Consider the following 57671-nt stretch of genomic DNA (forward strand, 5'->3'; position numbering starts at 1 on the left):
TCTAAATAAAAAGTATTCACTAATCGAACAATTAGAACATCATATCGATGTAAGTTTACAAATGAAAGATCAACAACGTTTTTATCAATTATCACAAATTTTGAGTGTATTAACTCATCACTCATAGATCAAAATTAAAGGAATTATAACTTATGCCTACTTTAAGACAACTATGGGAATTATCATTATATCAACGTTCCATACTCGTAATATTGCTTATATGTAATGTTTTAGGCACCATTTATGGTTTTATATGGTATGGTGATCAATTACTTAAGACACAATGGCATTATCTAATTTTTGTACCAGATAGTCCTATTGCATCGCTATTGTTATGTATATCAATTTGTTTAATTATTTTAAATAAACAAAATAGTATTATTGAAGGACTAGCATTTGTAACATTATTTAAATATGGTTTATGGGCTGTCATTATGAATTTGATAATGATGGTTAATAATAACGATATAACTATTATGAATGTACTTTTAATTATTAGTCATGGAATTATGGTACTTGAAAGTATCTATTTTTATCCACGATTCAAAATTTCTATACTCAGTTTGTTTATTTCTATGATATGGATATTTAACAATGATTATGTAGATTATATATTAAAGAAATATCCTTATTATGATTTTATACAGCAACACGTTCATTTAGTTGCTTTTATCGCGCTATGGCTAAGTATTATGTCACTTATCCTTTATTATAGTTTTAATAAATTAATAAAGGTTAAATTATTTGATAAAAAATTCGATAGTCAGTAGAATATGATTAAAGGAGAGTGAAATTGATTGTCTATAGTGTCTTATATTATATATATCGTCATTATTATGCTCATTCCAATGTGGGCTCAACACAAAGTAAAATCAAATTATGAAAAATATTCACAGGTAAGATCAACAAGTGGTAAGACGGGTCGTGAAGTAGCAGAAGAAATTCTTCATGCTAATGGAATTTACGATGTAGATGTAGTTAAGGGCGAAGGCTTTTTAACAGACCACTATGATCCAAATAAGAAAGTAGTTTGTTTATCTCCTGCAAACTTTGATCGTCCTTCAGTAGCTGGTACAGCTATTGCGGCACACGAAGTTGGACACGCTATTCAACACCAACAAGGTTATGCGTTTTTACGTTTTAGAACTGCTTTAGTACCTTTAGCAAATATTGGTAGTTCATTAAGCTATATCATTATTATGGCTGGTATCTTTTTAACAGCATTAGGTAGTGCTTTTGGCTCAACTGCATTATGGATTGGTGCTGGGTTAATGTCATTAGCAGTTTTATTCTCAATCGTGACATTACCAGTTGAATTTGATGCAAGCTCAAGAGCGATGAAACAAATTACTGCACTTAATATTGTGAATGAAAAAGAATATAAACATGCGAGAAAGGTATTATCAGCAGCAGCTATGACTTATGTAGCAGCAACAGCTACAGCTGTAGCCGAACTTGTTAGAATTATTTTACTGGCACGTGCAAGTGATAACTAAACTACCTTTATAAACTAACTTAATCTTAAATCTTGTGTAACAACATTTAAGATTTTCAAGGAGTTATATCGAGCGAAATATGAATTCAAAAATGAATTCTGTTTCGCTCTTTTTTTATATCTCATAGAATAGAATTGATAAAATGCATTAACAACTAATTTGAGATATACTTAGAAAGAAACGGAAAAAAGGAGAATGATGATGAAATCTTTAAATCAAATGCAAAAAGAAGTAGATGACTATATTAGTCAATTTAAAGCGGGTTATTTTTCTCCATTAGCTAATTTAGCCCGTCTAACAGAAGAAGTGGGCGAACTTGCAAGAGAAATCAATCATTATTACGGTGAAAAGCAAAAGAAACCAACGGAAGAAGAAAACTCTGTTAAAGCTGAATTAGGAGATAATTTATTTGTTTTACTTTGCATTGCTAATTCACTTGGTATTGATATGACAGAAAGTTTTAATGATACAATGGATAAATTTAATACTAGAGATAAAAATCGATTTGAACGTAAATAATGGATAGAAAGGGGGTTATTTTATGAAAATAGGTATTACATGTTATCCGTCAATGGGTGGCTCAGGTATCATAGCAACTGAATTAGGTATAAAAATGGCAGAAAGGGGACATGAAGTTCACTTTATTACGTCAAATATTCCTTTTAGAATTCGTAAGCCTTTGCCTAATATTACTATCCATCAAGTCGAAGTAAATCAATATGCAGTATTTCAATATCCACCATATGATATTACATTGAGCACAAAAATATCTGAAGTTATTAAAGAATATGATTTAGATATCTTGCATATGCATTATGCTGTACCACACGCTGTATGTGGTATTTTAGCACGTCAAATGTCTGGAAAAGATATAAAAATTATGACAACATTACATGGTACTGATATCACAGTGTTAGGCTATGATCATTCACTTAAAGGCGCTATTAAATTTGGCATTGAACAAAGTGACCTCGTGACTAGTGTCAGTCATTCATTAGCTAAACAAACACAGTCAATTATTGAAACAGATAAAGAGATTATTCCTATTTATAATTTTGTTCGAGAAAAAGAATTTCCTACACAACATGAAAATCAATATAAAGAGCTTTACGATATAAAGCCTGAGGAAAAAGTTCTTATACATGTATCAAACTTTAGAAAAGTCAAACGTATTGACACTATTTTAGAAACTTTCGCTAAAGTTCATAAACATATACCAAGCAAGTTGATCTTATTAGGTGATGGTCCAGAACTTTTAGATATGCGTAAAATAGCAAGGTCATTACATATCGAAGATGATGTATTATTTTTAGGTAAACAAGATCAAGTTAGTAAATTCTATCAAATGGCTGATTTAGTTTTGCTGTTAAGTGAAAAAGAAAGTTTTGGCCTTACACTATTAGAGGCAATGACTACAGGAGTCGTACCTATAGGTTCAAATGCTGGTGGTATCAAAGAAGTCATCAAACATGGTGAAACAGGTTATATTGTAGATGTAGGAGATAGTGAACAAGCAAGTCATTATGCACTAAAATTATTAACAGATGAGCAACTTTATCAAAAATTACAAAGTAATATGCTTAAAGATATTAAACAACGATTTAGTTCTGAACTTATCGTCGATCAATATGAATATTACTATAAAAAAATGTTGAATTAAAAAAGAGGATTAATATGGGTAATGAATTATTTGAAACAGCTTTGCCAATTCTAAATCAAATAGAAAAACATCATTTCGAAGCTTATTTTGTAGGCGGGGCAGTCAGAGATTACATTATGCATCGTACAATTCATGATATTGATATCACTACAAGTGCGATGCCAGACGAAATTGAAGATATATTTGAACACACTATTCCAATTGGAAAAGAGCATGGCACAATCAATGTTGTTTTCAACAATGAAAATTACGAAGTGACAACATTTAGATCAGAAGGTGATTATTTAGATCACCGTCGTCCAAGTGAAGTTAATTTTGTGAGAAATCTCTATGAAGATGTACAACGTAGAGATTTCACTATCAATGCTATTGCTATGGATAAAAATTATAAAATATTTGATTACTTTGGTGGTCAAAAGGATATACAATCAAAATTGATACGTACGGTAGGGAATCCAAGTGAACGATTTAAAGAAGATGCATTAAGAATTATTCGTGGCCTTAGATTTCAGTCACAACTTACATTTGATATTCATACTGAAACCTTTGAAGCAATGCAATTAACTTGTTCGGACGTTAAATATTTATCAATCGAGCGAATTGTTGTAGAATTTAAAAAATTAATCTTAGGAAGTAATGTTAAACAGAGTTATCATAATTTATTATCTTTAAAAATTTTTAATTATATTCCATTTTTTAATGAATTAGATATGACATGTGTTTACATCAATGAACCTCTTGAATTTGAACAATGGTTAGCCATCTTACTTATAAAAAATAATAATCTTCCTTCTTTAAAGCAATTAAAAATTAGTAATAAAGAAAAATCAGATATACATACATATATTGCTATCATTGAAACATTACCTCAAATTACTACTAAAGATGCTTTGAAATTATTTGTTTATGATTATAGTGACTATTATATCTTAAAGGTTTTAAATATTTATTCTGTACTTCAAAATAATCAAATTCCTACCGCTTCAGAACTTATTATCAATTCTCTTTCTATTAAACAAGTCGTTCAACACCTTCAATTACATGAACGTAAAGAAATGGATGTGAATGGAAAAGATTTACTTGCACATTTTAATAAAAATGGTGGCCCTTGGTTAAAAAATGTATTGAGAGAAATAGAATGTGCGATAGTTACTGATAAAATCAAAAATAACAAAGAAGAAATTTTGAAATGGGTGAATGAAAATGTCAAAATATAGTCAAGATGTCGTTAAAATGTTATATGAGCATCAATCAGAATATATTTCTGGTCAATACATTGCAAATCAGCTTAATATATCGAGAGCTGCTGTGAAAAAAGTAATTGATCAATTAAAAGCAGATGGATGTGATATTGACTCAATTAATCATAAAGGACATAAGCTTAATGCATCGCCAAATCGTTGGTATAGAGGCATTATCAATAAAGTACTAGAGTCTAATCATTTAGTATCCAAAATTGAAGTATATGATAGTGTTGAATCTACTCAAACTATTGCTAAACAAGGTCTTGTTGATAATCAGCATACCATGTTAATTTTAAGTGATGAACAAACAAAAGGTCGTGGTCGTTTCAATCGTAATTGGTCTTCTTCAAAAGGAAAAGGGTTATGGATGTCTGTTGTTTTAAGACCTAATGTCTCATTTGCAATGATTCCAAAATTTAATCTTTTTATAGCTTTAGGAATTAGAGATGCTATCCAAGCATTTTCTAGAGACAAAGTAGAGATTAAATGGCCAAATGATATTTATATTAATGATAAAAAAGTATGTGGATTTTTAACAGAAATGGTAGCAAATGCTGATGCAGTTGAGGCCATAATATGTGGTATTGGTATTAATTTAAACCATCAAGAAGAAGATTTTTCTGATATGATACGTCATCGTGCTACAAGCATTCGCTTGCACCATTCAGAAGAAATCAATCGATATCAATTTTTGAAACGTTTAATTGAGGAAATTGAAAAGCGTTACCATCAATTTCTTAACTCTTCATTTGAAACGATTAGAGATGAATACATTCGTACATCTAATATTTGGCATCGTAAGTTAACATTTACTGAAAATGGAGAACAATTTATAGGTGAAGCTATTGATATTAATAATGACGGCTTTTTAATTGTCAAAGATGAAGATAATCAGACTAGACGACTTATAAGCGCAGATATAGATATATAAGCATACGGATAGAATTAGGAGAGATAGATATGGCATATACAAGTTTTGCGGTAGTAGATTTAGAAACAACCGGAAACCAACTTGAACATGATGAAATTATACAAATTGGTATTACATTTGTACGTGATAATAAAATATCAGGAACTTATCATTCAATGATTCGTACTGATTTGGAAATCCCACCATTTATCCAAGCTTTGACTTCTATCGAAGAAACTATGCTAGAACAAGCACCGTATTTTCATGAAATTGCTGATGATATATATGAACAACTCAAAGATTGTATATTTGTAGCCCACAATGTTGACTTTGATTTGAATTTCATTAAAAAAGCATTTGAAAAAAGTAATATTCATTTTAAACCTAAAAAGGTGCTTGATACCCTAGAATTATTTAAAATTGCATTTCCTACTGAAAAAAGTTACCAATTAAGTGAATTAGCAAATGCTCATAATATACCTCTGACAAATGCACATCGAGCAGATGAGGATGCAACAACAACGGCCTATTTAATGATTAAAGCTTTTAAAAAGTTTGAGTCATTACCTATAGATACCTTAAAACAATTATATTATTTAAGTAAGCATTTAAAATATGATTTATTTAACATTTTATTTGAAATGGTCAGAGAACATCATAATCATGATATAGATTATCAGTATGCTCAATTTGAACAGATTATCTATAAAAAACAACAAGACTTAAAAGTGCCACAAATTGAATTTAAAGGTTCATTAAAAGATTTATATCTAGAAGTTACAACAGCACTTGAACTTACTTATCGCCCACAACAACTCTATTTGTCAGAAATTATTTTAGAGCAGTTAATGCATAATGATAAGGCACTTATTGAAGCACCTTTAGGAAGTGGTAAATCATTAGCATACTTATTAGCTGCATTGATGTATAACATTGAAACAGGCAGACATGTAATGATTTCAACAAACACGAAATTACTTCAACATCAATTACTTCAAAAAGATATTCCTAGTATTAATCGCGCGCTAGATTTCAAAATTAATGCTGCACTTATTAAAAGTAAAACAGACTATATTTCACTAGGATTGATAAGTCAAATTTTAAAAGATGATACAGCTAACTATGAAGTGAATATTTTAAAAATGCAATTACTTATATGGATATTAGAAACAAATACTGGAGATATACAAGAGTTAAATTTAAAAGGTGGTCAGAAAATGTATTTTGACCAAAAATTAGAAACTTATGTTCCAGTAAGACACGATATTCATTACTATAATTATATAAAGCGTAATGCTCAAAATATTCAAATTGGTATTACTAATCATGCGCATCTTATTCATTCAGATCAAGAGAATTCAATCTATCAGTTATTTGATGATTGTATCATTGATGAAGCACATCGTTTACCTGATTATGCTCTTAATCAAGTGACCAATGAATTAAACTATTCTGATATCAAATATCAGTTAGGTTTAATAGGGAAAAATGAAAATGAAAAGCTTCTGAAATTAGTAGATCATTTAGAGCAACAACGTATTTTGGAACGATTAGATATTCCACCTATTGACGTGTTTGGTTTAAAATCTAATATTTCTGATTTACACGAACTAAATGAAACCCTATTTAATCATATTTTCGATATTGTTCAACACTCAGATGTACATGATGATGATGTACATCGATATCATTATGTATTCGACTTTGATTCTACACGTATTCTAAAAGATTTACATACAATTGTAGACAAAATCAATAAAACTTTAGAATTTTTTAATGGTATTAACCATAAAACAATCAAATCTATACGTAAGCAATTACTTTACATTAACGATAATTACAGACATATAGAACAAAGTTTAAAACAAAATCATACTGCCTTCATATCTATCAAAAATTTGAATCAAAAATCGACCATACGTCTAATTGTAAAAGATTATGAAGTACGGGATATTTTAACAAAGCAAGTGCTCGAGAAATTTAAATCATTAACATTTATTTCAGGCACACTTACATTTAACCATTCGTTTGAGGCATTTAAAAACTGGTTTAAAGAAGATGTAGAATTTAATACTTATGAAGTACAGTCATCACTTCAAAATCATAAATCAACAAATATTTATATTCCAAGTGATGTTGTTTCTTATGATTTTAAAAATACAGAGGATTATGTAGCGTCTATTGTAGACTATATTCAAGAGTACGTAACTATAACACAATCTAAATGTCTCGTACTTTTCACCAGTTATCGAATGATGCATATGGTACAAGAGCTATTAAATGAATTACCAATATTTGACGATTATGTTATTTTGACCCAACAACAAAATCAAAACTATAAAATCGTTCAACAATTTAATCACTTTGATAAAGCTATTTTGTTAGGTACATCAACATTTTTTGAAGGATTTGACTATCAATCTAATGGTATTAAATGTGTGATGATTGCTAAATTACCATTCATGAATAAATATAATACAAAGCATTGGCTAATGGATTCAGAATTTGAATCTACATTTAAAGATTATGTCTTACCTGATGCTGTAACGCGTTTTAGACAAGGTCTAGGTAGATTGATTCGTAACGAAGACGATAAGGGACTCATTGTTTCCTTTGATGATCGTTTAACAAATAGTAACTATAAGCATTTTTTTGAACAATCGTTAGAATCTTATTCTCAAAAAAAAGGGGATATTCAACAATTTAATAAATTACTTTACCGCATGCAGGCAAGTAAACTGAAAAATAGAAAAAATAGTTTATTTTAAATAATGAGAACACTATTCAGGTGCTAGAAGTTCACTTTCTATTTTGATAAAATAAATAAGTATTGTATAAAAAGAAAATAAAGTAGGAGTTTGATTATGAAAACAACAATTAAACAAGCAAAACAATACATTAATCAAGAAGTCACAATTGGCGCTTGGTTAACAAATAAACGTTCAAGCGGTAAAATTGCATTTTTACAATTACGTGATGGTAGTGGATTTATGCAAGGCGTTGTCGTTAAATCAGAAGTCGATGAAGAAACATTTAAACTTGCTAAAGACATTACACAAGAATCATCACTATATGTCATAGGTACGATTACAGAAGATAATCGTTCTGATTTAGGCTATGAAATGCAAGTAAAATCAATTGAAGTCATTCATGAAGCTCACGATTATCCAATTACACCTAAAAACCATGGCACAGAATTCTTAATGGATCATCGTCACTTATGGTTAAGATCTAAAAAGCAACATGCAGTAATGAAAATTAGAAATGAAATCATTAGAGCAACATATGAATTTTTTAATGAAAATGGCTTTACTAAAATTGATCCGCCTATATTAACTGCAAGTGCACCAGAAGGTACTAGTGAATTATTCCATACTAAATACTTTGATCAAGATGCATTTTTATCTCAAAGTGGTCAATTATATATGGAAGCTGCAGCTATGGCACATGGACGTGTCTTCTCATTTGGACCAACATTTAGAGCTGAAAAATCTAAAACAAGACGTCATTTAATTGAGTTCTGGATGATTGAACCTGAAATGGCATTCACAAATCACGAAGAAAGTTTACAAGTTCAAGAACAATATGTATCTCATATCGTAAAATCTGTATTAGAACATTGTAAATTAGAATTAAAAGCGCTAGATAGAGATACGAGTAAATTAGAAAAAGTATCTGTGCCATTCCCACGCATCTCTTATGATGATGCTATCAAGTTCTTAAAAGAAGAAGGATTTGATGACATTGAATGGGGTGAAGACTTTGGTGCGCCACATGAAACAGCTATAGCCAATCATTATGATTTACCAGTATTTATTACAAACTATCCAACTAAAATTAAACCATTCTATATGCAGCCAAACCCTGACAACGAAGACACAGTTTTATGTGCAGATTTAATTGCACCAGAAGGTTATGGTGAAATTATTGGTGGTTCTGAACGTATCAATGATTTAGAATTATTAGAACAACGTATCGATGAACATCAACTTGATACAGAAAGTTATAACTACTATTTAGACTTACGTCGTTATGGTAGTGTGCCACACAGTGGTTTTGGTTTAGGTTTAGAACGCACAGTTGCATGGATTTCAGGCGTTGAACACGTGAGAGAAACATCACCATTCCCACGTTTATTAAATCGTTTATATCCATAAAATATCACGTTTTATAAATCATACATGGGGAGTGAGACTAAATGATGTTATTCATGTCTCACTCCCACTTTTTAAAATAAGAAAGAGAGGGGTATCATGGACACACATCAACTTAAAACTCGTCCTGTTGTAGTTAGAAGGGAACTTTTCGATCATTACAATGAATTAGGTTTAAATGAAAAAGATTTAGTCATTTTGATTAAGTTGATTTATGCCGCTGAAGTTTCTAATAAACAACCCTCAATAGAATTTTTGCAAAAAGGTTCAAATATGGAGCCGAGAGAAATAACATCAATTATTCAAAATTTAATTCAGCGTGATTTACTTGCACTACATGTAAGTAAAGATGAGGAAGGAAAATTTACTGAATATATGAATTTAAATCGTTTTTACGAAAAGTTAAGTGATATTTTAACTCAAGAAAAAAATGAAACTACACATCATCAAACGCAACAAAACTTTAAGGAATTATTTCAATATATTGAACAGTTGTTTTCGAGACCATTATCACCATATGAAATCGAAACGCTCAACCAATGGATTGATGTAGACCAACATGATTACACTTTAATACGTGCTGCATTAGATGAAGCATATAGTCATGATAAATTAAGCTTTAAATATGTTGATCGTATCTTATTAAATTGGAAGAAAAACAATGTAACAACTTTAGAAGAATCTAACAAAGTGAGAGAAAAATTCAATAAACCTAAATTAACTCATACTGTAAAACATATACCTAAATTTGACTGGTTAAATGGAGAGAATCTAGATGGTAAGTAAGAAAAAAGCATTAGAAATGATTGACGTTGTTGCAGATATGTTTCCTGATGCAGAATGTGAATTAAAACATGATAATCCCTTTGAATTAACAATAGCTGTATTATTATCTGCGCAATGTACAGATAATTTAGTTAATAAAGTGACACGTTCACTTTTTAAAAAATATAAAACTCCTGAAGATTATTTAAAAGTAGATATAGAAGAATTGCAGAATGATATAAAATCAATAGGTTTATATCGTAATAAAGCAAAAAATATTAAAAAATTATGCCAATCTTTACTCGACCAGTACGGTGGACAAGTTCCTCATACACATAAAGATTTAGAAAGCTTAGCTGGAGTCGGACGAAAAACAGCGAACGTTGTCATGAGTGTAGCTTTTGATGAGCCTTCTTTGGCAGTAGACACACACGTTGAACGTGTTTCAAAGCGTCTAGGTATTAATAAGTGGAAAGATAATGTTAAACAAGTAGAAGAACGTTTGTGTGATATTATTCCAAAAGAAAGATGGAGTAAAAGTCATCATCAACTTATCTTTTTTGGACGTTATCATTGTATTGCTCGAAAACCAAAATGTGATATTTGTCCATTACTTGAGGATTGTAGAGAAGGGCAAAAACGCATGAAAGCAATGAAAAAGGAAGTCGGAACAAATGATTAATAAATCACAATTTGAATCGCTAGAAAATGAACTTGATGTCTATGCTAAGAAAAGACAACTAAATTCTGATTTAGCAAAACAATATATCGATGATTATTTTGAACTACTTCTTTTGTTCTTTAAACAAATTAATGAAATAGAGTCTATTGATTTAATTCATTTAGACCAATATCCAGTTGTTCCTATGAATTTTTTAGAACGATATCAATATATGTTAAAAAGAAAATACCACTTTATGGGGTATAGTCAAATGAAAACATTAAAAAATGAGCTTATTAAAATGAACGCTTCATATCAAATTAGAAGAAAAAATCAAAATAATAATTAATATGAAAGATAGTCTAGAGCAAAGTTGTTCTAGACTTTTTTTAATTAAAAAAACGACATAGCCTTATAAAAGACTATGTCGTTTTTAAAGCTATTACGACGCTTTTCTAAAATTAAAAATCGTGTTTGCTTTAAATATGTTAGATAAACTACTATTGTTATTTGTATTATCATTATTATTATTTTGTTGAGTTGATGTGGTACTATTGTTAGCACTGTTGTTCGTAGTTGAATTATTTGCTGAGTTATCAGTTGTATTACCAGTATTCGTTGTAGTATTACCGTTCGTTGTTGATGTAGTATTTGAGTTGTTATCACTGGTAGAAGTAGAATTGCTTGAACTACTTTCTGTACTACTAGAATTACTTGAATCATTTGATGAGCTACTATCTGAACTACTAGTAGACTTGTTATCATATTTACTTCCTGATGTTGTATTATTATCTGGATGATCTTTAACAGATAGTGTACTTGCACTTGAACCAGTAACTGAATCAGGTTTTTTGAAGTCACCATCATTACTTGAAGTAATATCTGACATCACATCTTTATATAGATATTGTGCATATTCTTGTTCAGAATGTCCTAAGAATGAATCTTCACCGCCTGGTTTAATTTGGCTGAAGCCCATCCAAATTGACATTGTATATTTAGGTGTGAAACCATTCATCCAAATATCTTTAGCTGCATTGTCAGGTAAGTTATATTGATTATTAACTTCTGTGCCATAAGTACTTGTACCTGTTTTAGCACCCATATTAACGCCAGGAACACCATGACCGTAAGCAGAACCATATGGTTTAAATGTACCAGTTAACATTTCTGCAAGCATGTAAGCAGTATAATCTTCCATCGCTTTATGACTTGTATGATCAAATTCGATAGTTTCATCATCAGATGTTACAACTTTGCGAATTGAATGTGCATTATTGTAAGTACCACCATTAGCTATTGATGCGAATGCTGATGCTAATTGAGTAGGTGAGAATTCAGAAGCACCGCCACCTAAAATTTCAGATGGCCCTAAATCAATTTCATAATCTAAACCAACTTTAGACGCAAAATCTTTTGGAGCATCTTTACCTGCATTTGATGATACTTGTTGCCAAGCTTTTAAAGCAGGAATATTAAAACTTTGTCTTAATGCATCGTATGCAGATACTGTACCATGACCTTGCCCATCATAGTTACGGAATGTACCACCATCAATGGAATAACTTGATTCATCTTGCATTGCGTGGTTTGTAGCCCATTGCATATTTTCAATTGCTGGACCGTATGATAAGAATGGTTTCAGTGATGAACCAGTCAAGTGTGTATCTGTAGCAGCGTTACGATCAACGACATCTCTATAATTTCGTCCACCAGAAATGGCTACAATGCCTCCTGTTTTACTATCAAGAATGGTTGAACCCACTTGTTGATCATCATTTTTATAGTAATCACCATTATCAATGCGATCTTGAAGCGTTTTTTGAACGTTTTTATCCATATTTGTATAAATCTTAATACCACTTTGCATTAAATCACTATAGTTTTTATTTTTAAAGTGTTTATTGCCTATTAATTCAGCTTTAACAAAATTAACGTAAGAATCATACTCACTATTAGAATCATCATTAGATATTTGACGTTCTTTTGTTGTACGTTTTACTAAATTGTCTTCTAATGAAGTAGCTTTAGCTTCTTTCCACTGTTTATCAGAGATTCTATGATGGTAGTGCATTAAGTATAAAACAGTTTCTTTACGATTTTCAGCTTCTTTCGGGTTATCATAAATGTTATACAGGTTAGGAACTTGTGGTAAACCAGCTAGATAGGCTTCTTCAGCTAAATTAAGTTCATTTAAATTTTTATTAAAGTAATATTTAGCTGCAGCCCTAACGCCATATACACCATCTGAGTAATAAATTTTATTTAAGTACATTTGGAAAATATCATCTTTACTGTACTCTTGCTCTAAACGATAAGATAGATAAGCTTCTTGCGCTTTACGTCCAATAGATTTCTTTTCTGAAAGGAACGAACGCTTAACCACTTGTTGTGTTAAAGTAGACGCCCCTTGGGAACCAAAACCACCAGTTAGGTTCTTACCAATAGCACCAAATAAACGTTTATAGTCTAAAGCACCATGTTCATAGAAGCGATTATCCTCAGTTGCTAACACGGCATTTTTCATATTTTTAGGAACATCTTTCAATTCAACATGTTCTCTACGTGCACCATTGTCTAATTTCTTAACCAAATCACCGTTTTTATCATAAATTTCAGCAGGCTTTGGATCTTGTAATTTAGACTCATTAAATGCTGGAGCTTTCCAAGCATAGTATGCAAATAGAAGTATACCGAGTAGAAGTAACACGATAAAGGCAATGAATAAAAAGCCTATAATCTTAATAATCGTTCTTTTTACATTCTTATTCTTTTTTGATTTGGATTTCCCATTTTTGCCTTTATTTGGTTGGGAAGATCCTTTATTTTCCGTCATACGCGGTCCTCACTTTCATCTAATATCAACTTATCAACAGCCTTGAGATAATTCAATCTAGGTTGATACTGATAAGGAATATAGTAACTATTTTTTTTGATTTCTTCAACTGTTATTGATTTTTTTATTTCCTTTTTATATCTTTCCCAAAAAGGTTCAAACTTCGAAAAAGGTAATAGATATACCTCATCAAGCACTTTAAATCTAATCAATAAAAAGACGAGTCCTTTTTGTAGAAAACAACTTTTCATATGTTCTACTTGATGATCATGGATATTATTTAAAGGGAAAGACGTTTTATTTTTGGTTTCTTTCGCTTCAAAATCAATATAATAGCCTCGATAAACGCCATTATAATCAGTTGTAGAAGGTGTACGAAAGTATGCTTCATTAATTACAGCTTTACTTCTTTTAGGATAATGAACATTTACAATTTGAATAGGAGTAGGTTTCTTATGTATAACAGCCACACTATGCTTAAAATAATAATTGTTAGATTGCTCAATATCTTTTTCGAGAGTCATACCTCGTCCACCATATTTAATGTTACTAGAAGCCTCACTTTGATTACTTCCAACCTTAGTAGGATTTAGTTTGAATGGTTTTCCATTTGGATAATTTATCATACTCACCACACAAATTTAATATTACACTTTCAATGTCTAAGAGAATAATATTAAACTATAATATGATAATAATGAAATGAGCATAATATTTATATTATACTACACATAATTAAATATATTCATTAATTATCTATTCTATTTTAACGTGCTTTAACAGTGAAAACAATATGTTTAAAAATTTGTAATAATGTAAAATTTATATCTAAACAATACTCTATAATAATTGTAATAAATTGTAAGAATATAGGAGGCATCGTTATGTACACATTAATTAATGAACTACTTAAAGAATTACAGTACATGGCGTCAAGCTATAATGAAATAAAATTGACACAGTCAGAGAAGCAATTTCATCGAGATGTTGTTCCTTATGTAAAAAAAATTGATGGTTTAACTGAAGAATTATCTCATTATCATGATGAACTAATCCAATTTCCTTATATGAATAAAGAAAAATTAGAAATGTTAGTTAAACATATTAAGGAATTATCTGTAGAGTGTCACTACAATAAAACAAGTAAGAAGTTATTTAATGAAAAATTGAAGTCCGTTAATTATGATCTTACCAATTTGTTTAAATATATCAAAGATAAAGAGGAATCAATGCATTGAAAACAGTATATGTGACTGGATATAAATCATTTGAATTAAATATATTTAAAGATGATATGAAAGAAGTGGATTATCTTAAACAATTTATAGAACATAAATTATTACAGTATATTGACGAAGGGCTAGAATGGGTACTTATTCAAGGACAAATTGGTATTGAATTATGGGCAGCTGAAGTAGTATTAAAATTGCAAGACACACATCCTGAGTTAAAATTAGGTATTATCACACCATTTTATGGTCATACCTCCAAGTGGAATGAACACAATATAGCAAAGTATGAATCTATTGCTAGTAATGCACAATTTCTAGATAGTGTATTTCATTCTGAATATCAAGGACCTTTTCAATTTAAACAAACAGATCAATTCATATTAGATCATACAGATATGACGTTATTAATTTATGATGATGAACAAGAAGGAAGTCCAAAATATTTTAAGAGGATGTTAGTTGATTTTATGGAAAAAACGACTTATAATTGTGATATTGTGACATTTGATGAACTTACTGACTTTATTAACGATTTACAATGGCAACAAGACCAAAGTTTTGAATGAGGTGGAAATTAATGGCAGATGTTTCTTTAAAGCTTTCAGCAAAAGATATCTATGAAAAAGACTTTGAAAAAACGATGGCTCGCGGCTATCGTCGTGAAGAAGTCGATGCTTTTTTAGATGATATCATTACTGATTATCAGAAAATGGCTGATATGAATAATGAAGTAGTCAGACTATCTGAAGAAAATAATAAACTTAAAAAAGAAGTTGAAGAATTGAGAATCAGAGTTGCAACTTCACGTCCTTCTGATAATAAGTCATTTGCTTCAAGTAATTCGAAATCAGCGAATAATAACGTAGATATTTTAAAAAGAATTTCTAATCTTGAAAAAGCTGTTTTTGGTAAATAATACATTGGTATCTTAAAGATATAAGCTTGTTACGAAGCATGTTTGATTGCTATTATGTTGGATTTTGATAGCTAATTATTTATCTATTTAAAATTCTATTAAATATTTTAAAATTATGTTATACTCACACAAGTGATATTTTGGGTAATCGCTATAGAAATATAGAGGAAAGTCCATGCTCACACAATCTGAGATGATTGTAGTGTTCGTGCTTGATGAAACAATAAGTCAAGGCATTAATTTGACGGCAATGAAATAACCTAAGTCATTAATTGATACGGTTAAAATAGTTTGAAAGTGCCACAGTGACGTAGCTTTTATAGAAATATAAAAGGTGGAACGCGGTAAACCCCTCGAGTGAGCAATCCAAATTTGGTAGGAGCACTTGTTTAGCGGAATTCAACGTATAAACGAGACATCTTTACTCGCATAGTAAAGATTTGTAGACAGATGGTTACCACCAAAGTACCAGTACAACTAGTGTACGTTATGAGTACAATGGTACAGAACATGGCTTATAGAGATATCACGGACTAGTTTAGCTCTCCCTTTTTATGGAGAGCTTTTTTTATATTGTATACATAATTATTTTAATATTTGTTAATATACTAATATGATATGAGACAAAGGAGATGAAATAATGTATCAATTATTAGCAGTGTGTCCAATGGGTCTTGAAGCCGTAGTTGCTAAAGAAATACAAGAACTTGGTTATGATACTCAAGTTGAAAATGGACGTATTTTCTTTGAAGGTGATGCTAATGCCATTGTAAAATGTAATTTATGGCTACGTACAGCTGATCGATTAAAAATAGTAGTAGGTCGCTTCAATGCTAAAACATTCGATGAACTTTTTGAAAAGACAAAAGCATTACCTTGGGAAACAATTATCGATAAAGAGGGGCAATTTCCTGTCCAAGGTCGTAGTGTAAAATCTACACTTCATAGCGTTCCTGATTGTCAAGCCATTACTAAAAAAGCTATCGTTGAACGTCTTAAAAAAGCTTATAATGAAAAAGGATGGTTAAATGAAAGTGGTGCGAAATATCCTGTTGAAGTAGCCATTCTTAAAGATAATGTCCTACTTACCATTGATACGTCAGGTTCAGGGCTAAATCGTAGAGGGTACCGTATTGCACAAGGTGAAGCACCTATTAAAGAAACATTAGCAGCTAGCTTAGTACGTTTAGCCAATTGGAAAGGTGATACACCCTTTATTGATCCATTCTGTGGTTCTGGAACAATTGCTATTGAAGCATGTTTAATTGCTCAAAATATTGCGCCAGGTTTTAATAGAGAATTTGTATCAGAGGAATGGAATATCATGCCTCCTAATATTTATGACGTCATGCGTGATGAAGCTGATCAACAAGCTGACTATGATAAAGATATTCAAGTGTATGCGTCTGATATAGATCCAGAAATGGTTGAAATTGCTAAACGTAATGCTGAAGAAGTAGGCCTAGGTGATATTATTCAATTTAGTGTTAAGGATGTTAATACATTAACTATCGACCAAGAAGGGCCTGTAGCGTTAGTTGGTAACCCACCATACGGCGAACGTATTGGAGATAGAGATGAAGTAGAAGAAATGTATCGATATGTAGGTAAACTAATGAAACAACACCCGTATTTATCAACATATATTCTTACAAGTAATAAAGAATTTGAGTATTTAGTTGATCGTAAAGCAACAAAACGTCGAAAACTTTTTAATGGTTATATCGAATGCACGTATTATCAATACTGGGGAAAAAAGCCTAATATTGATAAATAAATTGATTTGAAGATTTATTTGAAAATAATTAATTTTGTAAATTTTTCTTAATAAATTAGATAATATTTATTTAAAATTTATGTATTTATTAGCACTATAATAGTGACTATTGTAAAGTTATTAGTAAGCGTGTTAAAAACACAGCACATTTAAACAGTATAGTAAGGAGAGTAAGTTATGCAAACAGTTCTAATTGTAGGGGCTAACGGAAAAGTATCAATTGAAGCAACTAAAATTTTCTTAGAGAATTCTAGTTTTAATGTTGATTTATTTTTAAGAAATGCCCATCGTATTCCTGATTACGCATCTAATCGTATCACTGTCTTTGAAGGTGATGCTAAAAATGTTGAAGATTTAGAAAAAGCATTAGATCAAGTAGATATTGTTTTTGCAAGTTTATCAGGATCCCTAGATAGAGAAGCACAAGCCATTATAGATGCCATGAACAAAAAGAATGTTAAACGTTTAATATTTGTGGCGGCTCCTGGTATTTATGACGAATTACCAGATAAATTCAATACATTTAATAAAGAACAATTTGGTGAAAAATTAACTAAATATCGTAAAGCAGCTGATTTAATTGAAGCTTCTGACTTAGATTATACAATCATTCGTCCTGCTTGGTTAACATTTAAAAATGAATCAGATTATGAAATTACTCAAAAAGGTGATACCTTTAAAGGAACAGAAGTTTCTAGAAGAAGTGTAGCCAATTTAGCAGTACGTATAGCGAAACAACCTGAACTTTATTCTAGACAAAATATTGGAGTAAATAAACCAAATACTGATGGCGATAAACCAGCTTGGTTTAACTAATTCATTCTATATAGGTTTTTATTATTTCTTATGATAAAATTTAATAAACACAGCTAAAGATAATTTAGTTTTATCACCCTAAAAGTAAGGTTATAATTCTTTTTAGTTTTATAACCTTAATTTTTTTATATTTTAGAGTGAGCGAAATAAAGGGGATAGCATTATGCAAAATAATGAACAATTAGATGTATTATACAAACTAAAAAAAGAAATAGAAAAATCGAATAACGAAGCATTAGTACATACAATAAATCAAGTGATTAAAAAAGTATATTTAAATCAATATACTTTATCATTTGTTGGACATTTTTCAGCTGGTAAATCAACATTAATCAATTTATTATTAGAACAAGATATATTGCCTAGTTCACCTGTACCAACGACGAGTAATACGGCTATAGTTTCTGTTTCAAAAGAAGAAGAGATTATTGCTAATTTAGAATATCAAAATTATGTTAAGCTAAAAACGTATGAAGATGTAAAAATAATGAACCGATTAAATATGGATGTGGAATCTATTGAAATAAAGTTCCCTTCAAATAAGTTTAATCTTGGTTTTACATTACAAGACACTCCAGGAGTAGATTCAAATGTTTCTGCACACCAATCCACTACTGAACAATTTTTATATACAAGCAATATGATTGTGTATACAGTTGATTATAATCATGTTCAGTCTGCACTCAATTTCCAATTTATGAAACGCATGAATCAAGTAGGCATACCTATTATTTTTGTTATCAATCAAATTGATAAGCATAATGAGAATGAAATTTCTTTTGATACATTTAAACAAAAAGTAGAACAATCTATACAAGATTGGGATATTAAAGTCGATCAACTATTTTATGTTAGTAAATTTGATCATCCAAACAATCAACTTCATTTATTCTCAGAGTTTTTAGAAGAAAAAGATAAACTACGTGAACCTATTGAAGATTTTGTAACACGTATCATTGAATTTATACATCGTACTCAGCTTTCATATATTCAAGAGCATATGCAAAATATACTTGACGACTTAAATATCAATGAATCCGAATTTGAAGAATCCTATAAACAATTTCAACAGAATCAAGCTATAAGTGAAGAAGCACAATTATTAAATCATTCTTCTCAATTATTAATGTACTTAAAAGAAAAACGGAAAAATATATTAGATAATGCTTATATTATGACTCATGATATGCGAGAAGATATTCGTTATTATCTTGAAAGCATGGCTTTAGACTTCAAAGTGGGTGGTCTTCTAAATAAAAAAAAGAAAACAGAAGAAGAGAGAGCAAAACGTTTACAAAATGTTGTAGACCGTTTACAAGAAAAAGTGAATCGACACATTCGTCAACCCATGCGTGAAGATTTATCTTTTATAACTCGCTTTATCCATCATTCTGAAGTGAATCAACGAATTTTAAATCAACATTATCAAATTGAACCTACTTTAATTTCTAATTTATATCAAGTACAAACAAGCATTAATAATACCTATGTGCTCACATTTAGTGATGACGTTGTAAAAGCAATTGCACGCGTTGTCGAAAAACAATCAGATTCATTATTTAAAGATATTATTGAACATACTGAAGCAACGGAATTATCTAACATAGATAATAATGATGCACATTTATATGAACAGTATCTTGAGTTCAAGAATTTAAAACAGTCATTAACAACTGAAAATTATAAACATTATTATATTCATATGAATGACTCACTCGATAAATTAATTGATCGAACAGAAATACATTATGAACTTAATCAATCAACCATATCTTCAACAAATGATTTAGACGAAGATATTACATCAACTAAGGCTACGAGAACTCATCACTTTGATATTCAGAAAGCACTGGCTATCATTGAGCCTGTTCCTTTATTCAATAAAACAAAGCAAGACATCAAAGAAACATTGCAACGTATAGATAATAAAATTGTAAAAATAGGTGTCTTCGGTACATTTAGTGCAGGAAAAAGTAGCTTGATTAATGGTTTACTTGGAGATCATTATCTTGTAAGCTCACCTAATCCAACAACGGCAGCTACAACTGAAATCTCATATGGTCATGATAGTCAAATTACTTTGAAAACAAATACGCAATTGTTAAATGAATTAAATCAATTGCTTGAATATCAAAACGTTTCTTTTAACTCTTTAGAAGAATTTATGAATAGTAACATTGAGTCTTTAAAACAACAATTAGAAAAAAATCAATTGGCTTTTATAACATCAGTAGAGAAGCACTTTTCAATGTACCAAGATATGCTAAAAGAAGGTATAACACATACTATTTCACAACATGAAATTAAGCAATGGAGTGCTGAAGACGAATACGCTACATTTGTTAAAACCGTTCATATACACCTTCCACTGGATTGGTTAAAAGACAAAATTATCGTTGATTCATTAGGGTTACATTCTAATAATCAACGACATACAAATGAAACTGAACAAATCTTAACTTCTTCAGACCTAATTTTATATGTGAGCTATTTTAATCACTCATTTACTGATAATGACAAAGCATTTATTGAACATATGAAAGATATTAACCAATTAAATGAAGCACAGACATTTAAAATGATTATTAATGCGGTAGATTTAGCTGAAACTAATGAAGATTTAATAGCAGTGGAGCAGTATGTAAAAGATGCTCTATCTCAAGTGAATCTGCCATCTGAATTATTCGGTGTATCAAGTAAACGTGCATTGGAGACTAAAGATGAAGGCATTCTTAAATTAAAAGAAAGTATTAATCATTTTGTCGAAACTGAATCGAAAACGATTTTAGAGAAGCAAATGGTTCATCAAATCGAGCAAATGCGCGATAACTTTAATCAAATCATCTATGAATTTAAAACAAATCAAACACGTATGTTAGAACGACAACAACAACTTGAAACTTATAAAGATAAAACACCATTAACTAACCAAATGATTCATACAAGTGAGCAACATACTAAAAATGAGGTTGAAGAACAAATCTATCATTTAAATAAACGATTACAGCTTCAATTATTAGATGAGGTTAAAAAAGTATATAATAGTCAAATGACACAAAATAATGATTTTAATGATGAAAAGAAACATGCTACGAAAATGTACTTAGATCAAGTTCATCAACGATTATATTTAGAACAAACTTTATTAGTCGAAAGAATAAAAACATACTTTACTTCTCAATTAGATCAACAAGTAGCACCAACAATTCAAAAATTAAACTCAGTTCATGTACTTATCCAACCTCATTTTAAAATAACAGCGCCGTTTACTGATGATGCACTATTACGTATTAGTTTAGAAGAGATGCTTTCAGTTTTACCTAAACAGTTGTCTAAACGTAAAATTTTAAATGCAAATGCGCAAAGAGAACTACAAGAAATGATTTGTTCAAATACACTAGAACTACTACAACCATCACTAAACGCATTAAAACAACAATTAGATTATTATGTTTCTAACTTAACTCACGACGCGAACATCGAACTTAATCAGTTAAATAATAATGTTTTAGAACAAATCAATGACTTATTATCTAAACGTATCGATGATTCACTCATTAAACAATTAGAAACAGTAAATCAACAATTGGACCCACTTTTAAATTAGAAAGAAGGATTAATATATGACTCAACGTGTCTTACTTGTAGATGGAATGGCGCTCTTATTTAGACATTTTTATGCTACAAGTCTACACAAACAATTTATGTATAATTCTAAAGGCATTCCAACCAATGGGATTCAGGGTTTTGTTAGACATATTTTTACGGCAATTAAGGATATTAAACCAAGTCATGTCGCGATATGTTGGGATATGGGGCAAGCGACCTTTAGAAATGATATGTATACTTCTTATAAACAAAATAGACCTGCACCACCAGATGAATTGATACCTCAATTCGATTACGTAAAAGACATTTCAGAACAATTTGGTTTTGTGAATATCGGTGTTGCAAATTATGAGGCAGACGATGTCATAGGAACACTCGCTAAAATATATTCAAAAGATAATGAAGTACATATTGTAACTGGAGATAGAGATATTTTACAATGTATCAATGAACAAGTAGAAGTCTGGTTAATCAGAAAAGGTTTTAATATTTATCATCATTATACTCTTAATCGTTTTAATGAAGAGTATGCATTACATCCACTTCAACTTATTGATATTAAAGCATTTATGGGAGATTCAGCAGATGGGTATCCTGGTGTTAAAGGTATTGGAGAAAAAACCGCCATTAAATTAATACAATCTTATGGTAGCGTTGAAAACGTACTAGACAATATCGAATCACTTACACCTAATCAACAGAAAAAAATTGCAATTGATAAAGAAAATTTGATTCTATCCAAACAATTAGCGAAAATCTATACAGATGTGCCTATTGATACAACTGCATTATATGAAGAAATGAAGTATACACATTCATTGAATCATATTCTTTCAATTTGTAATGAACACGAACTTTATGTCTCTGGTAAATATCTTGCTTCAAAAATTTTAATGTAAAACAGATAAAAAAAGAAGATAAAAGAATTCAACATAAATTCTTTTATCTTCTTTTTTACATTATTATTGTTTATTCTTAATTAATTTGTATAGAGCTTGTTGTGCTAATTGATTTGCTTCTTTATTTTTATCTCTTGGAACCCATTTTACAAATAGCAAATCAAAACTTGCTTCTAAAATCTCCATATTTTCAAAAAATGGTTTGAAACGCGCATTTTTTACATAACCTTGATTCACGCTATCTTCTATCAATTTAGAATCTGTATGCAATAAAGCATTTGAAACATTTAATTCACGAGCATGCTCTAATGCATGAATGAATGCAGACCATTCAGCACTATGGTTGTCCAATTCTCCTAAATCATGTGTATAAGTATATTTAATATCATTTTCTTTAATTACTATCCCACACGTACTACGTCCCGGATTGCCACTCGTCGCAGCATCAAAAAATATTTTAGCCATTAAAAACACCTCTAGTTTAAGCATTAATTAAACACTATTTGTCTATTTAAAAATAGCATATTGCTTAGTAAACCTAAACAATATGCATGTATGATTGTTTTAATAACCTTCGTCTAATTTTTGAATTTTTCCATTTCGATAGAATGACTTCGCAATATAACCAAATGGAACATTGAAAATCGTTGAGACTAATTTTAAAACATACGTAGTAATAAAGATTTCAAATACAACACTTGCAGGCAATGTACCGATAAATGCGATAGTTACAAATAATGCAGTATCAATAATTGAACTTAATACCGTACTTCCATAAGCTCTAATAATAAATGTTTTATCTGATTGGAAAACTTTTTTTATCATTGAAAAGATGAACACATCTACATGTTGCCCTATAATATAAGCAATAATTGAACCTAAAGCAATTCTCGGCACTAAATCAAAAATCGTAGATAATGCTTTTTGAGATATATCTTCTGGTGCGGGTATAAAATGTAATGACATTTGCATTACAATTATCATAACAAGAGTTGATGAGAAGCCTAACCATACAGCACGTTTAGCAACTTTTCGTCCATAAATATCATTTAAAATATCTGTAGCTAGGTAGATAGAGGCAAACATTACATTACCTAGAGTTGCTGAGATACCAAAAATATCAACCGTTTTGATGACTTGGATATTAGCAATAATTGTACCGATAGCTACCCAAGCGATAAGACCTTGTTTACCAAAACAACGATACATTAAAACCATTACAATAAATGTTACAAAAAAAGTAGCAATGCCAAAAAATTCATTATACATCATTTATCCTCCTAAATTTTGATAATGCGGGTGTTTAGAAACCGCTAAGCAACTTTAATATTTTATAGTAAAAGTAATTCAAATTCAATACTCATTAATCAATTCATATTATAAATATTAAAAAATAAAATCGATTATTTTAAAATGATCATCATATAAGTTATAATAACTCCATATTTATAAAATTAAGTATAAGGAGTGAAAGTTATACTTACACATTCCGAACAAAATGCAATAGAAAAAATTGATGAATTAATGAATACTTATTGTGATAAATGTTTACTGAAAACACACATTAGAAAAACAGAAGGAAAAACACAAGCACATCATTTTTGTATTTCTGAATGTTCAATAGGTAAGCAAATTAAGCAATTAGGCAATGAACTTCAATAGGAGGGAATTTTATGCATATAAAGTCAATTGAAGACACACCAAATTATAATACGATTAAAATTAATTTAAGTGAAAAACGTAAAGATAATCAATCAAATACGTATACATCTGCTCAAGATGGGCAACCTGATTTTATTAATCGATTATTTGATATCGAAGGAGTAAAGTCAGTTTTTTATGTCATGGATTTTATTTCAGTAGATAAAGAGGAATATGCCAATTGGGATGATCTTGTACCTAAAATTGAAGACACATTTTAATTTTAGGAGGAACAGTAGTGGAAATATTAAAAATTGAACCAACACCAAGCCCAAATACAATGAAAATCGTTTTAAGTGAAAAGCGTGCTGATAATCAGTCGAACACATATACAGAAGTCAAAACATCTCAACCTGATTTTATTAATGACTTATTACAAATTAAAGATGTTAAATCTATATTTCATGTAATTGACTTTTTAGCTATTGATAAGTATCCGAAAGCAAATTGGGAAGAGGTATTACCTCAAATTACTGCGTCACTTCAAAAAGAGGAAACGATTAGTCAATCATCTCAGTTTGATGAACACTATGGAGAAGTGAAAGCAGAGATACTCACTTTTAAAAATATCCCATATCAAATTAAATTAACAAATGCTCATGAAGAAATACGTAAACAACTACCTGATATCTTTACCAATAGTATGCTTAAAGCACAAGAAGATGATGATAATGTTATTTTTCTTAGAAAATGGAAAGAGGTTGGTTTACGTTATGGAGAACTTTCTTTAGTTATGGAAGAAGTTTATGAAGAAATCATTGCATTGTATCCAAAAAGTCGATTGGAACAATTAGTCGTTCAAGCTTTATCTAAGCAAACGAAAAGTACATCTCATTTTTATCAACATGTTTCATACGAGGAGTACTTGAATGAATCAGACTGGAAAGTCCGTCTCAGAATGTTAACAGAATTTCCAACACCAACACTTGAGGATATTCCACTCTTAGAGCAAGCCTTAAATGAAAATAAGTTACCATTAAGACGTCAAGCGATTGTTTTATTTGGTATGATTGAAAGTAAAGAAATATTGCCATATTTGTATAAAGGATTGAATGATAAGCATCCTGCTATTCGACGTACAGCTGGAGACTGTATCAGTGATTTAGGTTATAAAGAAGCTTTGCCAGAAATGGAAAAAGCACTTGATGATCCACAAAAAATTGTTCGTTGGAGAGCTGCAATGTTTTTATTTGAAGAAGGTGGCAAAGCGCAACTCGCATCTCTAAGAGCGCATGCGAACGACAATGCTTACGAAGTAAAACTTCAAGTGGAAATGGCAATTTCTAGAATTGAAAATGGCGATGAAGCATTAGGTTCCGTATGGAAACAAATTGCTAATCGTAATAAACATTAAAGGAGTTTTTTATATGAATCCGTATGAACAATATATGCATGAACTAGCACAACAAATGCGTTCTGAATTAACTGATAATGGTTTTACAAGTTTAGAATCAAGTGAAGATGTATCAAACTATATGAACAATGTTAAAGATGACGAAACAACATTTGTTGTTATTAATTCTACATGTGGTTGTGCTGCTGGTCTAGCGAGACCTGCCGCTGTAGCAGTTGCTGATCAAAATGATAAAAAGCCAACACATAAAGTCACAGTGTTTGCTGGACAAGATAAAAAAGCAACGCAAACAATGCGCGATTATATCCAACAAGTACCTTCAAGCCCTTCGTATGCTTTATTTAAAGGTACAGAATTAAAACATTTTATTCCGCGTGAACATATTGAAGGTAGAGATATTCAAGATATTTGTATGGATATTAAAGATGCTTTCGACGAAAATTGTTAATATTATTAGACTAATTTACTCTATCTTAATATGCATCTCCAATAATATAATTCATTCAATATCTTTCTATTTTCTAGTATAATGATAATTAATATAAAATTTAGGAGAGATGTACATATGCTCAATCCTTTTGATTCGGCTTATCACGATTTATGTAATGACATTTTAGAAATTGGTAATCAACGTGATGATAGAACACATACAGGTACCATTTCTAAATTTGGACATCAAATCCGCTTCGATTTAACGAAGGGATTCCCTTTACTCACTACAAAAAAAGTATCTTTCAAACTTATTGCTACTGAGTTATTGTGGTTTATAAAAGGAGATACTAATATTAAGTATTTATTAAAATATAATAATAATATTTGGAATGAATGGGCTTTTGAAAAATATATTCAATCTGAAGATTATCATGGTCCAGATATGACAAATTTTGGACATCGTTCTCAAAAAGATGAAAATTTCAATAAAATGTACCAACAGGAAATGAAAAAATTTAAAGAGAAAGTGTTAAATGATGATACTTTTGCTAAAAAATATGGTGATTTAGGACATGTCTATGGAAAACAATGGCGTGATTGGGTAGATCAATATGGTAATCATTTCGATCAGCTTAAAACAGTTATTCAACAAATTAAGACAAATCCTAATTCGAGAAGACACATTGTTTCAGCATGGAATCCGACTGAAATTGATAGTATGGCATTACCACCATGTCATACAATGTTTCAGTTCTATGTACAAGATGGCAAATTAAGTTGTCAACTTTACCAACGTAGTGCAGATATTTTCCTAGGTGTGCCTTTTAATATTGCAAGTTATGCATTACTTACGCATTTAATTGCTAAAGAATGTAATTTAGAAGTTGGAGAATTCATTCATACTTTTGGAGATGCACATATTTATTCTAATCATATAGAGGCAATCAAGACTCAACTTTCTAGAGAAAGTTTTGCACCTCCTACATTAAAAATAAACTCTGAACAATCAATCTTTGATATTAATTATGAAGATTTAGAACTTGTAGATTATCAATCTCATCCAGCAATTAAAGCGCCCATTGCTGTGTAATCTATCTTTAATTAAAAATAAACTAAAAGGGGATATGATAAATGACATTGTCAATTTTAGTGGCACATGATCAACAACGTGTCATTGGTTATAAAAATGCTCTACCATGGCATATTCCAAATGATTTAAAACATGTAAAACAACTCTCAACTGGCCATACACTTGTAATGGGTAGAAAAACATTTGAATCTATTGGCAAACCATTACCAAATAGAAAAAATGTAGTTTTAACTCGTGATAACAATTTTAAACCTGACGGCGTTGAAGTGATTCACACAATAGATGATATCTACAACTTAGAGGGTCATGTTTTTATTTTCGGTGGCCAAACATTATTTGAAGTAATGATTGATAAAGTTGACGATATGTATATCACTGTAGTAGACGGAAAACATCAAGGTGATATATTTTTCCCTCCCTACACATTTGAAGATTGGACGGTTGCATCTTCTGAAGAGGGTCAACTTGATGAAAAAAATACTATTCCACATACCTTTTTACATTTAGTACGAAAATAAAATAAACTAAGAGGAGAAATTATGACTAAACAAGTAATCGTTACAGACTCTACCTCAGATTTATCAGCTGAATATTTAAATCAACATAACATACATGTCGTTCCATTAAATTTAACTATTGATAAAGAATCATTTGTAGATCAAGTAGATATCTCATCTGAGGAGTACATTAAACGTATTGAAGAAAACGCTGACGTCAAAACGAGTCAGCCATCAATTGGTAAATTTATTGAATTATATGAACAACTTGATAATGACAATGACGATGTAGAAATCTTTAGTATTCATATGTCTTCAGGATTAAGTGGAACATATCAGACTGCTTTACAAGCGAGCAATATGGTTGAAGCAAAAGTAAATGTGATTGATTCAAAATCAATTTCATTTGGATTAGCATACCAAATTCAACGTTTAGTAGAACTTGTAAATACTAATCTTTCAAGTATAGAAATTATTAAACATATTTCAAACTTGCAGAAAAATATTAAACTATTTGTTGTTATTGGCCAACTCAATCAATTAATTAAAGGTGGACGCATCAGTAAAACAAAAGGTTTAATCGGAAATATAATGAAAATAAAACCGATAGGAACACTTAGAGAGGGATATTTAGAAATCGTACATAATTCTCGTACTCAAAATTCTAGTATTCAATATCTAAAAAAAGAAATTGCTAAATTTATTGAAAATCATACTATTCAATCGATTGGTATTGCACATGCAAATACGATTGAATTTGTTGAAAAAGTAAAAAATCAATTTAATGAAGCATTTGGACAACAAAGCTATGATGTTAATGTAACGACACCAGTCATTTCTACACACACTGGTCAAGGCGCTATCGGTCTTGTCGTAGTTAGAGGATAATAGATAAATAATAGGTCACTTAAGTTATTGATTTCTGAGTTAATTACTTTAATTTAATATCATTATATCGTAAATTTAAAGAAAGATAGAGGAGGTAATATAATGGCATATGCAACATTAGCAGGAGGATGTTTCTGGTGTATGGTTAAACCCTTTACATCTTACCCAGGTATTGAAGATGTCGTATCAGGTTATAGCGGCGGAGATATAGAAAATCCAACGTATGAACAAGTATGTTCAAATCAAACGGGTCATAGAGAAGCAGTTCAAATTACTTATAATCCAGATATTACGTCATTTGAAAATATTTTAGATGTTTACTTTAAAATATTTGACCCGACAGATAATAAAGGGCAATTTTTTGATAGAGGCGAAAGCTATGAACCAGCAATATTTTATCACGATGAACAACAAAAAAAGGCTGCCGAATTAAAAATCCAACAACTAAATGAAGAAGGTATTTTTAAAAAACCAATCATCACACCAGTTCTTCCTTACAAAAACTTTTATCCAGCAGAAGATTACCATCAAGACTATTATAAAAAAAATCCTATGCATTATGAGCAATATCAACGCGGTTCTGGTAGAAAAGCATTTATAGAATCACATTGGGGGTCTCAAAATGATTAAAAAAGATAAAAGCGAATTAAATGATATGGAGTATCTTGTTACTCAAGAAAATGGTACAGAACCTCCTTTTCAAAATGAATATTGGAATCATTTTGATAAAGGAATATACGTAGATAAAATTTCTGGTAAGCCTTTATTTACTTCTGAAGAGAAATTTGAATCTGATTGTGGTTGGCCGAGTTTCTCAAAAGCATTAGATGATGATGAAATTGTTGAACTCGTAGATAAATCATTTGGTATGATTCGAACTGAAGTTAGATCAGAAGATGCTAACAGTCATTTAGGTCACGTATTCAATGATGGCCCAAAAGAAAGTGGCGGATTGCGTTATTGTATTAATTCTGCAGCCATTCAATTTATTCCATACGAAAAATTAGAAGAATTAGGATATGGCGATTTGATTCCACATTTTAATAAATAGGAGCGATGAATAATGTTTAAAAAATTATTTGGTAAAGATAAAGAAGTCAATAAAGAAACTCAACTATATGCACCATTAACAGGTGAATATGTCAAAATTGAAGATATACCAGATCCTGTATTTGCCCAAAAAATGATGGGTGAAGGTTTCGGTATTAATCCTACTGAAGGTGAAGTAGTTTCCCCAGTTGCTGGAAAAGTTGATAATGTTTTTCCAACAAAACATGCAATTGGTTTAAAAACTAAAAATGGTCTTGAAATTTTAGTACACATTGGTTTAGATACGGTGCAGTTAGACGGTGAAGGATTTAATGTACTTGTTAGCAGTGGTGATACAGTACAAGTAGGCGACCCTCTACTCAAATTCGATTTAGAATTTATTAGAAATAATGCCAAATCAGTTATTTCACCTATTATTATTACAAATTCTGATCAAACAGAATCTATTTCACTCGATGATGTTAAAGCTGTTATTAAAGGTGAAACTAAAGTTGTCGATGTGACAATGAGCTAATGAAAGATCATTCATTTTATCAATTTGCCTTAACGGTTAGAGGACGTAAAGATGATAAAGGTGAATTAGCCGAAGACATTTTCAATGACTTATCGTTTCCAAAACATGAAAGTGACTTCAACATATTATCAGACTATATCGAAATGCAAAGTGACATTACGTTACCTATGTCCGTATTTGATGATTTATATGAAGAATATACAGAATGGTTAAAATTCTAATTTAAATTCGTTTTATGTCTAAATATGATATGGAGTGGCATATAAATCTTAATTTTAGATTTATATGCCACTCTTTTTATTTTTATCTAATTAAGAAATACAATTTCTTATAATTTGCGTTTGCTCAAAAATAAAGACATACTAGGTATGTCTTTATAAAAAATGATAAGAGACAAGATGTAATTAGAGGAAGTGATTTTATGAATAATCATTCTGAGGAGCACCATGACGGACAATCAGATGAAAAAAGATATGCATCTACTAAAAAAAAGATGCATTTGACAATATGGCAGTTTATCTTAATTTTATTAAGTGTTATTATCATTACAACGATTATAGCTGTATTTGCGACGATAGGAATCAATCATAAATTAAGTGGTTTAACTAAAGAAGAACGTCAAGAAATGAAAAAAATAGAATTTGCATATAAAACGTTAGATACAGATTATTACAAAAAACAAAACTCAAGTAAACTTTCTGAAGCTGCGATTAATGGTATGGTAAAAGAATTAAAAGATCCATATTCTGAATACATGACAAAGTCTGAAACAAAGAGCTTTAATGAAGATGTATCTGGAGATTTTGTAGGTATTGGTGCAGAAATGCAAAAGAAAAATAAAGATATTATGATTACAAGTCCCATGAAAGATTCTCCTGCTGAAAAAGCTGGCCTTCAACCTAAAGATATTGTCACAAAAGTTAATGGCAAGTCAGTGGTAGGTAAACCTTTAGATCAAGTTGTTAAAGTGGTAAGAGGTAAAGAAGGCTCAAATGTTAAGTTAACTATTAAACGCGGTTCTGAAGAAAAAGATATTAACATTAAACGTGGTAAAATTCATGTTAAAAGTGTGGAATATAAGAAAAAAGGTAACATAGGTGTATTTACGATTACTAAATTCCAACAGAATACTGCGGGTGAATTAAAATCTGCAATTATAAAAGCTCATAATGCTGGTGTTCGAAATATCATCTTAGACTTGCGTAATAATCCAGGTGGATTATTAGATGAGGCAGTTAAAATGGCTAATATTTTTATTGATAAAGGTCAGACTGTTGTTCAACTTGAAAAAGGCAATGATAAAGAAGCAATTAAAACTTCTAATGATGCTTTAAAAGATGTTAAAGATATGAAAGTGAGTATTTTAGTAAATGAAGGTTCCGCAAGTGCGTCAGAGGTCTTTACAGGAGCAATGAAAGATCATCATAAAGCTAAAGTGTATGGCTCAAAAACATTTGGTAAAGGAATCGTTCAAACCACACGAGAACTTAAAGATGGCTCATTATTAAAATATACACAAATGAAATGGTTAACACCTGATGATCATTATATTCATGGAAAAGGTATTAGACCAGATGTTACAATTGATTCTCCTAAGTATCAATCATTAAGTGTTATTCCGTCTGATAAAACATATTCTGTTGGCGATAATAATAAAAATGTTAAATCAATAAAAATTGGTTTAGATGCTTTAGGTTATTATAACGGAGATGAATCAAACCAATTTGATAATCAATTAGCTAATACTATTAAACTATTCCAATCAAATAATCAACTATCTGAAACGGGAAAATTTGATACCAAAACAAATGAAAAATTCACTCAATTATTAGTTGAAAAATCAAATAATGAAGACACGGTCTTAGATAAATTATTAAAATTAATAAAATAGAAAGGAATATCTATTATATGATTAGACTAGGTAAACATGAAGATATTAATCAAATCGAAATATTAGTGTCAGAAGCAAAAGATTTAATGAAATCATTTGGGAATAATCAGTGGGACGATAAGTACCCAACTCCTGAACATTTTAAGGCAGATATTGATACTAAGACGTTGTATGTTTTAGAAGAAAATAACACTATTTATGGATTTATTGTTGTCGACCAACAACAATCAGAGTGGTATGATAATTTAGAATGGCCAATTGATAGAAATAACGCTTATGTTATTCATAGATTAGTTGGTTCTAAAGATTATAAAGGTGCAGCAACTCAATTATTTGATTTTGCAGTTAAATTAGCAGAAGAACATCATATCCATGTGATTCTGACAGATACTTTTGCATTAAATAAACCTGCTCAAGGTTTATTCGAGAAATTTGGTTTCCAAAAAGTAGGAGAAACAGAAATTGACTATCATCCATTCAATAGAGGCGCACCATTCTATGCATATTATAAAAACATATAAGAATAGAGGTTAATAATCATGTCTAAAATTGCGTTTACCGGAGGCGGCACAGTAGGCCATGTGTCTGTGAACTTAAGTTTAATTCCAACTGCATTAGAAAAAGGACATCAAGTTTTTTATATTGGCTCTAAAAACGGAATTGAACGAGAAATGATTGAATCACAAATTTCGAATATTAAATATTACCCAATTTCAAGTGGTAAACTACGTCGTTATTTATCTTTTGAAAATGCAAAAGATGTTTTTAAAGTATTAAAAGGTATCTTAGATGCCCGTCGCGTTCTAAAAAAAGAAAAGCCTGACTTATTATTTTCTAAAGGAGGATTTGTTTCTGTTCCTGTTGTTATAGCAGCACGTTCATTGAATATTCCTACCATTATTCATGAATCAGATTTAACTCCTGGTTTAGCAAATAAAATATCTTTAAAATTTTCAAAAAAAATATATACAACATTTGAAGATACGCTTAAATATCTACCTAAAGATAAAGCTGATTTTGTAGGAGCAACAATTAGAGAAGATTTAAAAGAAGGTAATCAACAAAAAGGTTATGAAATAACAGGGTTTGATTCAGATAAAAAAGTATTACTTGTTATGGGTGGTAGCCTAGGTAGTAAAAAATTAAATGATATTATTAGAGATAATCTTGAAGCTTTACTACATGATTATCAAATCATTCATTTGACGGGGCATGGATTAGTAGATGAGTCTTATAAACAAAAAGGATATATCCAATATGAATTTGTTAAAGAAGAATTAACGCATTTATTATCGATTACAGACACAGTCGTAAGTCGTGCAGGTTCTAATGCTATCTATGAATTCTTGACTTTAAGAATCCCAATGTTGCTAATACCACTAGGACTTGATCAATCTAGAGGAGATCAAATTGACAATGCTAAATATTTTGAATCCAAAGGATATGGAAAAATGATTCCAGAAGATCAACTTACACAATTCAAATTACTCGAACAACTAAAACAAATTGAGTCTCACCGTAATGATATTATTCATCAAATGGAATCTTATAAAGAAAGTTATACTAAAGAAGACTTATTTAATAAAATCTTGAACGATGCGCTTTAATATAGGAGGACCAATTGATGAATAGAACGAAACGCATTACATTGCTCATTGTTTTTACATTAATCTTTGGCATCATTGCATTTTTCCATGAATCACGTTTAGGCAAATGGATTGATAATGAAGTATATGAATTTATTTATGCATCGGAGAGTTTTATTACTACATCTATTTTATTAGGTGCAACAAAAATTGGGGAAGTATGGGCAATGGTTTGTTTGTCATTAATGCTTGTTGCTTATTTAATGCTTAAACGTTACAAAATTGAAGCTTTATTTTTTGTTATCACTATGTCACTATCAGGTATATTAAATCCTTTACTAAAAAATATTTTTGATCGCGAACGTCCAACATTACTACGTTTAATTGATATTTCTGGATTTAGTTTTCCTAGTGGACATGCAATGGGTTCGACTTCATTTTTTGGAAGTGCAATGTATATTGCCCAACGTAGAGCATCAGGAAGTACAAAAGGTGTTATTATCGGACTATGTGTGGCACTTATTTTACTCATTTCTATTTCAAGAGTTTATTTAGGCGTACATTATCCAACTGATATTATTGCAGGAATCATCGGAGGTGCTTTCTGTATCGTTCTTTCAACTTTAGTATTAAAAGGATTATATGAGCCTACAATCTTATAAACAATAAATAAGTGCGCCTTATTTGGCGCACTTATTTATTATTTACGTATCGTTTTAAAACGAACGTTTATTAATATTTACGGACACATAAATTAAGGGGGGAATGGCTTGAAAATGATTATAATTCTAAGTATTTTGAATTATAGGGGAAACTTAGAATTAATTGATAATCATTTTCAATTAATATTATAACTTATTGATAATGATTGTCAATTAAAATTTTACTTTTTATTTTATTCATTCTAGTAACAAATAATTTTTATGATAAAATATTGGTTATATTACGAGAAGTCATACGTTTATTAAAAAAGAGGTGTCTGAAAAAATGACTAATATTTTAATCGTAGAAGATGAACAAAATTTAGCCAGATTTCTTGAATTAGAATTAACACATGATGGTTATAAAGTAGACATCGAATATGATGGGGAACCTGGTTTAGAAAAAGCATTAAATAACGATTTTGATTTAATTATTTTAGATTTAATGTTACCAAATATAAATGGACTAGAAATTTGTCGACGTGTACGCCAAGTGCAATCAACACCAATTATTATCATCACTGCTAAAAGTGATACTTACGATAAAGTGACTGGATTAGATTATGGTGCAGATGACTATATAGTAAAGCCCTTTGAAATTGAGGAACTTTTTGCAAGAATTCGCGCTGTATTACGTCGTCAGCCTCATAAAGATATTATCGATATCAATGGTATCAGAATAGATATTGATGCATTTAAAGTAACTGTTGATGGCAAGCAATTAGATTTTACTAAAACTGAATATGATTTATTGTATCTATTAGCAACGAATCGCAATCACGTATTACAACGTGAACAAATTTTAAATCATGTATGGGGATACAATAGTGAAGTAGAAACGAATGTGGTTGATGTATACATCAGATATTTAAGAAATAAATTGAAACCTTTTAATAAAGAGAAAGTCATTGAAACTGTTCGTGGTGTAGGATATGTGATTCGATAATGAAAAATCATACATTACAATATAAATGGATGACAATCACTACATTGATTATGTTTACGACAATTATTTTATTTTGTCTTATTATTATATTTTTCTTAAAAGATACTTTAAGAGAAGGAGAAGTGGAGGAAGCAGAACATAGTTTAAGTGATATTGTCAATTTAATTCAAACGCGTCCGATTAATAATATATCGATATTAGATTTAAGTGCTTCATTAGAAAATTATGAAGAAGTCATTATTTACAATCATATAGGTCAAAGAATAATGAAATCATCTAATGAAAGTACAATTCAGTTTATACCTAACAACAATTTACAAAAAACCGATCGAATTCAGGTAATGCGAAATAATGGAAAAGAATATTTAGTTATTACTGAACCACTTCATAGTCCAAACTTTAAAGGTTATAGCGTACTTATTCATTCTCTTGAGCATTATAACAACTTAGTAAAATCACTTTATATTATTGCTGTTGTTTTTGGTCTACTCGCTACAGTGATTACTGCATGTATTAGCTATTTCATTTCTAAAAACATTACAAAACCGCTAGTAACAATGTCTAATAAAATGAATCAAATACGACGCGATGGTTTTCAAAATAAATTAGAACTTGATACAAGTTATAAAGAAACAGATAATTTAATAGAAACTTTCAACGAAATGATGTATCAAATTGAAGCCTCTTTTAATCAACAAAGACAATTTGTTGAAGATGCTTCTCATGAGTTAAGAACACCACTTCAAATCATTCAAGGCCATTTAAATTTAATTAAACGATGGGGTAAGAAAGATCCTGACATTTTAGAAGAATCTTTAAATATTTCATTAGAAGAAATGAATCGAATTACAAAGCTAGTAGAAGAATTATTATTATTAACCAAAGATAAAGTAAATATGCAATCCTTAGAAAAAGAGGACGTTGATATCAATGAAGAAATTCAATCACGAATTAAGGCACTTCAACAACTGCATCCAGATTATTTATTTGAGATTGAATTAGAACAAAAACCTTTAGTTTTACAAATTAATCGTCATCAATTTGAACAATTAATCTTAATTTTTATAGACAATGCTATGAAATATGATAAAGAGAGAAAGCATATATGTATTAAAACACAATTGCGTAATAAACAAATAAGTATTGAAATTACCGATCACGGCTTAGGCATACCAAAAGAAGATCAAGAATTTATTTTCGATCGTTTCTATAGAGTAGATAAATCTAGAGCAAGAAGCCAAGGTGGTAATGGTTTAGGGCTTTCAATTGCTGAAAAGATTGTGAGTCAATATGGAGGTTACATTTCTGTAGATAGTGAACTTAATCAATTCACAACATTTAAAATCAATTTTAAATAAAAACACAGATGATAATAATCTGTGTTTTTTTATTAATATAAAATTAAAAAAATTTATCTTTATTGAATTTTTTCTTTTTACATAATATTCAGTCAATAGTCTTTATCAATAGTCAAAATAGTGCTATGATAGTTTTGTAAGCGGTTTAACTATTTTGTGGAGGGTATAAAATGGCAAAGGATAAAAGGGATGTTACGGAAGCTCCAGTAAATTTTGGGGCAAATTTGGGTCTTATGCTCGATTTATATGATGATTATCTTCAAGACCCAACTTCTGTCTCAGATGATTTACAAGTGCTTTTTAGTACAATAAAAAATGGCGAAGCACAAATTAAAGCTAAGTCTACCACAGATGGGAGTGGTACTTCAGCAGATGATAGCACAATCAAACGTGTCATGCGATTAATTGATAATATTAGACAATATGGTCATCTAAAGGCTGATATTTATCCTGTAAATGCGCCTAAAAGAACGCATGTCCCAAAATTAGAAATTGAAGATTTTAATTTAGATAAAGAGACATTAGAAAATATTTCATCTGGTATCGTATCAGATCACTTTAGTGATATATACGATAATGCTTATGAAGCGTTAAAGCGTATGGAAAAGCGTTATAAAGGCTCTATTGCGTTTGAGTACAATCATATTAACAATAATAAAGAACGTACTTGGCTAAAACGTCGTATTGAAACACCTTATAAAGCTACTATTAATAGTGATGAAAAAATCAACTTATTTAAAACACTTGCTCATGTTGAAGGTTTTGAAAAATATCTACATAAGAACTTTGTCGGAGCAAAACGTTTCTCAATTGAAGGTGTAGATACATTAGTGCCAATGTTGCAACATACATTGAAGCGTGCTGCTCAAGAGGACATTCAGAATATTCAAATTGGAATGGCACATAGGGGACGTCTCAATGTTTTAACACATGTATTAGAAAAACCTTATGAAATGATGATTTCAGAATTTATGCACACGGATCCAATGAAATTCTTACCTGAAGATGGCAGTTTAAAACTTACTGCTGGTTGGACAGGAGACGTTAAATATCACTTAGGTGGCGTAAAAACTACTTCTTCATATGGTATTGAACAACGTATTTCTTTAGCAAACAATCCTAGTCACCTAGAAATTGTAGCACCTGTAGTTATAGGAAAAACACGTGCTGCTCAAGATGATACACATCATGCGGGTGGACCAACTACAGATTTTCATCACGGTATGCCAATTATTATTCATGGAGATGCTGCATATCCTGGTCAAGGTATCAATTTTGAAACAATGAATTTAAGTAATTTAGATGGTTATTCAACTGGCGGATCACTACATATAATTACAAATAACCGAATTGGTTTTACAACTGAACCTATTGATGGTCGTTCTACAACGTATTCATCAGACATCGCTAAGGGTTATGATGTACCTATTCTTCATGTGAATGCAGATGATGTAGAAGCGACAATTGAAGCCATTGATATTGCTATGGAATTTAGAAAAGAATTCCACAAAGACTTTGTCATTGATTTAGTAGGTTATCGTCGATATGGACATAATGAGATGGATGAACCATCTATTACAAATCCAACATTATATCACAATATTAGAAAGCATGATTCAGTTGAAGTGATTTATGGAAATAAACTTGTAGATGAAGGTATTTTAACGAAAGAACAAATGTCTGAAATGATTGATTCTGTACAAAAAGAAATGCGTACTGCTCAAGATAAAATTGATAAATCAGATAAAATGAATAGTACTGCAATGAATAAACCAGAATCGCTTCAGTTGCCTTTACAAAGTGATGAAAAAGAGTTTAGCTTTGAACATTTGAAAGAAATTAATGATGCAATGTTAAACTATCCTGAAGATTTCCATGTATTTAGAAAATTAAATAAAGTATTAGAAAAACGTAGAGAGCCTTTTGAAAATGAAAATGGTCTAGTTGATTGGGCTCAAGCAGAACAATTAGCTTTTGCAACAATTGTTCAAGATGGCATATCAATTCGTTTGACAGGTCAAGATAGTGAACGTGGTACATTCAGTCACAGACATGCTGTACTACATGATGAAGACAATGGCAATACGTATACACCGCTTCACCATGTACCAAGTCAAAAAGCAACATTTGAAGTGCATAACAGTCCATTATCAGAAGCTGCAGTCGTAGGCTTTGAATATGGATATAATGTTGAAAATAAAAATAGTATGAATATTTGGGAAGCCCAATATGGAGATTTTTCAAATATGGCACAAATGATGTTTGATAATTTTATGTCATCTGCCAGAGCTAAATGGGGCGAGCGTAGTGGTCTAACTTTATTCTTACCACACGCTTTTGAAGGTCAAGGTCCTGAACATTCATCAGCACGTTTAGAAAGATTCTTACAACTGGCGGCTGAAAATAATAGTACAGTGGTCAATCTATCAAGTTCTAGTAACTACTTCCATTTATTACGTGCACAAGCTAAAAGTTTAAATACTGAAGCGATGAGACCATTAATTGTGATGTCACCTAAGAGTTTGCTAAGAAATAAAACAGTGGCTAAGCCAATTAGTGAATTTACAACTGGCGGTTTCAAACCAATTATTGTTGAAGATGCTCAAAAAGCTAAAGTAACAAAAGTCATTTTAGCTTCTGGAAAAATGTTTATTGATTTAAAAGAAACATTAGCAAAAGAACCTAATGAAAATATACAACTTATTGCTGTGGAAAGATTATATCCTTTCCCAGAGGAGGACATTAAAAAAGCTTTAGAAGAATTACCAAATTTAGAATCTGTTGCTTGGGTTCAAGAAGAACCTAAAAACCAAGGCGCATGGTTATTTGTTTACCCATATCTTAAATCTATTGTTGGACATCAATATAATTTAAGTTATCAGGGTAGAATACAACGTGCAGCACCTGCCGAAGGTGATGGAGAAATTCACAAACTTGTTCAACATAAAATTATTGAAAATAGTGTCAAAAATAACTAGGGGGAAATATAATGGCAGAGGTAAAAGTTCCAGAATTAGCAGAATCAATTACAGAAGGTACAGTTGCAGAGTGGCTAAAAAACATAGGGGATAATGTTGAAAAAGGAGAAGCTATTCTTGAATTAGAAACTGACAAAGTGAATGTTGAAGTTGTATCTGAAGAAGATGGTATACTTCAAGAACAACTTGCATCTGAAGGCGACACTGTAGAAGTGGGCCAAGCTATTGCAATTGTCGGTGAAGGTAAAGGTAGTACAAGTAGTTCAAGCGAATCACAAAATAACGATTCAAATTCTGAAAATGAAAACACAAAAACAGATTCTTCAGAAACTAATTATTCAACACCACGCACTTCTACTGAAGCACAAGGTAGCGATACAAGTTCAAATGACGACTCAGAATCAATCAATAATAAAAGAGTGAATGCAACACCATCAGCACGTCGTCATGCTCGTAAAAATGGTATTGATTTAAATGAAGTAGCTGGAAAAGGTAGCGATGTGATAAGAAAAGAAGATGTTGATAATAGTCAAAAACCAAGTCAATCTAATCAAAATACTCAACCTAATTCACAACAAGAAACATCTAAAAAATCAACTGCTAATACGCCTAATAAACCAGTGATCCGTGAAAAAATGTCTAGAAGAAAGAAAACAGCTGCAAAAAAATTATTAGAAGTATCTAATAATACCGCAATGCTCACAACATTTAATGAAGTTGATATGACAAATGTAATGGAATTAAGAAAACGTAAAAAAGAACAATTTATTAAAGATCATGACGGCACTAAATTAGGATTTATGTCATTCTTTACTAAGGCAGCAGTAGCAGCACTCAAAAAATATCCAGAAGTTAATGCTGAAATTGATGGAGACGATATGATTACTAAACAATACTATGATATTGGTATTGCTGTTTCAACAGATGATGGATTATTAGTACCATTCGTTAGAGATTGTGATAAGAAAAACTTTGCTGAACTAGAAAAATCAATTGCAGATTTAGCAGTAAAAGCACGTGATAAAAAACTTGGATTAGATGATATGGTAAATGGTTCATTTACCATCACTAATGGTGGTGTATTTGGTTCTATGATGAGTACACCAATTATTAATGGTAATCAAGCTGCTATCTTAGGTATGCATTCAATTATCACTCGTCCAATTGCTATTGATAAAGATACAATCGAGAACCGACCAATGATGTACATTGCATTAAGCTATGACCATAGAATTATTGATGGCAAAGAAGCAGTTGGATTCTTAAAAACAATTAAAGAGCTTATCGAGAGCCCAGAAGACTTATTATTAGAATCTTAATTTCGTTTATTAAAGAGCTAAATATATTGAAACCTTAATCAAAAATTGATAAAGAGTAGAATAAGTTCATAATGAATTTATTCTACTCTTTTTATGTTTTAGTTATATTAGTATTAAAAAAATTGAGAATATAAAAAATAACAGAGAAGCGCATCCCTCATTATCCATTTATGACTTTTCCAAAGCAGATGCTAATATGTATAAAAATGATAAATTAAGTATTATATTTGGACAAAAAACAACAAATATTTTTAAGGATATTCCAAACGAATTCATAAAAAAATAATAGTCATTAAAGCTACAATAAGTTAAAAACGAACTTTATATAATTTATCAAGTTTGTTTTAAGACAATTAAATAACCTATGATATATCCCCCCTACCTATATAAAACAAAGTAGGGGAGGGATAAAATATATATATTATCTTATATATATTTTATTTATTATACACACTTTAATCATATATAATATTTTTATTTACGTATATTTTATAATAAAAAACAATACTCTTATTTAAGAGTTCAACATATTATTCATATATAAAATACGTTATAATGTTTAAGAAAAGATATATAAATGGGAGTGTCGATGAATGAGTGGACTAAGAAGTGTTACGATTGGAACAAGTGATCTCTCAAAAACACAGAATTTATTTCATAATATTTTAGGTCTTAATGTTGCAACAAAAAGACAAGCATTACGTTTTGGTGATGCTGAATTAAATCCTGGTACAAGACTTCACTTTGTAGAAGTTCCTAATCCTAATTATAGAAATGTACATATATCAAGCGTGGGATTAAGAACACCATCGAATGCTGGTTTAGAAGAATACCAACAAATATTAGAAAAAAATAATATTCAATTTAGTTCAATCACTGAATTAAACGGTAATCAGCACTTTAATTTTAAAGATGATAATCATCAAATTTTTGATATCTATTCTAATGAACTGAATGTTGGTGTTGGATTAGGCACACCTACTTTTGAAAGTGCTGTTAATCCTCTTCATCAAATTCAAGGATTGGGACCAGTAATTATTAAAGTAAACGAATTATTGGTTACAACTTCTATCTTTAAAAATGTATTTAATTTAACGCATTATGCTGAATATGAATCTACTGAATTTCCTGATCAAACTGTCCAGGTATTTAAAATCGGAGATGGTGGACTTGGTGGAGAAATTCATTTATATCAATCTAATGATCAAGTTGAATTAAAAGAAGAAGGAATTGTGGAACAAATTGAATTCAGTACAAATTCAACTGAAGACTTTGAACATGCACAAAAAGAACTGGATGAAATAGGTATTCCTTATCAAATATTAAATCAAGGTGATGCTCAATCGTTACGCATTACTGAAGGTAGCGGCATCTCTTTCATATATACTTTAGAAAAAAATTAATATAAATCATTTTATTGGAGGATTTAAAATGGGAATGTTACATGAAGATTGGAAATCACGCACACCAATTAAACAAGTGATGGTAGTTAATACTGATGCAAAAAAATTCACAGTATCAGATATGCTTACTATTGGAAAACAATATGATGTCATCAATGAAACTGAAGAATATTATCAAATCATTGATAACTCTGATCTAGTAGGTGGTTATTACAAAGATTATTTTAAAGAAGTTTAAATACATTCAATTTCTAAAAAGATAACGATTAAATTAAGACTCAGAGTGATGTGCCAATATCTATACATTTATACACGCTCTTGGTCTATTTTTTCATCTTATAAAGGAGAATATTAAAATGCCAAATAATCATTATATCAATTCAGATCAATCTGTATTCAATGATGCAAAAGCATTGTTTAATTTAAATAAAAATATTTTATTAAAAGGCCCTACAGGCTCTGGTAAAACACGATTAGCTGAAACTTTAAGTGAAGTGGTCCAAACGCCGATGCATCAAGTTAACTGTTCTGTTGATTTAGACGCAGAGAGCTTATTAGGTTTTAAAACAATAAAAACAAATGAACAAGGTCAACAAGAAATTATTTTTATTGACGGCCCAGTTATAAAAGCCATGCGAGAAGGTCATATCTTATATATTGATGAAATCAATATGGCTAAACCTGAAACATTACCTATTTTAAATGGTGTATTAGACTATAGACGTCAGTTAACCAATCCTTTTACTGGAGAAGTAATTAAAGCAGCCCCTGGTTTCAATGTAATTGCTGCGATAAATGAAGGCTATGTTGGGACATTACCAATGAATGAAGCATTAAAAAACCGCTTTATTGTCATACAAGTTGATTACATTGGAGGAGACATTCTTAAAGATGTCATTAAACAACAAAGCCAACTTCAAGATGATGATATAATTAAAAAAATCATTAAATTTAATGAAGACTTACGTACAATGTCAAAACAAGGACAAATTTCAGAAGAAGCAGCTAGTATTCGTGCGTTAATTGACTTAAGTGACTTAATTACAGTTATGCCAATAGAGAGAGCAATTAAGCGTACAATTATCGATAAACTTGAAGATGAACGCGAACAGCAAGCCATCAGAAATGCAATCGAACTAAACTTTTAGAGAGGGATTATTATGAGTGATCGTTTTATAAAATTTAATGATGAGCAGCTAGATGCTAAGCAAGTCATGATGTTACAAGATTTAGCGCGCTTACTACTGAAAAACGAACAAACTAAAGTAAAAATTCAAAAGTTCCCTTATTATGATCCTATTAATAATACTTTAATTACAAGTTGGTTTTGGTCTCATCGTCCAAAAGATATTGAAAGTGCAGGGTTAAAAACAGATGTTATGCTCGCTGCATATGGTTATAAAATGATGGACGAAGCTATCGTAAATGAAGTCCTTCATGATAATGAATTTAGCCATCCCAAATTTTATCATCAACTCTTTAGATTGCTAGAAGATATGCGCGTTTTTAATTTTATTAAAGTGGATCGGCCTAGCACTGCTAAACAAATTGATTTAAGAGTGAAAACTCGATTATCTTATACGGAATCACAAATTAAATTCTATAAAACAAAAACGGTATATACAGATTTACTTTTCTTATATTTAGAGCGAGCATTTTTAAGTCAAAACTTCTTTGATATACCCACGATACATCCACAATTAGATGACATATTAAATCATATGTTTCAATATTTACCTGATTTTTTCCAAAATGAATCATCTGAAGATAATATGTATCTTGCACAACGTATCATGTTCCAAATCGATGAAATGTTATCACATGATATGTTAAATGAATATTATCATCTTCCTAGAAAAGTATATGAAGCTATTCATGAAATGTCTTATGAGGATATTAAACGTATGGATGCAAGTAACGTTGATGGGCAAGATAATACAAATCAAGAAACTGACACTACATCAGCCGAAGCTGAAACAAACGCTCAAGATAGTAAATCTGAAGGTGGCGCTTATCTTGAAATGGAATTACATGAAGGTGAAAATAGTGACGTCATGAGTGATAACGACACTGCACGTGAAGGTGATTCAACTGATGATATGACAGATATGATGACGAAAAAAGGACGTGGCTCTAATCATTCACTTGATCGTGACGAAGGCGGTTCTATAGGTTCTAATCCATCATTTGCTTTACGTGGTATTAATGAAAATGTCGAAATAGAATGGAAAGTGCCTGATATAGAGCCAGAGTATATTTCAAGCTACCAACAAGTTAAAAATGAAGTACAATTTGAAACTAAAGATTTAATTCAGATTATAAAGAAAACCATCGATAGAGAACACGTGGACGAACGTCATAATTTGACTAAAGGTCGTCTTCAACGTGATTTAACCAATTGGTTTATTGATGATCAATATAAATTGTTTTATAAAAAACAAGACCTTAGTAAAACATTCGATGCGACTTTTACATTACTGATTGATGTATCTGCTAGTATGTTCGATAAAATGGAAGAAACGATTAAAGGCGTCGTATTATTTCATGAAACATTAAAAGCACTCAACGTTAAACATGAGATACTTGCTTTTAATGAAGATGCTTTTGACTCTGATGATCGAAAACAACCTAATATCATTGATGAAATCGTTCATTACGATCGCTCCATCATAGAAAAAAGTGGACCACGCATTATGTCATTACATCCTCAAGATGATAATAGAGATGGCGTAGCTATACGAATTGCAAGTGAACGTTTATTAAGAAGAAGTCATCAACAACGTTTCTTAATTATCTTTTCAGATGGGGAACCTTCAGCATATAACTATGCTCAAGACGGCATTTTAGATACGTATGAAGCTGTGGAAATGGCACGTAAATTTGGAATCGAAGTATTTAATGTCTTTTTAAGCCAAGATCCTATTACTGAAGATATTGAAGAAACCATTCATAATATTTATGGACAATTTGCATTATTTGTAGAAGGTGTTGAAAATTTACCGAGTCACTTATCACCATTGCTAAAAAAATTGTTATTAAAATCTTTTTAATCATAATCAATAATTAAACTGTATATTGATTTATAATATTCAAATTTTTGTGACATACATAGACTTGTAAATTCTTTTTGTGCTAGAATGTTAAATATTGCAAACATATACATAAAAAGGAGCAAGTCTATGAATAAACATACTTGGATTATCGGCTTTACGCTATTTGCTATGTTTTTTGGCGCAGGTAATCTAATTTTTCCTCCTAATTTAGGACAAGAAAGTGGTGCCTATTTCTGGCCAGCAATTTTAGCTTTTTGTTTAACTGGAATAGGCTTACCATTACTTGGAGTAGTCGTTGGGGCACTTGATAAACAAGGATATATTGGTGCCTTTAATAAACTGTCACCGAGATTTTCAGTTGTCTTTCTAATTATTATTTATTTAACCATTGGACCTCTATTTGCTATACCACGTACTGCATCTACGTCTTTTGAAATGACTATTACACCCATTACTCATTCAAATAGTAATATGTCTTTATTCATTTTTACACTTATTTATTTTATTATTGTTTTATATTTATGTATTAATCCCGGTAAAATAGTAGATCGAATTGGATCTTTATTAACTCCTTTATTATTAATTACAATTTTGGCTATGATCATTAAAGGATTTGTAGACTATAAGGGACACGGTTCATCTCATGGAAATCCAGAAACATATTCTTCAAATATAGAAAGTTTTTCCCATGGCTTTATTGAAGGGTATTTAACAATGGATGCAATTGCAGCAATTGCATTTTCAATGATTGTGGTTAATGCCATTAAAGCAACAGGAGTTAAACACACCAATCAAATATTTAAACAAACAGTTATAGCTGGGTTTATTGCCGCCTTAGCATTAATTTTTATATATGTTTCTTTAGGGTATATTGGTAATCATATGGGAATAAGTCAAAATACGATTACAACTCTAATGGCTAAAAATCAAAATATAGGAACTTATTTACTTACTACAATGGCTACAAATGGCTTTGGTGTTCTAGGCAAATACTTACTAGGTATCATTGTTGCTTTAGCTTGTTTAACTACAGCTTGTGGACTTATTGTATCTGTGAGTCAATACTTTAATAGTATATTTCCAAAAATTAGTTATAAGGTATATGTTATAGGTTTTACAATTATCAGTTTTATATTGGCTAATTTAGGATTAAATTCTGTTATAAACATGTCTGTTCCTGTATTAAGTATTATTTATCCTGTAGCTATTACTATGATTATTTTAATCTTACTTGCGCGTTTTATTCCAACTAAACCTATTGCGCAACAAATACCTATTATCATTGTTAGTCTTGTTTCAATTGTAAGTACAATAAATACGTTAGGTTTAATAAAATTAAATGTTATAAATCATTTACCTCTTAAGCAATATTCTTTAGAATGGTTACCTATAGCTATCATTTCAATCATAATAGGGTATATCGTATCTAAGTTTATAAATCAATCGTATATTGTTTATCAAAAGGAATAGATATACTAAACACCGGTTACTTCTTTAAATGAGAGCAATCGGTGTTTTAATTTTATCTATTCTTTTTTCATAGTAAGTAAATGTTCTTTTAACTCATTCTCGAGTTGTGATAATTCTCTTTCAGCTTGTTGACGTTTTTGACGTCCATTATATTGAATTTGCAGTGTTTGTTCAATCGTTTCAATGATGTCATTTTGAGTCGCTTTAAGCGTTTCAATATCTACGATACCACGTTCATTTTCAGTAGCCGTTTCAATTGCATTTTGTTTTAACATGGCTGCATTTCGAGTAAGCAAGTCATTTGTGGTATCAGTAACTGCACGCTGAGCTGTTACTGCATTTTTTTGTCTCATTAAAGTGAGAGCAATAGCCATCTGATTTTTCCATAAAGGAATACTTGTGAGAATAGAACTTTGAATTTTTTCGGCTAATGCTTGATTCACATTTTGAATCATGCGAATTTGCGGTGCTGTTTGAATTGCTATTTGACGTGATAATTGTAAGTCATAAATTTTTTTATCTAATCGATCAACAAATTGCTCCATATCAGCGACACTTTGAATATCCATTTGATTACCAGATTGTTCTGCATGTTGACGCAATTTAGGCAATTCATTAGCATTTATGTCTTGTTTTTTACGCTGTGCAGCAGCAATATATAGAGAAACATCATCAAAATATACTTTATTTTGTTCATAAAGATGGTCGAGTAACTGAATGTCTTTAGTTAAATTTCCTTTATGCTTATCCAATTGAATGGTGATTCTATCAACTTGTGAACTTACAGATTGCATTCTAGAGAATACTTCATTTATTGAAGCTTTTGTTCGTCTAAATAAACGTTTAAGTTTAGATTGATTGTCTTGATTCAAGTCATCAGGATTAACTTCACTTAACTTAGACATTAATTGATTTAAAGTATCACCAATAGGACCCACATCTTTCGATTGAACTTCATCTAACATTTGATGTGAAAATTGAGACATGTTCTGCTGTAGATGTGTCCCAAAAGATAATAGGCCTTCACTATCTAATGGTTTGATTTGTTGACTAATTGAATCAATTTTTTTTAAATCTTGTTCGTTAAATTGTTGTTTAAAGTCTTGCTTAACATTTTGAGTTGAAACATCATGCGTTTGATGATCTATATAATCATCTAATGGATGTGAGTTAATAAATTGGTCTTTTTGATTCATTTAAAAATTCTCTCCATTCCTTATCTTAACTTTAAATTATTATTCTTTATATCGTTTTTGTTGTAACCGATTAAGTTCCATTTCAATATCTAAACGCTCATAATCATCTTCATTAAGTCTTTTTAAATCTGCAATAAGTGTACGTTTCACTTCATCTAAAGTAATACGTGTTCGCTCTAATTTTTGCTTTTCTTTAGCAGATTTTTTTGGCATTTTAGATAAACGGGTATATGCATCAATTAAATTTAGTGCATTATCTATATGCGAATAAAAGAAACTTTCTACCTTGAAGAATGATGAAGGTCTCTGTTTAACAGCAAAATGAATAGACTTAGAAATTTTATAAATATCATTAATTTGACGAAAATCTTTAATCGATCTGATATTAATATATGATTTTAAAATATTACGAATTTTATTATGTGATTGATTGAGTTGCTGATTAACAAAACGATAGTCTCTACGTGATAATCCAATTTCATTTAAATATTTTTTGGATGTCAATCTTTGAGTAGGAAAATAAGATACAAAAAACATTCCAATACCTATTAGGGCATCAAGTATAAAGGATAAATCAAATCCAAATACACTTGTCACCCATGAGATAATAGCTATTGGAATTCCTACTAAAACACCCAGAAGTCGAGAAAGGTTATATCTCAATATTCATCTTCCTTTATTTAATAAATCGTTTTAAATTCTGAGTATCTATTTGTTGTGTCTAAATCTTCAATACTATAATCAGAAACTGAAGATGCAGGAGAAGCACCAGCAATCACTTTATCAATAAATGATTTTATTTGTTCCTCGTCACCTTGAGCATATATATCTACATAATCCTCAACATTTTGAACAGTACCAAATATATCAAGTTTTTTTGCAATTAATTCAGTATGATGACGGAACCCTACACCTTGGACAGTTCCAAATACTTGTATATGTTTACGTTGCATCATTATCACCTCTACATTATATTATACGTATTTTTCCTACAAAAAACTAATAATTAATACACATATCATCTTTATCTCAATTAAAAGAACGAAGTCTTTAAGCTTGAATTCGTCTAAAAAAAAGTTACAATATTTATTAGAGTTTTAATTTGAGAGGGGACTTAGTCATGTGGACAGTTGCAAAGATTCGTGCTGACTACGAGGGATGGTGGTTATTTAGCGACTGGACAGAAAAAATCGTAGAACAACATCATTATAGTAACTATGAAGAAATGTTAAAAGATTATCAATCAATTATTAAAAAAAGTAAAAAATATTATAATAATTATGTTATTGGGAAATATAATATTTATGCATTTTATAATAATTGTGATTTAAATTTTTGTGAAGATTGTGATGAAGATTCACAAATATTTTATAGTTTTATTGTTTTAAATAATAAAGAAGTTTATTATAATCTACCAAAAATTAATTAAAAGAGAATTTTCTATAATTGTATTGCAATTTAGTTCAAACTAACATATAATAGTTACCAAGCAATAGTTTTATTCCATATTGCAAAGAATATCTGTAATATTGATTGATAGCATTTTGTTATTTATACATATTTATAACACGTATTTTTTGTAATATGCGAATAATGCATATTGAATGAATTTTAGTCTTGGAGGTTTCACAATTATGAAACAAGGTACAGTTAAATGGTTTAACGCTGAAAAAGGTTTTGGCTTCATCGAAGTTGAAGGAGAAAACGACGTATTCGTACACTTCTCAGCAATTAACCAAGAAGGTTATAAATCATTAGAAGAAGGTCAATCAGTTGAGTTTGAAGTAGTTGAAGGCGATCGCGGTCCTCAAGCTGCAAACGTTGTTAAACTATAATTTATAGATTGCAAAAATTGACTTTAGTAACACCTTACCAAGATGTAGGGTGTTTTTTATATATAATTGAGGCTTGGACATAATCCCAGAAAAATAGCCAGTAAATGAGTTTTTTAAAACTCATTTACTGGCTTCTTTATTTATGATACTTTCTGTTATTGGATCATTTTCTTAAAGAACAGCTTCATCCTGTTCCTTCAAGTATTTCGCCAACATACTTTATCTTCAATTAAAACAATTCTTGATATCTGAATTCAATGAATTCAGATATCATCATGGTGCAACATTAACGGGTAAGTATAAACTTTTTCGTTATTTTATTTTGTATCATTAATTATTAATTGACGTAATGATTGACGTTTAATAACTTCACGTGCTTTTCCATCTTTTAAGAAGAAAACAGGTGGTTTTTGCATTTGATTATAATTAGATGCCATAGAGTAATGGTATGCGCCAGTAGATAAAATGGCTAAATAATCTCCACGTTTTACAGAAGAAGGTAACATAGCATCTCGGATAATAATATCTCCAGATTCACATAACTTTCCGGCAATAGTTACCGTTTCGTCTGCCTCCTCATGACGATTTACAAGTAATGCTTGATATTTTGCTCCATATAAAGCAGTTCTAATATGATCACTCATACCACCATCAATAGAAACATATTTATTTACTTCAGGAATGTCTTTAATTGTTCCAACTTCATATAAAGTAATGCCCGCTTCGCCAACAATTGAACGTCCTGGTTCAATACCAATTTCAGGAACGTCGTAGTTTAATTTTTCTGATTCAGATTTAATCGCATCTGTAATTTCAGCGATACCTTCTTCAATAGGGAAGCTCACATCACCTTCGACATATTTAATACCAAAACCACCACCTAAGTTAAGTAATTCAACTTGGATATGATGCTCATTAAGCCAATTTAAAACAATTTTAGCTGTTTCAATCATAGCTTCAGTACCCTCAATTTGTGATCCTACATGGAAATGTATTCCTTTTAAATGAAGATGCTTTGATGCTTTGACTTTTTCAACTGCTTGAATTGCAAGACCATGGCGAATTGAAAGACCAAATTTACTATCTTCTTGACCAGTTTGAATAAATTCATGGGTATGGGCCTCTACTCCAGGATTCACACGAATGACAACATTAACTGTATCACTTGCATAGCGATCGATTAATTCAATTTCTTCTAAAGAATCAATAACAAAGTAGCCAACTCCACTTTCTAAAGCATATTGTATTTCACGTTTCGTTTTATTATTGCCATGGAAGTGGATGCGACTAGGATCAAATTTAGCCTCTAATGCTGTATAAAGCTCACCTTCAGATACGACATCTAATTGTAAGTTTTCTTCTTGAACTAACTTTACCATTTGAATGCAAGTAAAGGCTTTAGAAGCATATGAAATATTGTATTTTAATCCACTTTTTTGAAAAGCATTATGAAATCGACGCATTTGATTGCGAATTTCATCTTCATCATAAACAATGGTAGGCGTGCCAAAACTTTGAGCTAGTGTTTTCAAACTTGTACCCGCCATTGTTAATTCACCGTAATCATTATATTTAACTGACATTTTATCTAAACTCCTTTATAAGAGAATCATGATTCATCGCACTAAGTTGTTCTGAATTAGCGCCAACACCTTTGAATGTGTATTCATCAATGCGTATATCATTATTATATAGTATCACTTCATCTTGTGCATGAACATCATCATCGACTTCAACAAACATGTGACTCATCATTAATGCTCGAATAGGGTAACGTTTACCATTAATTAATGCTTCGTGTGTTGCACGTTTTTTTAAAATACCATCACCATAGCCAATATCAACAACTGCAAGATGTGTATGATCATGCATTGCTTCAAATGCAAAACTATAACCACAATAATCACCTTTATTTACTTCACGAACTTGAATTACATTTCCTTTTACGGTTAAGGCTTGTTCAATCTCATGTTCACCTAATTTGCTATATGGTCTTGAACCATATAAAGCGATACCTACACGTGCATGTGTATGATAGGGAAGAAGTTGTTGTCCTTCGCGATAATAACTCGCACTGTTTTGCGCATGGATAAGTTCAAATTGGTATCCTTCATTTAATAATGTATTAACGACGTTTAACCATGCTTCCCGTTCAATCCCATACTCTGGAACATCAAATTCATCTGCATATCCAAAATGCGTCCATAGGCCAACGATATTCATTTTACTTCCATTATCATTTTCATGATGATGAAGTACTTCTTTAATTTCATCAAGATTTTTGAAACCTGAACGATGGAGTAAATTTTCAAATTCTAAGTGAACATTAATATCTTTTAATTCACTTTTGTACTGATAATAATATTCTAAAGAGGGAAGCGTCATTTGAATATTATTATTTCGAACTGTATCAAAGTCATAAACTGCATTCATTAAAAAGATTGTGGCATGAGGCGCAAGTTTACGAACTCTCACTGCTTCTTTTAAGGAAGTAGTACTAAATGTATGGATACCCGCTTCTAAAAATGTTCTTACTGCAAACTCTAATCCATAATGATAAGCATTATTTTTTACAACTGCCATTATTGATTGATTATTCTTTACTTTAGTTGCATTTCTTAAAAATATTTTTGAATCAACTGACCAAACTGCTGTCAATTTAATTTACTCCTTTCCATAATGGTTCAATATTTGTTCATAGTAATTGGCAACATCAATAAGCACTTTTTCGTCAAAATTTAAATGCGATGTATGTAAGCCTGTGATAAAGCCTTTATCTTCATTTCGAGTTCCTACAAAAGCAAAGTAAGACGGTGCTAATTGTTGGCCATAAAAACTAAAGTCTTCGCCGAATAAAAATGGCAGAGGCTTTTCAATAACTTCTAAATTAGCAGATAGAATAGATTTTTCAACGGTATGACGTAGTTTAGGACTATTCATTGTAGCAGGATATCCTTCTTCAAATTTGACTTCACAATCAACATTGAATAATAATTTCACACTTTTTGCAATTTTATTCATTTGATTTTTCACAATATTTAAATCAGTGGCATCATAAGTACGAATAGTTCCTTCTAAATAACCGTTACTAGGCACCGTGTTAATTGCTTCGCCTGCATTAAAGTGGCCCATATGAACAATATTACGTTTTAGTCCATTTAAATGATATTGCTGTATTTGACCAACTTGATTTAAAACATGAATCAGTGCTTCGCCACATGAATGACCTTGCTCTTTATCAGCTACATGACTAGATAATCCTTTTAGGAAAAAACGATATTCAGTGGCACTTGCTGTAATTTCTTCATCGCGTATCACGACTTGTCCTTCCTCAGCGAAAGGATTGACATGAATGCCAAATACTGCTTCAATAGGATATTGATTAAAAGCACCTGCTTTAATTAAGCGATTTGCGCCTCCGCCTGTTTCTTCAGCTGGTTGGAAGATAAACACGACATTATGAGGTAATTGATGTTGATCAGCCATCACCTTACATCGTTTAACAAATAACATCAATGCTGTTGTATGACCATCGTGACCACAAGCATGCATCACATTATCTGTTTGACTACGATAATCGACATTATTTTCTTCAAAAATGGGTAGGGCGTCAATGTCTGCCCGAAATGCAATTGTATGGTCACTATTACCTTCTAAATATGCAATAGCACCCGTTTCAAGAGGTTGTTCGTAAGGTACATTTAATTCATCTAGAAATCGAGTAATATATTGAGTTGTCTCAAATTCGTGAAGACTTAATTCTGGATGTTGATGTAAATGTCTTCTATGTTGTGTGACAAATTCTAATTCGCTCATCTTAATCAATCCTTTATTCATTTATTATTCAACTTATGTATTCATTTAATTGTAAAGGCTGAGAACATGTTGTCCCAGCCTTTAGCATTCAATTATTCAAGTTTGTCATTAATCATTTAATTTTCTTAACGCTGCAACAATTTCTCGTTTAGAGTCTTGAACTTCAGATGTTTGTTTAATGACTTTAGCAGGTGTACCAGCTACAACCGCACCGGCAGGAACATCTTGAGTCACGATAGCACCAGCAGCTACAATAGCGCCTTCGCCAACTCTTACGCCTTCTAGAATAACTGCGTTTGCGCCAATTAATACATTATCTTCGATTACTACTGGAGAAGCACTAGGTGGCTCAATAACGCCCGCTAATACTGCACCGGCACCTACATGAACATTTTTACCCGTTGTCGCACGACCACCTAATGTTGCATTCATATCAATCATAGTGCCTTCACCTACAACAGCGCCAATATTGATTGTTGCTCCCATCATCACAACGGCACCGTCTTCGATAATAGCTTGTTCACGAATGAATGAACCTGGTTCAATACGTGCATTTGTATTGGTTAAGTCTTTTAAAGGAATAGCAGAATTACGACGGTCCATTTCAATTTCTAAGTCAGTAATATGTGATTGATTGGTTTCATAAAATGTTTTCCAATCATCCGCTTCACAAAATATTACTTTTGAATCATCAGATCCGAATACTTTAAATGTATTAGGAAAAGTGACGTCATTGAATTGTCCATTTACGTATACTTTTAATGGTGTTGATTTTTTAGCATCACTAATATATTGAATAATTTCTTGTGCAGATAAGTGTTGTACCATAGTTTAGAATCTCCTTAAGTTATTTTATAAGTTGTCAAATGTATAGAAACCATTTGATTTTGTGTTTAATTTTTCAGCAGCTGTAATTGCGCCATTTGCAAAAATGTCCTTAGATTGCGCTTTATGAGAAATGGTAATTGTTTCATCTGTGCCAGCAAATAAAACATCATGTTCGCCTACAATTGTACCGCCACGAACTGAATGAATACCGACTTCATCTTTTTCACGTTTTTCAGTTCGCTCATGTCGATCGTAAACAGGCGTTACATTTTCACGTAATTCTTTAATAACATCATAAAGTTTGACTAGCGTGCCACTTGGCGCATCTACTTTTTTATTATGATGAGCTTCAGTTAACTCAATATCATAATCGTGTAAAAGGGGAACAGCTGCTTCTAGAATTTTAGTTAATGCATGGACGCCATAACTCATATTTGCACTGAAGAAAACAGGCATACGTTCGCTTAATTGTTCTAATTTTTGAATTAGTTTTTCTTTTTCACCAGTAGTAGCAATCACTAAAGGTAATTCAAAACCTTCATCTAATAAAGGTAATAATAGATTAGGATTAGAGAAGTCGATCGCTACATCAGCTTCATTTTGTGCGTCTGCAATATGATGATAAGGTTTATATGGTGAATGTTGATGGTCTTCTGGCTCAATTGTACCAATAATCTCATGACCTTTTTCTTCTGCTAATCTGGCAACGCGTTGATTCATTGTGCCATATCCAATGAGTAAAATTTTCATTTTTATTCCTCCGCTTTAAACGCTTTATAAGCATTCACTAATACATTTGCTTTTTCTTTCTCTAGTGGTAATAAAGGTAATCTTAATTCATAATTTCCAAATCCTAAATGACTTGTTAGAGCTTTAATTGGAATAGGGTTGACATCAACTGAAAGTGCATCTAACAATTGACCAATTGGTTCAAAGTCTTTCTCAATTTTTTTCCCATTTTGTTTAGCATCATAGAGTGCTTGAAATTCTTTCGGAATAACGTTAGCAATGACAGAAATTACGCCATTACCTCCGCGATTATAGAATTCTACGACATTATCATCATTACCACTGTAAAGAGCAAATTCATCTTGATGAATACGTTTTTTTACTTCTTCGTAATAGTTAAAGTCATTTGTAGCATCTTTAATAGCTACAATATAATCATTATGACTTAATGTTTCGACTGTTTCAGGATCAATTGTCATATTCGTTCTTGAAGGTACATTATATAAAACAACAGGTAACTTAACTTCATTCGCGATAGTTTCAAAATGTTTAATTAAGCCACGTTGATTCGTTTTATTATAGTAAGGTGTGATTAACATAATACCATCTACACCTAATTCTTTAGCACGTAATGAAGCTTGAATAGATTTAGCTGTATTATTTGTACCAGTTCCAGCGATAATAGCCACTTGATGATTAACTTGTTTAATCACTGCTTGAAGTACTGTTTCTTTCTCTTCTTCTGTTAAAGTAGGGCTCTCTGCTGTAGTACCGTTTACAATAATTGCTTTAACATTATTATCAAGTAAAAATTGAACATGTTGTTCTAATGCTTTATAGTCAACTTCATTATTAGTAAATGGAGTAGCAAGCGCTACACCTACACCTTCAAAAATATGTGCCATATTATCTAGCTCCTTTTAATTTAATGACTTGTTCTAACACTTGAACTGCATTTAAAGCTGCACCTTTAAGTAGGTTATCTGAAGTACACCAAACATGGAAAGTATTATCAAGTGAGTCATCACGACGAATTCTACCTACAAACACTTCATCTTTACCTGTTGAATTAATAGCTAAAGGATATTCATTATTTTCAGGATTATCTACTAAAACAACACGATTATCGTTTTCAAATAAATCTTTAATTTCTTGAACTGTTGCTTCTTTATCAAGAGTGACATCAATTTCTACGCTATGACTATCTTGAACAGGTACACGTGCACATGTTGCAGTCACACGTAAGTCAGGTTGTCCTAAAATTTTTCGTGTTTCATCAATCATTTTTTGCTCTTCTTTTGTATATCCATCTTCTAAGAAAACATCAATATGTGGTAAAACATTATTATAAATAGGATGTGGATAAGCTTCTGGAGCTTTACCATTCGCACCTTCAGCTAAGTCTCTCTTACCTTTAATCCCTGAACCTGAAACTGCTTGATATGTTGTATAAGCTACACGTTTTAATCCAAAAGCATCGTATAAAACTTTGAGTGGCACGACCGACTGAATTGTTGAGCAGTTAGGATTGGCAATGATACCACGTTTAAATTCTGGTTGGTTAACTTCTGGTACAATTAAGTCCACATCGTTTGCCATACGCCATTGACTTGAATTATCAATAACAATTGCTCCAGCTTTTTCGAAAATAGGGGCAAATTGTTTACTTGTTTCGCCACCTGCACTCATTAGCACGTAATCAAATTTTTCACTTGCTGCTTCTTCTGTAAGTTCTTGAACTGTATATGTTTTCCCTTGAAACTCAATTTCTTTTCCTGCTGATCTTGCTGATGAGAATAATACTAACTCATCAAATTGAATATGTTTACGATCAATTGTTTCTAACATTTTTGTTCCGACTAATCCTGTTGCTCCAACTACTGCTAATCTTGTCATAAAAGAATCACTCCATTTAAATATTAATTGAATTTTAAATTACTTATTTTAACTTAAGTTTAAATATCAAAAGCATCGTATAAAACTTCAACCGCTTTATTTCCATTTTCTGCATCAATAACATAAGAAATACTAATTTCAGAAGTTGTTGTTTGATAAAATGGA

Annotated in this window: 59 protein-coding genes, 1 other RNA gene and 1 pseudogene (2 of these 61 running past the window's edge); 46 read left to right on the forward strand and 15 right to left on the reverse strand. The window is 30.7% G+C overall.

What is annotated here, in order from left to right; translation table 11 throughout:
* The 12 genes from HMPREF2881_RS05810 to HMPREF2881_RS05865 all read left to right on the forward strand — a co-directional run.
* On the forward strand, positions 1 to 127 hold the end of the coding sequence (locus HMPREF2881_RS05810; RefSeq protein ID WP_002449704.1) for a YpiB family protein. It extends 413 nt beyond the left edge of the window; the window shows 127 of its 540 coding nt (coding positions 414-540); the start codon falls outside the window, past its left edge; it ends in the stop codon at positions 125 to 127.
* Positions 128 to 152: 25 nt separating this feature from the next.
* The gene (locus HMPREF2881_RS05815; RefSeq protein WP_002449828.1) at positions 153 to 770 is read left to right on the forward strand and encodes a DUF1405 domain-containing protein; all 618 of its coding nucleotides are present in this window, start codon (positions 153 to 155) and stop codon (positions 768 to 770) included.
* A 27-nt stretch (positions 771 to 797) separates the two neighbouring features.
* Complete coding sequence (locus HMPREF2881_RS05820) at positions 798 to 1496, forward strand: zinc metallopeptidase (RefSeq protein ID WP_002449792.1); 699 nt, start codon at positions 798 to 800, stop codon at positions 1494 to 1496.
* A 201-nt stretch (positions 1497 to 1697) separates the two neighbouring features.
* A complete protein-coding gene (locus HMPREF2881_RS05825) occupies positions 1698 to 2015 on the forward strand; it encodes a nucleotide pyrophosphohydrolase (protein ID WP_002449913.1) in 318 nt (105 codons plus the stop codon).
* Positions 2016 to 2037: 22 nt separating this feature from the next.
* Positions 2038 to 3156: an N-acetyl-alpha-D-glucosaminyl L-malate synthase BshA gene (gene bshA, locus HMPREF2881_RS05830; protein WP_002449845.1), complete on the forward strand. Its 1119-nt coding sequence runs from the start codon at positions 2038 to 2040 to the stop codon at positions 3154 to 3156.
* 14 nt (positions 3157 to 3170) lie between these two features.
* Entirely contained in the window at positions 3171 to 4373 is a 1203-nt protein-coding gene (locus tag HMPREF2881_RS05835; RefSeq protein ID WP_002449841.1) for a CCA tRNA nucleotidyltransferase, read from the forward strand.
* Entirely contained in the window at positions 4360 to 5331 is a 972-nt protein-coding gene (locus tag HMPREF2881_RS05840) for a biotin--[acetyl-CoA-carboxylase] ligase (RefSeq protein ID WP_002449737.1), read from the forward strand. The genes HMPREF2881_RS05835 and HMPREF2881_RS05840 overlap by 14 nt, the downstream gene beginning before the upstream one ends.
* A gap of 29 nt (positions 5332 to 5360) precedes the next feature.
* Positions 5361 to 8078 (forward strand): helicase C-terminal domain-containing protein, encoded by a 2718-nt coding sequence (locus tag HMPREF2881_RS05845; protein WP_002488548.1) that lies wholly within the window; start codon positions 5361 to 5363, stop codon positions 8076 to 8078.
* Positions 8079 to 8174: 96 nt separating this feature from the next.
* Entirely contained in the window at positions 8175 to 9467 is a 1293-nt protein-coding gene (gene asnS, locus HMPREF2881_RS05850) for an asparagine--tRNA ligase (protein WP_002449822.1), read from the forward strand.
* Positions 9468 to 9563: 96 nt separating this feature from the next.
* The gene (locus HMPREF2881_RS05855; protein WP_002449719.1) at positions 9564 to 10250 is read left to right on the forward strand and encodes a DnaD domain-containing protein; all 687 of its coding nucleotides are present in this window, start codon (positions 9564 to 9566) and stop codon (positions 10248 to 10250) included.
* On the forward strand, positions 10240 to 10911 hold the full coding sequence (nth, locus tag HMPREF2881_RS05860) for an endonuclease III (RefSeq protein ID WP_002488555.1): 672 nt from the start codon (positions 10240 to 10242) through the stop codon (positions 10909 to 10911). Before HMPREF2881_RS05855 ends, nth begins: the two co-directional genes overlap by 11 nt.
* Positions 10904 to 11239 carry a YpoC family protein gene (locus tag HMPREF2881_RS05865; protein ID WP_002449904.1) on the forward strand — a complete coding sequence of 112 codons (336 nt, stop codon included), beginning with the start codon at positions 10904 to 10906 and terminating at the stop codon, positions 11237 to 11239. The genes nth and HMPREF2881_RS05865 overlap by 8 nt, the downstream gene beginning before the upstream one ends.
* 93 nt (positions 11240 to 11332) lie before the next feature.
* Here the strand turns inward: HMPREF2881_RS05865 and HMPREF2881_RS05870 are convergent, their stop codons facing one another.
* Together HMPREF2881_RS05870 and recU are read right to left on the reverse strand one after the other, a co-directional pair.
* Positions 11333 to 13726, reverse strand: coding sequence for a transglycosylase domain-containing protein (locus HMPREF2881_RS05870; RefSeq protein WP_002449827.1), 2394 nt, complete (start codon positions 13724 to 13726; stop codon positions 11333 to 11335).
* Positions 13723 to 14349 carry a Holliday junction resolvase RecU gene (gene recU, locus HMPREF2881_RS05875; protein WP_037555988.1) on the reverse strand — a complete coding sequence of 209 codons (627 nt, stop codon included), beginning with the start codon at positions 14347 to 14349 and terminating at the stop codon, positions 13723 to 13725. Before recU ends, HMPREF2881_RS05870 begins: the two co-directional genes overlap by 4 nt.
* Positions 14350 to 14610: 261 nt before the next feature.
* Here recU and HMPREF2881_RS05880 point away from each other — a divergent pair, with 261 nt between their 5' ends.
* From HMPREF2881_RS05880 to HMPREF2881_RS05915, 8 genes are all read left to right on the forward strand, one after another.
* Positions 14611 to 14964, forward strand: a complete 354-nt coding sequence (locus tag HMPREF2881_RS05880) for a DUF1798 family protein (protein ID WP_002449784.1) — start codon at positions 14611 to 14613, stop codon at positions 14962 to 14964.
* Entirely contained in the window at positions 14961 to 15524 is a 564-nt protein-coding gene (locus HMPREF2881_RS05885) for an SLOG family protein (RefSeq protein ID WP_002449755.1), read from the forward strand. Before HMPREF2881_RS05880 ends, HMPREF2881_RS05885 begins: the two co-directional genes overlap by 4 nt.
* Positions 15525 to 15535: 11 nt before the next feature.
* Positions 15536 to 15874 carry a cell division regulator GpsB gene (gpsB, locus tag HMPREF2881_RS05890; RefSeq protein ID WP_002449866.1) on the forward strand — a complete coding sequence of 113 codons (339 nt, stop codon included), beginning with the start codon at positions 15536 to 15538 and terminating at the stop codon, positions 15872 to 15874.
* A 136-nt stretch (positions 15875 to 16010) separates the two neighbouring features.
* Positions 16011 to 16397, forward strand: an RNA gene (rnpB, locus tag HMPREF2881_RS05895) — RNase P RNA component class B.
* Positions 16398 to 16514: 117 nt separating this feature from the next.
* The gene (locus HMPREF2881_RS05900) at positions 16515 to 17651 is read left to right on the forward strand and encodes a THUMP domain-containing class I SAM-dependent RNA methyltransferase (RefSeq protein ID WP_002449804.1); all 1137 of its coding nucleotides are present in this window, start codon (positions 16515 to 16517) and stop codon (positions 17649 to 17651) included.
* A gap of 177 nt (positions 17652 to 17828) precedes the next feature.
* Entirely contained in the window at positions 17829 to 18467 is a 639-nt protein-coding gene (locus HMPREF2881_RS05905) for an SDR family oxidoreductase (protein WP_002455331.1), read from the forward strand.
* A 163-nt stretch (positions 18468 to 18630) separates the two neighbouring features.
* Positions 18631 to 22074, forward strand: coding sequence for a dynamin family protein (locus HMPREF2881_RS05910; protein ID WP_002449840.1), 3444 nt, complete (start codon positions 18631 to 18633; stop codon positions 22072 to 22074).
* A gap of 16 nt (positions 22075 to 22090) precedes the next feature.
* On the forward strand, positions 22091 to 22975 hold the full coding sequence (locus tag HMPREF2881_RS05915; protein WP_002449873.1) for a 5'-3' exonuclease: 885 nt from the start codon (positions 22091 to 22093) through the stop codon (positions 22973 to 22975).
* A gap of 63 nt (positions 22976 to 23038) precedes the next feature.
* Here HMPREF2881_RS05915 and HMPREF2881_RS05920 read toward each other — a convergent pair whose 3' ends face one another.
* The gene (locus HMPREF2881_RS05920) at positions 23039 to 23440 is read right to left on the reverse strand and encodes a ribonuclease HI family protein (RefSeq protein ID WP_002449811.1); all 402 of its coding nucleotides are present in this window, start codon (positions 23438 to 23440) and stop codon (positions 23039 to 23041) included.
* 99 nt (positions 23441 to 23539) lie between these two features.
* Positions 23540 to 24244 (reverse strand): queuosine precursor transporter, encoded by a 705-nt coding sequence (locus HMPREF2881_RS05925; RefSeq protein WP_002455333.1) that lies wholly within the window; start codon positions 24242 to 24244, stop codon positions 23540 to 23542.
* Positions 24245 to 24442: 198 nt separating this feature from the next.
* Between HMPREF2881_RS05925 and HMPREF2881_RS05930 the strand changes: the two genes are divergently transcribed.
* From HMPREF2881_RS05930 to brnQ, 24 genes and pseudogenes are all read left to right on the forward strand, one after another.
* A complete protein-coding gene (locus tag HMPREF2881_RS05930) occupies positions 24443 to 24637 on the forward strand; it encodes a zinc-finger domain-containing protein (RefSeq protein ID WP_002449911.1) in 195 nt (64 codons plus the stop codon).
* 11 nt (positions 24638 to 24648) lie between these two features.
* Positions 24649 to 24897 (forward strand): NifU N-terminal domain-containing protein, encoded by a 249-nt coding sequence (locus HMPREF2881_RS05935; protein WP_002449746.1) that lies wholly within the window; start codon positions 24649 to 24651, stop codon positions 24895 to 24897.
* Positions 24898 to 24914: 17 nt separating this feature from the next.
* Positions 24915 to 26030: a conserved virulence factor C family protein gene (locus tag HMPREF2881_RS05940; protein WP_002449695.1), complete on the forward strand. Its 1116-nt coding sequence runs from the start codon at positions 24915 to 24917 to the stop codon at positions 26028 to 26030.
* 13 nt (positions 26031 to 26043) lie between these two features.
* The gene (gene brxA, locus HMPREF2881_RS05945) at positions 26044 to 26478 is read left to right on the forward strand and encodes a bacilliredoxin BrxA (protein ID WP_002449818.1); all 435 of its coding nucleotides are present in this window, start codon (positions 26044 to 26046) and stop codon (positions 26476 to 26478) included.
* Between the two features lie 117 nt (positions 26479 to 26595).
* Positions 26596 to 27552: a thymidylate synthase gene (locus tag HMPREF2881_RS05950; RefSeq protein WP_002455336.1), complete on the forward strand. Its 957-nt coding sequence runs from the start codon at positions 26596 to 26598 to the stop codon at positions 27550 to 27552.
* 41 nt (positions 27553 to 27593) lie between these two features.
* On the forward strand, positions 27594 to 28070 hold the full coding sequence (locus HMPREF2881_RS05955) for a dihydrofolate reductase (RefSeq protein ID WP_070653675.1): 477 nt from the start codon (positions 27594 to 27596) through the stop codon (positions 28068 to 28070).
* A 21-nt stretch (positions 28071 to 28091) separates the two neighbouring features.
* Positions 28092 to 28937 (forward strand): DegV family protein, encoded by an 846-nt coding sequence (locus HMPREF2881_RS05960; RefSeq protein WP_002449849.1) that lies wholly within the window; start codon positions 28092 to 28094, stop codon positions 28935 to 28937.
* A 102-nt stretch (positions 28938 to 29039) separates the two neighbouring features.
* Positions 29040 to 29567, forward strand: a complete 528-nt coding sequence (msrA, locus tag HMPREF2881_RS05965; RefSeq protein WP_002449733.1) for a peptide-methionine (S)-S-oxide reductase MsrA — start codon at positions 29040 to 29042, stop codon at positions 29565 to 29567.
* Positions 29560 to 29988, forward strand: a complete 429-nt coding sequence (msrB, locus tag HMPREF2881_RS05970; RefSeq protein ID WP_002488510.1) for a peptide-methionine (R)-S-oxide reductase MsrB — start codon at positions 29560 to 29562, stop codon at positions 29986 to 29988. Before msrA ends, msrB begins: the two co-directional genes overlap by 8 nt.
* 12 nt (positions 29989 to 30000) lie before the next feature.
* Positions 30001 to 30501: a PTS sugar transporter subunit IIA gene (locus HMPREF2881_RS05975; protein ID WP_002449797.1), complete on the forward strand. Its 501-nt coding sequence runs from the start codon at positions 30001 to 30003 to the stop codon at positions 30499 to 30501.
* Complete coding sequence (locus HMPREF2881_RS05980) at positions 30501 to 30722, forward strand: YozE family protein (RefSeq protein WP_002449915.1); 222 nt, start codon at positions 30501 to 30503, stop codon at positions 30720 to 30722. The genes HMPREF2881_RS05975 and HMPREF2881_RS05980 overlap by 1 nt, the downstream gene beginning before the upstream one ends.
* 284 nt (positions 30723 to 31006) lie before the next feature.
* A pseudogene (locus HMPREF2881_RS05985) lies at positions 31007 to 32392 on the forward strand (S41 family peptidase); the annotation flags it as partial.
* A 17-nt stretch (positions 32393 to 32409) separates the two neighbouring features.
* Entirely contained in the window at positions 32410 to 32913 is a 504-nt protein-coding gene (locus HMPREF2881_RS05990) for a GNAT family N-acetyltransferase (RefSeq protein WP_002449870.1), read from the forward strand.
* Between the two features lie 18 nt (positions 32914 to 32931).
* Positions 32932 to 33999: an undecaprenyldiphospho-muramoylpentapeptide beta-N-acetylglucosaminyltransferase gene (locus HMPREF2881_RS05995; RefSeq protein ID WP_002449788.1), complete on the forward strand. Its 1068-nt coding sequence runs from the start codon at positions 32932 to 32934 to the stop codon at positions 33997 to 33999.
* A 17-nt stretch (positions 34000 to 34016) separates the two neighbouring features.
* Complete coding sequence (locus HMPREF2881_RS06000) at positions 34017 to 34640, forward strand: phosphatase PAP2 family protein (RefSeq protein ID WP_002488540.1); 624 nt, start codon at positions 34017 to 34019, stop codon at positions 34638 to 34640.
* A 325-nt stretch (positions 34641 to 34965) separates the two neighbouring features.
* Complete coding sequence (locus HMPREF2881_RS06005) at positions 34966 to 35625, forward strand: response regulator transcription factor (RefSeq protein WP_002449906.1); 660 nt, start codon at positions 34966 to 34968, stop codon at positions 35623 to 35625.
* A gap of 50 nt (positions 35626 to 35675) precedes the next feature.
* A complete protein-coding gene (locus HMPREF2881_RS06010) occupies positions 35676 to 36983 on the forward strand; it encodes a HAMP domain-containing sensor histidine kinase (RefSeq protein WP_369962953.1) in 1308 nt (435 codons plus the stop codon).
* A gap of 170 nt (positions 36984 to 37153) precedes the next feature.
* Positions 37154 to 39961, forward strand: a complete 2808-nt coding sequence (locus tag HMPREF2881_RS06015; protein ID WP_002449843.1) for a 2-oxoglutarate dehydrogenase E1 component — start codon at positions 37154 to 37156, stop codon at positions 39959 to 39961.
* 11 nt (positions 39962 to 39972) lie between these two features.
* Complete coding sequence (gene odhB, locus HMPREF2881_RS06020) at positions 39973 to 41280, forward strand: 2-oxoglutarate dehydrogenase complex dihydrolipoyllysine-residue succinyltransferase (RefSeq protein ID WP_002488556.1); 1308 nt, start codon at positions 39973 to 39975, stop codon at positions 41278 to 41280.
* A 593-nt stretch (positions 41281 to 41873) separates the two neighbouring features.
* Positions 41874 to 42683 (forward strand): VOC family protein, encoded by an 810-nt coding sequence (locus HMPREF2881_RS06025; protein ID WP_002455346.1) that lies wholly within the window; start codon positions 41874 to 41876, stop codon positions 42681 to 42683.
* Positions 42684 to 42717: 34 nt separating this feature from the next.
* The gene (locus HMPREF2881_RS06030; RefSeq protein ID WP_037554552.1) at positions 42718 to 42921 is read left to right on the forward strand and encodes a DUF6501 family protein; all 204 of its coding nucleotides are present in this window, start codon (positions 42718 to 42720) and stop codon (positions 42919 to 42921) included.
* 118 nt (positions 42922 to 43039) lie between these two features.
* Entirely contained in the window at positions 43040 to 43831 is a 792-nt protein-coding gene (locus HMPREF2881_RS06035; protein ID WP_002488526.1) for an ATP-binding protein, read from the forward strand.
* Positions 43832 to 43843: 12 nt separating this feature from the next.
* Positions 43844 to 45733: a vWA domain-containing protein gene (locus tag HMPREF2881_RS06040; RefSeq protein ID WP_002449795.1), complete on the forward strand. Its 1890-nt coding sequence runs from the start codon at positions 43844 to 43846 to the stop codon at positions 45731 to 45733.
* Positions 45734 to 45862: 129 nt separating this feature from the next.
* Positions 45863 to 47206 carry a branched-chain amino acid-like transporter carrier protein BrnQ3 gene (brnQ, locus tag HMPREF2881_RS06045; RefSeq protein ID WP_002449883.1) on the forward strand — a complete coding sequence of 448 codons (1344 nt, stop codon included), beginning with the start codon at positions 45863 to 45865 and terminating at the stop codon, positions 47204 to 47206.
* 56 nt (positions 47207 to 47262) lie between these two features.
* Here brnQ and HMPREF2881_RS06050 read toward each other — a convergent pair whose 3' ends face one another.
* The 3 genes from HMPREF2881_RS06050 to HMPREF2881_RS06060 are packed head-to-tail and all read right to left on the reverse strand — an operon-like array spanning position 47263 to position 49355.
* Complete coding sequence (locus tag HMPREF2881_RS06050) at positions 47263 to 48402, reverse strand: toxic anion resistance protein (RefSeq protein ID WP_002488529.1); 1140 nt, start codon at positions 48400 to 48402, stop codon at positions 47263 to 47265.
* Between the two features lie 39 nt (positions 48403 to 48441).
* Complete coding sequence (locus HMPREF2881_RS06055; protein WP_002449786.1) at positions 48442 to 49065, reverse strand: 5-bromo-4-chloroindolyl phosphate hydrolysis family protein; 624 nt, start codon at positions 49063 to 49065, stop codon at positions 48442 to 48444.
* 17 nt (positions 49066 to 49082) lie between these two features.
* A complete protein-coding gene (locus HMPREF2881_RS06060) occupies positions 49083 to 49355 on the reverse strand; it encodes an acylphosphatase (RefSeq protein WP_002449833.1) in 273 nt (90 codons plus the stop codon).
* A 167-nt stretch (positions 49356 to 49522) separates the two neighbouring features.
* Here HMPREF2881_RS06060 and msaA point away from each other — a divergent pair, with 167 nt between their 5' ends.
* Both msaA and cspA read left to right on the forward strand, forming a co-directional pair.
* A complete protein-coding gene (gene msaA, locus HMPREF2881_RS06065; protein ID WP_002488518.1) occupies positions 49523 to 49831 on the forward strand; it encodes a regulatory protein MsaA in 309 nt (102 codons plus the stop codon).
* A 205-nt stretch (positions 49832 to 50036) separates the two neighbouring features.
* Complete coding sequence (gene cspA / locus HMPREF2881_RS06070) at positions 50037 to 50237, forward strand: cold shock protein CspA (RefSeq protein ID WP_001831260.1); 201 nt, start codon at positions 50037 to 50039, stop codon at positions 50235 to 50237.
* A gap of 317 nt (positions 50238 to 50554) precedes the next feature.
* On the opposite strand, the gene lysA is transcribed toward cspA, so the two are convergent.
* From lysA to HMPREF2881_RS06110, 8 genes are all read right to left on the reverse strand, one after another.
* Positions 50555 to 51820, reverse strand: coding sequence for a diaminopimelate decarboxylase (gene lysA, locus HMPREF2881_RS06075; protein WP_002449712.1), 1266 nt, complete (start codon positions 51818 to 51820; stop codon positions 50555 to 50557).
* A gap of 1 nt (position 51821) precedes the next feature.
* Positions 51822 to 52895, reverse strand: coding sequence for an alanine racemase (locus tag HMPREF2881_RS06080; protein WP_002488525.1), 1074 nt, complete (start codon positions 52893 to 52895; stop codon positions 51822 to 51824).
* 6 nt (positions 52896 to 52901) lie between these two features.
* Positions 52902 to 54053: an amidohydrolase gene (locus HMPREF2881_RS06085; protein WP_002449799.1), complete on the reverse strand. Its 1152-nt coding sequence runs from the start codon at positions 54051 to 54053 to the stop codon at positions 52902 to 52904.
* Between the two features lie 108 nt (positions 54054 to 54161).
* On the reverse strand, positions 54162 to 54881 hold the full coding sequence (gene dapD, locus HMPREF2881_RS06090) for a 2,3,4,5-tetrahydropyridine-2,6-dicarboxylate N-acetyltransferase (protein WP_002449858.1): 720 nt from the start codon (positions 54879 to 54881) through the stop codon (positions 54162 to 54164).
* A gap of 24 nt (positions 54882 to 54905) precedes the next feature.
* Positions 54906 to 55631 carry a 4-hydroxy-tetrahydrodipicolinate reductase gene (gene dapB, locus HMPREF2881_RS06095; protein WP_002488532.1) on the reverse strand — a complete coding sequence of 242 codons (726 nt, stop codon included), beginning with the start codon at positions 55629 to 55631 and terminating at the stop codon, positions 54906 to 54908.
* Positions 55632 to 55633: 2 nt separating this feature from the next.
* On the reverse strand, positions 55634 to 56515 hold the full coding sequence (gene dapA / locus HMPREF2881_RS06100; protein ID WP_002488541.1) for a 4-hydroxy-tetrahydrodipicolinate synthase: 882 nt from the start codon (positions 56513 to 56515) through the stop codon (positions 55634 to 55636).
* Between the two features lies 1 nt (position 56516).
* Positions 56517 to 57506 (reverse strand): aspartate-semialdehyde dehydrogenase, encoded by a 990-nt coding sequence (locus HMPREF2881_RS06105; RefSeq protein ID WP_002488524.1) that lies wholly within the window; start codon positions 57504 to 57506, stop codon positions 56517 to 56519.
* A gap of 59 nt (positions 57507 to 57565) precedes the next feature.
* Positions 57566 to 57671, reverse strand: partial view of an aspartate kinase gene (locus HMPREF2881_RS06110; RefSeq protein ID WP_176744869.1) — the end only. Its footprint extends 1100 nt past the window's final position; only the last 106 of its 1206 coding nucleotides appear in the window; the start codon falls outside the window, past its right edge; it ends in the stop codon at positions 57566 to 57568.

Source organism: Staphylococcus sp. HMSC057A08, assembly GCF_001812925.1.
Lineage (GTDB): Bacteria > Bacillota > Bacilli > Staphylococcales > Staphylococcaceae > Staphylococcus > Staphylococcus hominis.

What these genes read in the sequence shown, in the direction of transcription:
- HMPREF2881_RS05910 (WP_002449840.1), top strand. Translation starts at nt 18,631, where the DNA reads ATGCAAAATAATGAACAATTAGATGTATTATACAAACTAAAAAAAGAA.
- HMPREF2881_RS06035 (WP_002488526.1), top strand. Translation starts at nt 43,040, where the DNA reads ATGCCAAATAATCATTATATCAATTCAGATCAATCTGTATTCAATGAT.
- dapB (WP_002488532.1), bottom strand. Translation starts at nt 55,631, where the DNA reads ATGAAAATTTTACTCATTGGATATGGCACAATGAATCAACGCGTTGCC.
- HMPREF2881_RS06030 (WP_037554552.1), top strand. Translation starts at nt 42,718, where the DNA reads ATGTTACATGAAGATTGGAAATCACGCACACCAATTAAACAAGTGATG.
- HMPREF2881_RS05825 (WP_002449913.1), top strand. Translation starts at nt 1,698, where the DNA reads ATGAAATCTTTAAATCAAATGCAAAAAGAAGTAGATGACTATATTAGT.
- HMPREF2881_RS05960 (WP_002449849.1), top strand. Translation starts at nt 28,092, where the DNA reads ATGACTAAACAAGTAATCGTTACAGACTCTACCTCAGATTTATCAGCT.
- cspA (WP_001831260.1), top strand. Translation starts at nt 50,037, where the DNA reads ATGAAACAAGGTACAGTTAAATGGTTTAACGCTGAAAAAGGTTTTGGC.
- HMPREF2881_RS05835 (WP_002449841.1), top strand. Translation starts at nt 3,171, where the DNA reads ATGGGTAATGAATTATTTGAAACAGCTTTGCCAATTCTAAATCAAATA.
- odhB (WP_002488556.1), top strand. Translation starts at nt 39,973, where the DNA reads ATGGCAGAGGTAAAAGTTCCAGAATTAGCAGAATCAATTACAGAAGGT.
- msrB (WP_002488510.1), top strand. Translation starts at nt 29,560, where the DNA reads ATGATTAAAAAAGATAAAAGCGAATTAAATGATATGGAGTATCTTGTT.
- HMPREF2881_RS05915 (WP_002449873.1), top strand. Translation starts at nt 22,091, where the DNA reads ATGACTCAACGTGTCTTACTTGTAGATGGAATGGCGCTCTTATTTAGA.
- HMPREF2881_RS06025 (WP_002455346.1), top strand. Translation starts at nt 41,874, where the DNA reads ATGAGTGGACTAAGAAGTGTTACGATTGGAACAAGTGATCTCTCAAAA.
- HMPREF2881_RS05980 (WP_002449915.1), top strand. Translation starts at nt 30,501, where the DNA reads ATGAAAGATCATTCATTTTATCAATTTGCCTTAACGGTTAGAGGACGT.
- HMPREF2881_RS06060 (WP_002449833.1), bottom strand. Translation starts at nt 49,355, where the DNA reads ATGCAACGTAAACATATACAAGTATTTGGAACTGTCCAAGGTGTAGGG.
- gpsB (WP_002449866.1), top strand. Translation starts at nt 15,536, where the DNA reads ATGGCAGATGTTTCTTTAAAGCTTTCAGCAAAAGATATCTATGAAAAA.
- HMPREF2881_RS05815 (WP_002449828.1), top strand. Translation starts at nt 153, where the DNA reads ATGCCTACTTTAAGACAACTATGGGAATTATCATTATATCAACGTTCC.
- HMPREF2881_RS05975 (WP_002449797.1), top strand. Translation starts at nt 30,001, where the DNA reads ATGTTTAAAAAATTATTTGGTAAAGATAAAGAAGTCAATAAAGAAACT.
- HMPREF2881_RS05920 (WP_002449811.1), bottom strand. Translation starts at nt 23,440, where the DNA reads ATGGCTAAAATATTTTTTGATGCTGCGACGAGTGGCAATCCGGGACGT.
- HMPREF2881_RS05855 (WP_002449719.1), top strand. Translation starts at nt 9,564, where the DNA reads ATGGACACACATCAACTTAAAACTCGTCCTGTTGTAGTTAGAAGGGAA.
- nth (WP_002488555.1), top strand. Translation starts at nt 10,240, where the DNA reads ATGGTAAGTAAGAAAAAAGCATTAGAAATGATTGACGTTGTTGCAGAT.
- HMPREF2881_RS05990 (WP_002449870.1), top strand. Translation starts at nt 32,410, where the DNA reads ATGATTAGACTAGGTAAACATGAAGATATTAATCAAATCGAAATATTA.
- HMPREF2881_RS05950 (WP_002455336.1), top strand. Translation starts at nt 26,596, where the DNA reads ATGCTCAATCCTTTTGATTCGGCTTATCACGATTTATGTAATGACATT.
- HMPREF2881_RS05880 (WP_002449784.1), top strand. Translation starts at nt 14,611, where the DNA reads ATGTACACATTAATTAATGAACTACTTAAAGAATTACAGTACATGGCG.
- dapA (WP_002488541.1), bottom strand. Translation starts at nt 56,515, where the DNA reads ATGGCACATATTTTTGAAGGTGTAGGTGTAGCGCTTGCTACTCCATTT.
- HMPREF2881_RS05955 (WP_070653675.1), top strand. Translation starts at nt 27,594, where the DNA reads ATGACATTGTCAATTTTAGTGGCACATGATCAACAACGTGTCATTGGT.
- HMPREF2881_RS06010 (WP_369962953.1), top strand. Translation starts at nt 35,676, where the DNA reads ATGTTTACGACAATTATTTTATTTTGTCTTATTATTATATTTTTCTTA.
- HMPREF2881_RS05935 (WP_002449746.1), top strand. Translation starts at nt 24,649, where the DNA reads ATGCATATAAAGTCAATTGAAGACACACCAAATTATAATACGATTAAA.
- HMPREF2881_RS05995 (WP_002449788.1), top strand. Translation starts at nt 32,932, where the DNA reads ATGTCTAAAATTGCGTTTACCGGAGGCGGCACAGTAGGCCATGTGTCT.
- HMPREF2881_RS06005 (WP_002449906.1), top strand. Translation starts at nt 34,966, where the DNA reads ATGACTAATATTTTAATCGTAGAAGATGAACAAAATTTAGCCAGATTT.
- HMPREF2881_RS06105 (WP_002488524.1), bottom strand. Translation starts at nt 57,506, where the DNA reads ATGACAAGATTAGCAGTAGTTGGAGCAACAGGATTAGTCGGAACAAAA.
- asnS (WP_002449822.1), top strand. Translation starts at nt 8,175, where the DNA reads ATGAAAACAACAATTAAACAAGCAAAACAATACATTAATCAAGAAGTC.
- bshA (WP_002449845.1), top strand. Translation starts at nt 2,038, where the DNA reads ATGAAAATAGGTATTACATGTTATCCGTCAATGGGTGGCTCAGGTATC.
- HMPREF2881_RS06015 (WP_002449843.1), top strand. Translation starts at nt 37,154, where the DNA reads ATGGCAAAGGATAAAAGGGATGTTACGGAAGCTCCAGTAAATTTTGGG.
- HMPREF2881_RS05905 (WP_002455331.1), top strand. Translation starts at nt 17,829, where the DNA reads ATGCAAACAGTTCTAATTGTAGGGGCTAACGGAAAAGTATCAATTGAA.
- HMPREF2881_RS05900 (WP_002449804.1), top strand. Translation starts at nt 16,515, where the DNA reads ATGTATCAATTATTAGCAGTGTGTCCAATGGGTCTTGAAGCCGTAGTT.
- brxA (WP_002449818.1), top strand. Translation starts at nt 26,044, where the DNA reads ATGAATCCGTATGAACAATATATGCATGAACTAGCACAACAAATGCGT.
- HMPREF2881_RS06040 (WP_002449795.1), top strand. Translation starts at nt 43,844, where the DNA reads ATGAGTGATCGTTTTATAAAATTTAATGATGAGCAGCTAGATGCTAAG.
- HMPREF2881_RS05840 (WP_002449737.1), top strand. Translation starts at nt 4,360, where the DNA reads ATGTCAAAATATAGTCAAGATGTCGTTAAAATGTTATATGAGCATCAA.
- HMPREF2881_RS06000 (WP_002488540.1), top strand. Translation starts at nt 34,017, where the DNA reads ATGAATAGAACGAAACGCATTACATTGCTCATTGTTTTTACATTAATC.
- HMPREF2881_RS06085 (WP_002449799.1), bottom strand. Translation starts at nt 54,053, where the DNA reads ATGAGCGAATTAGAATTTGTCACACAACATAGAAGACATTTACATCAA.
- HMPREF2881_RS06050 (WP_002488529.1), bottom strand. Translation starts at nt 48,402, where the DNA reads ATGAATCAAAAAGACCAATTTATTAACTCACATCCATTAGATGATTAT.
- HMPREF2881_RS05870 (WP_002449827.1), bottom strand. Translation starts at nt 13,726, where the DNA reads ATGACGGAAAATAAAGGATCTTCCCAACCAAATAAAGGCAAAAATGGG.
- HMPREF2881_RS05845 (WP_002488548.1), top strand. Translation starts at nt 5,361, where the DNA reads ATGGCATATACAAGTTTTGCGGTAGTAGATTTAGAAACAACCGGAAAC.
- HMPREF2881_RS05925 (WP_002455333.1), bottom strand. Translation starts at nt 24,244, where the DNA reads ATGTATAATGAATTTTTTGGCATTGCTACTTTTTTTGTAACATTTATT.
- lysA (WP_002449712.1), bottom strand. Translation starts at nt 51,820, where the DNA reads ATGTCAGTTAAATATAATGATTACGGTGAATTAACAATGGCGGGTACA.
- dapD (WP_002449858.1), bottom strand. Translation starts at nt 54,881, where the DNA reads ATGGTACAACACTTATCTGCACAAGAAATTATTCAATATATTAGTGAT.
- msrA (WP_002449733.1), top strand. Translation starts at nt 29,040, where the DNA reads ATGGCATATGCAACATTAGCAGGAGGATGTTTCTGGTGTATGGTTAAA.
- msaA (WP_002488518.1), top strand. Translation starts at nt 49,523, where the DNA reads ATGTGGACAGTTGCAAAGATTCGTGCTGACTACGAGGGATGGTGGTTA.
- brnQ (WP_002449883.1), top strand. Translation starts at nt 45,863, where the DNA reads ATGAATAAACATACTTGGATTATCGGCTTTACGCTATTTGCTATGTTT.
- HMPREF2881_RS05865 (WP_002449904.1), top strand. Translation starts at nt 10,904, where the DNA reads ATGATTAATAAATCACAATTTGAATCGCTAGAAAATGAACTTGATGTC.